Source organism: Paucihalobacter ruber, assembly GCF_006494535.1.
GTDB lineage: Bacteria > Bacteroidota > Bacteroidia > Flavobacteriales > Flavobacteriaceae > Paucihalobacter > Paucihalobacter ruber.
The window spans coordinates 461,374-519,044 of the sequence record NZ_VHIQ01000002.1 but is presented as its reverse complement, the minus strand read 5'-3'; the positions used below and the strand labels follow the sequence as shown (position 1 = coordinate 519,044).

54 protein-coding genes and 2 tRNA genes (2 of these 56 only partly in view) are annotated in these 57,671 nt (G+C 36.6%); 27 read left to right on the top strand and 29 right to left on the bottom strand.

Features of this window, described 5'->3' with window-relative positions; genetic code table 11:
* Together FJ651_RS05890 and FJ651_RS05885 are read right to left on the bottom strand one after the other, a co-directional pair.
* Window positions 1-570 carry the 5' portion of an AAA family ATPase gene (locus tag FJ651_RS05890; RefSeq protein ID WP_140989530.1) on the bottom strand. The gene continues 432 nt to the left of window position 1, outside the view, so 570 of the gene's 1,002 nt are visible here — the first part of the coding sequence; its start codon is at window positions 568-570; its stop codon lies off the left edge, out of view.
* A gap of 194 nt (window positions 571-764) precedes the next feature.
* Window positions 765-1,577, bottom strand: coding sequence for a DUF4382 domain-containing protein (locus tag FJ651_RS05885; protein WP_140989529.1), 813 nt, complete (start codon window positions 1,575-1,577; stop codon window positions 765-767).
* A 396-nt stretch (window positions 1,578-1,973) separates the two neighbouring features.
* Between FJ651_RS05885 and FJ651_RS05880 the strand changes: the two genes are divergently transcribed.
* The 3 genes from FJ651_RS05880 (at window position 1,974) to FJ651_RS05870 (ending at window position 4,854) form a co-directional block, all read left to right on the top strand.
* A complete protein-coding gene (locus FJ651_RS05880) occupies window positions 1,974-2,846 on the top strand; it encodes an aldo/keto reductase (RefSeq protein ID WP_140989528.1) in 873 nt (290 codons plus the stop codon).
* An 11-nt stretch (window positions 2,847-2,857) separates the two neighbouring features.
* Window positions 2,858-3,613: an SDR family NAD(P)-dependent oxidoreductase gene (locus tag FJ651_RS05875; RefSeq protein ID WP_140989527.1), complete on the top strand. Its 756-nt coding sequence runs from the start codon at window positions 2,858-2,860 to the stop codon at window positions 3,611-3,613.
* 107 nt (window positions 3,614-3,720) lie between these two features.
* Window positions 3,721-4,854 (top strand): ATP-binding protein, encoded by a 1,134-nt coding sequence (locus FJ651_RS05870; protein WP_140989526.1) that lies wholly within the window; start codon window positions 3,721-3,723, stop codon window positions 4,852-4,854.
* A 194-nt stretch (window positions 4,855-5,048) separates the two neighbouring features.
* Here the strand turns inward: FJ651_RS05870 and amaB are convergent, their stop codons facing one another.
* Window positions 5,049-6,602 (bottom strand): L-piperidine-6-carboxylate dehydrogenase, encoded by a 1,554-nt coding sequence (amaB, locus tag FJ651_RS05865; protein ID WP_140989525.1) that lies wholly within the window; start codon window positions 6,600-6,602, stop codon window positions 5,049-5,051.
* Window positions 6,603-6,714: 112 nt separating this feature from the next.
* On the opposite strand from amaB, the gene FJ651_RS05860 reads away from it, so the two are divergent.
* Window positions 6,715-7,791: an isoaspartyl peptidase/L-asparaginase family protein gene (locus FJ651_RS05860; protein WP_140989524.1), complete on the top strand. Its 1,077-nt coding sequence runs from the start codon at window positions 6,715-6,717 to the stop codon at window positions 7,789-7,791.
* Window positions 7,792-7,797: 6 nt separating this feature from the next.
* Here the strand turns inward: FJ651_RS05860 and FJ651_RS05855 are convergent, their stop codons facing one another.
* On the bottom strand, window positions 7,798-8,994 hold the full coding sequence (locus FJ651_RS05855; protein WP_140989523.1) for an MFS transporter: 1,197 nt from the start codon (window positions 8,992-8,994) through the stop codon (window positions 7,798-7,800).
* A 110-nt stretch (window positions 8,995-9,104) separates the two neighbouring features.
* The gene (locus FJ651_RS15725) at window positions 9,105-9,983 is read right to left on the bottom strand and encodes a T9SS type B sorting domain-containing protein (RefSeq protein ID WP_216746089.1); all 879 of its coding nucleotides are present in this window, start codon (window positions 9,981-9,983) and stop codon (window positions 9,105-9,107) included.
* On the opposite strand from FJ651_RS15725, the gene FJ651_RS15720 reads away from it, so the two are divergent.
* Together FJ651_RS15720 and FJ651_RS15715 are read left to right on the top strand one after the other, a co-directional pair.
* Entirely contained in the window at window positions 9,973-11,196 is a 1,224-nt protein-coding gene (locus tag FJ651_RS15720; protein WP_216746088.1) for a hypothetical protein, read from the top strand. The genes FJ651_RS15725 and FJ651_RS15720 overlap by 11 nt on opposite strands.
* 51 nt (window positions 11,197-11,247) lie before the next feature.
* A complete protein-coding gene (locus FJ651_RS15715; protein ID WP_216746087.1) occupies window positions 11,248-11,424 on the top strand; it encodes a hypothetical protein in 177 nt (58 codons plus the stop codon).
* A gap of 670 nt (window positions 11,425-12,094) precedes the next feature.
* Here FJ651_RS15715 and FJ651_RS05845 read toward each other — a convergent pair.
* The 5 genes from FJ651_RS05845 to FJ651_RS05825 all read right to left on the bottom strand — a co-directional run bounded on the left by FJ651_RS05845 (window position 12,095) and on the right by FJ651_RS05825 (window position 18,076).
* Entirely contained in the window at window positions 12,095-13,960 is a 1,866-nt protein-coding gene (locus tag FJ651_RS05845; RefSeq protein ID WP_140989521.1) for a T9SS type B sorting domain-containing protein, read from the bottom strand.
* Window positions 13,961-14,456: 496 nt separating this feature from the next.
* Window positions 14,457-14,531, bottom strand: a tRNA-Pro gene (locus FJ651_RS05840).
* A gap of 47 nt (window positions 14,532-14,578) precedes the next feature.
* Window positions 14,579-14,652, bottom strand: a tRNA-Asn gene (locus FJ651_RS05835).
* Window positions 14,653-14,723: 71 nt separating this feature from the next.
* Window positions 14,724-16,064, bottom strand: coding sequence for an RIP metalloprotease RseP (gene rseP, locus FJ651_RS05830; RefSeq protein WP_140989520.1), 1,341 nt, complete (start codon window positions 16,062-16,064; stop codon window positions 14,724-14,726).
* Between the two features lie 74 nt (window positions 16,065-16,138).
* Window positions 16,139-18,076 carry a M1 family aminopeptidase gene (locus FJ651_RS05825; protein ID WP_216746086.1) on the bottom strand — a complete coding sequence of 646 codons (1,938 nt, stop codon included), beginning with the start codon at window positions 18,074-18,076 and terminating at the stop codon, window positions 16,139-16,141.
* A 92-nt stretch (window positions 18,077-18,168) separates the two neighbouring features.
* On the opposite strand from FJ651_RS05825, the gene FJ651_RS05820 reads away from it, so the two are divergent.
* From FJ651_RS05820 to feoB, 3 genes are all read left to right on the top strand, one after another.
* Entirely contained in the window at window positions 18,169-18,843 is a 675-nt protein-coding gene (locus FJ651_RS05820; RefSeq protein WP_140989518.1) for an SCO family protein, read from the top strand.
* A gap of 87 nt (window positions 18,844-18,930) precedes the next feature.
* Window positions 18,931-19,164, top strand: a complete 234-nt coding sequence (locus tag FJ651_RS05815) for a FeoA family protein (RefSeq protein ID WP_140989517.1) — start codon at window positions 18,931-18,933, stop codon at window positions 19,162-19,164.
* Entirely contained in the window at window positions 19,157-21,253 is a 2,097-nt protein-coding gene (feoB, locus tag FJ651_RS05810) for a ferrous iron transport protein B (protein WP_140989516.1), read from the top strand. Before FJ651_RS05815 ends, feoB begins: the two co-directional genes overlap by 8 nt.
* A 150-nt stretch (window positions 21,254-21,403) precedes the next feature.
* On the opposite strand, the gene FJ651_RS05800 is transcribed toward feoB, so the two are convergent.
* Together FJ651_RS05800 and FJ651_RS05795 are read right to left on the bottom strand one after the other, a co-directional pair.
* A complete protein-coding gene (locus FJ651_RS05800; protein ID WP_140989515.1) occupies window positions 21,404-22,225 on the bottom strand; it encodes a ZIP family metal transporter in 822 nt (273 codons plus the stop codon).
* A gap of 3 nt (window positions 22,226-22,228) precedes the next feature.
* Entirely contained in the window at window positions 22,229-22,888 is a 660-nt protein-coding gene (locus FJ651_RS05795; protein WP_140989514.1) for a metal-dependent transcriptional regulator, read from the bottom strand.
* 152 nt (window positions 22,889-23,040) lie between these two features.
* Between FJ651_RS05795 and FJ651_RS05790 the strand changes: the two genes are divergently transcribed.
* Entirely contained in the window at window positions 23,041-25,257 is a 2,217-nt protein-coding gene (locus FJ651_RS05790; RefSeq protein WP_246085313.1) for a TonB-dependent receptor, read from the top strand.
* Here FJ651_RS05790 and FJ651_RS05785 read toward each other — a convergent pair.
* From FJ651_RS05785 to FJ651_RS05775, 3 genes are read right to left on the bottom strand one after another with little or no spacing between them, the layout of a single operon-like run.
* Complete coding sequence (locus FJ651_RS05785; RefSeq protein ID WP_140989512.1) at window positions 25,254-25,718, bottom strand: RES family NAD+ phosphorylase; 465 nt, start codon at window positions 25,716-25,718, stop codon at window positions 25,254-25,256. The two genes, FJ651_RS05790 and FJ651_RS05785, sit on opposite strands and share 4 nt — an antisense overlap.
* Window positions 25,718-26,206 (bottom strand): type II RES/Xre toxin-antitoxin system antitoxin, encoded by a 489-nt coding sequence (gene parS / locus FJ651_RS05780; protein ID WP_140989511.1) that lies wholly within the window; start codon window positions 26,204-26,206, stop codon window positions 25,718-25,720. Before parS ends, FJ651_RS05785 begins: the two co-directional genes overlap by 1 nt.
* Before the next feature lie 50 nt (window positions 26,207-26,256).
* A complete protein-coding gene (locus FJ651_RS05775; RefSeq protein WP_140989510.1) occupies window positions 26,257-26,979 on the bottom strand; it encodes a tellurite resistance TerB family protein in 723 nt (240 codons plus the stop codon).
* A 189-nt stretch (window positions 26,980-27,168) separates the two neighbouring features.
* On the opposite strand from FJ651_RS05775, the gene FJ651_RS05770 reads away from it, so the two are divergent.
* From FJ651_RS05770 to FJ651_RS05760, 3 genes are all read left to right on the top strand, one after another.
* Window positions 27,169-27,579, top strand: coding sequence for a BrxA/BrxB family bacilliredoxin (locus FJ651_RS05770; protein WP_140989509.1), 411 nt, complete (start codon window positions 27,169-27,171; stop codon window positions 27,577-27,579).
* A gap of 73 nt (window positions 27,580-27,652) precedes the next feature.
* Window positions 27,653-28,393, top strand: coding sequence for a lysophospholipid acyltransferase family protein (locus FJ651_RS05765; RefSeq protein ID WP_140989508.1), 741 nt, complete (start codon window positions 27,653-27,655; stop codon window positions 28,391-28,393).
* On the top strand, window positions 28,386-29,042 hold the full coding sequence (locus tag FJ651_RS05760; protein WP_140989507.1) for an HD domain-containing protein: 657 nt from the start codon (window positions 28,386-28,388) through the stop codon (window positions 29,040-29,042). The genes FJ651_RS05765 and FJ651_RS05760 overlap by 8 nt, the downstream gene beginning before the upstream one ends.
* A gap of 3 nt (window positions 29,043-29,045) precedes the next feature.
* On the opposite strand, the gene FJ651_RS05755 is transcribed toward FJ651_RS05760, so the two are convergent.
* A complete protein-coding gene (locus FJ651_RS05755) occupies window positions 29,046-29,228 on the bottom strand; it encodes a hypothetical protein (protein WP_140989506.1) in 183 nt (60 codons plus the stop codon).
* Window positions 29,229-29,240: 12 nt separating this feature from the next.
* On the bottom strand, window positions 29,241-30,113 hold the full coding sequence (locus FJ651_RS05750) for an AraC family transcriptional regulator (protein WP_140989505.1): 873 nt from the start codon (window positions 30,111-30,113) through the stop codon (window positions 29,241-29,243).
* Between the two features lie 194 nt (window positions 30,114-30,307).
* Here FJ651_RS05750 and FJ651_RS05745 point away from each other — a divergent pair, with 194 nt between their 5' ends.
* The gene (locus FJ651_RS05745) at window positions 30,308-30,865 is read left to right on the top strand and encodes a hypothetical protein (RefSeq protein ID WP_140989504.1); all 558 of its coding nucleotides are present in this window, start codon (window positions 30,308-30,310) and stop codon (window positions 30,863-30,865) included.
* Window positions 30,866-30,953: 88 nt separating this feature from the next.
* Here the strand turns inward: FJ651_RS05745 and FJ651_RS05740 are convergent, their stop codons facing one another.
* From FJ651_RS05740 to hemH, 6 genes are all read right to left on the bottom strand, one after another.
* A complete protein-coding gene (locus FJ651_RS05740; RefSeq protein WP_140989503.1) occupies window positions 30,954-31,736 on the bottom strand; it encodes an enoyl-CoA hydratase/isomerase family protein in 783 nt (260 codons plus the stop codon).
* A 7-nt stretch (window positions 31,737-31,743) separates the two neighbouring features.
* On the bottom strand, window positions 31,744-33,207 hold the full coding sequence (locus FJ651_RS05735) for a sensor histidine kinase (protein ID WP_246085312.1): 1,464 nt from the start codon (window positions 33,205-33,207) through the stop codon (window positions 31,744-31,746).
* Window positions 33,208-33,259: 52 nt separating this feature from the next.
* On the bottom strand, window positions 33,260-33,805 hold the full coding sequence (locus FJ651_RS05730) for a CopD family protein (protein ID WP_140989502.1): 546 nt from the start codon (window positions 33,803-33,805) through the stop codon (window positions 33,260-33,262).
* Window positions 33,806-33,809: 4 nt separating this feature from the next.
* Window positions 33,810-36,899: a VPS10 domain-containing protein gene (locus FJ651_RS05725; RefSeq protein ID WP_140989501.1), complete on the bottom strand. Its 3,090-nt coding sequence runs from the start codon at window positions 36,897-36,899 to the stop codon at window positions 33,810-33,812.
* A gap of 230 nt (window positions 36,900-37,129) precedes the next feature.
* The gene (locus FJ651_RS05720) at window positions 37,130-38,482 is read right to left on the bottom strand and encodes an MATE family efflux transporter (RefSeq protein WP_140989500.1); all 1,353 of its coding nucleotides are present in this window, start codon (window positions 38,480-38,482) and stop codon (window positions 37,130-37,132) included.
* Window positions 38,482-39,528 carry a ferrochelatase gene (hemH, locus tag FJ651_RS05715; protein ID WP_140989499.1) on the bottom strand — a complete coding sequence of 349 codons (1,047 nt, stop codon included), beginning with the start codon at window positions 39,526-39,528 and terminating at the stop codon, window positions 38,482-38,484. The genes FJ651_RS05720 and hemH overlap by 1 nt, the downstream gene beginning before the upstream one ends.
* A 645-nt stretch (window positions 39,529-40,173) precedes the next feature.
* Between hemH and FJ651_RS15840 the strand changes: the two genes are divergently transcribed.
* Both FJ651_RS15840 and FJ651_RS05705 read left to right on the top strand, forming a co-directional pair.
* On the top strand, window positions 40,174-40,737 hold the full coding sequence (locus tag FJ651_RS15840; protein WP_317130879.1) for a 2Fe-2S iron-sulfur cluster-binding protein: 564 nt from the start codon (window positions 40,174-40,176) through the stop codon (window positions 40,735-40,737).
* 26 nt (window positions 40,738-40,763) lie between these two features.
* Window positions 40,764-41,366 (top strand): hypothetical protein, encoded by a 603-nt coding sequence (locus FJ651_RS05705; protein ID WP_140989498.1) that lies wholly within the window; start codon window positions 40,764-40,766, stop codon window positions 41,364-41,366.
* Window positions 41,367-41,625: 259 nt separating this feature from the next.
* Here FJ651_RS05705 and FJ651_RS05700 read toward each other — a convergent pair whose 3' ends face one another.
* A complete protein-coding gene (locus FJ651_RS05700; protein ID WP_140989497.1) occupies window positions 41,626-42,219 on the bottom strand; it encodes a hypothetical protein in 594 nt (197 codons plus the stop codon).
* Window positions 42,220-42,228: 9 nt separating this feature from the next.
* Window positions 42,229-43,113, bottom strand: coding sequence for a helix-turn-helix transcriptional regulator (locus tag FJ651_RS05695; RefSeq protein WP_140989496.1), 885 nt, complete (start codon window positions 43,111-43,113; stop codon window positions 42,229-42,231).
* A gap of 213 nt (window positions 43,114-43,326) precedes the next feature.
* On the opposite strand from FJ651_RS05695, the gene hemA reads away from it, so the two are divergent.
* The 11 genes from hemA (at window position 43,327) to FJ651_RS05640 (ending at window position 55,064) form a co-directional block, all read left to right on the top strand.
* On the top strand, window positions 43,327-44,577 hold the full coding sequence (gene hemA, locus FJ651_RS05690) for a glutamyl-tRNA reductase (protein ID WP_140989495.1): 1,251 nt from the start codon (window positions 43,327-43,329) through the stop codon (window positions 44,575-44,577).
* Window positions 44,570-46,144: a hydroxymethylbilane synthase gene (gene hemC / locus FJ651_RS05685; RefSeq protein ID WP_140989494.1), complete on the top strand. Its 1,575-nt coding sequence runs from the start codon at window positions 44,570-44,572 to the stop codon at window positions 46,142-46,144. Before hemA ends, hemC begins: the two co-directional genes overlap by 8 nt.
* A 27-nt stretch (window positions 46,145-46,171) precedes the next feature.
* The gene (hemE, locus tag FJ651_RS05680) at window positions 46,172-47,200 is read left to right on the top strand and encodes a uroporphyrinogen decarboxylase (protein ID WP_140989603.1); all 1,029 of its coding nucleotides are present in this window, start codon (window positions 46,172-46,174) and stop codon (window positions 47,198-47,200) included.
* Window positions 47,172-47,699, top strand: a complete 528-nt coding sequence (locus FJ651_RS15860; protein ID WP_394348081.1) for a DUF6973 domain-containing protein — start codon at window positions 47,172-47,174, stop codon at window positions 47,697-47,699. The genes hemE and FJ651_RS15860 overlap by 29 nt, the downstream gene beginning before the upstream one ends.
* A 45-nt stretch (window positions 47,700-47,744) precedes the next feature.
* Window positions 47,745-48,653 (top strand): oxygen-dependent coproporphyrinogen oxidase, encoded by a 909-nt coding sequence (gene hemF / locus FJ651_RS05670; RefSeq protein WP_140989492.1) that lies wholly within the window; start codon window positions 47,745-47,747, stop codon window positions 48,651-48,653.
* An 83-nt stretch (window positions 48,654-48,736) separates the two neighbouring features.
* A complete protein-coding gene (gene hemB / locus FJ651_RS05665) occupies window positions 48,737-49,729 on the top strand; it encodes a porphobilinogen synthase (protein WP_140989491.1) in 993 nt (330 codons plus the stop codon).
* A 103-nt stretch (window positions 49,730-49,832) separates the two neighbouring features.
* Window positions 49,833-50,942, top strand: coding sequence for a CNNM domain-containing protein (locus tag FJ651_RS05660; protein ID WP_140989490.1), 1,110 nt, complete (start codon window positions 49,833-49,835; stop codon window positions 50,940-50,942).
* 5 nt (window positions 50,943-50,947) lie between these two features.
* The gene (locus tag FJ651_RS05655; RefSeq protein WP_140989489.1) at window positions 50,948-51,421 is read left to right on the top strand and encodes a methylated-DNA--[protein]-cysteine S-methyltransferase; all 474 of its coding nucleotides are present in this window, start codon (window positions 50,948-50,950) and stop codon (window positions 51,419-51,421) included.
* A 69-nt stretch (window positions 51,422-51,490) separates the two neighbouring features.
* Window positions 51,491-52,642 carry a serine hydrolase domain-containing protein gene (locus FJ651_RS05650; RefSeq protein ID WP_140989488.1) on the top strand — a complete coding sequence of 384 codons (1,152 nt, stop codon included), beginning with the start codon at window positions 51,491-51,493 and terminating at the stop codon, window positions 52,640-52,642.
* Window positions 52,639-53,349: a 3'-5' exonuclease gene (locus tag FJ651_RS05645; protein ID WP_140989487.1), complete on the top strand. Its 711-nt coding sequence runs from the start codon at window positions 52,639-52,641 to the stop codon at window positions 53,347-53,349. The genes FJ651_RS05650 and FJ651_RS05645 overlap by 4 nt, the downstream gene beginning before the upstream one ends.
* 11 nt (window positions 53,350-53,360) lie before the next feature.
* Window positions 53,361-55,064 (top strand): ABC transporter ATP-binding protein, encoded by a 1,704-nt coding sequence (locus tag FJ651_RS05640; protein WP_140989486.1) that lies wholly within the window; start codon window positions 53,361-53,363, stop codon window positions 55,062-55,064.
* Here the strand turns inward: FJ651_RS05640 and FJ651_RS15835 are convergent.
* The 4 genes from FJ651_RS15835 to FJ651_RS05625 all read right to left on the bottom strand — a co-directional run.
* Window positions 55,059-55,184: a hypothetical protein gene (locus FJ651_RS15835; protein WP_262710583.1), complete on the bottom strand. Its 126-nt coding sequence runs from the start codon at window positions 55,182-55,184 to the stop codon at window positions 55,059-55,061. The genes FJ651_RS05640 and FJ651_RS15835 overlap by 6 nt on opposite strands.
* Before the next feature lie 253 nt (window positions 55,185-55,437).
* Window positions 55,438-56,094: a 3-oxoacid CoA-transferase subunit B gene (locus tag FJ651_RS05635; RefSeq protein ID WP_140989485.1), complete on the bottom strand. Its 657-nt coding sequence runs from the start codon at window positions 56,092-56,094 to the stop codon at window positions 55,438-55,440.
* A gap of 198 nt (window positions 56,095-56,292) precedes the next feature.
* Complete coding sequence (locus tag FJ651_RS05630) at window positions 56,293-56,991, bottom strand: CoA transferase subunit A (protein ID WP_140989484.1); 699 nt, start codon at window positions 56,989-56,991, stop codon at window positions 56,293-56,295.
* Between the two features lie 67 nt (window positions 56,992-57,058).
* Window positions 57,059-57,671 carry the final stretch of a penicillin-binding protein 1A gene (locus tag FJ651_RS05625; protein WP_140989483.1) on the bottom strand. The gene runs 1,721 nt beyond the window's last position, so only the last 613 of its 2,334 coding nucleotides appear in the window; its start codon lies off the right edge, out of view — the gene reads right to left on this strand; its stop codon occupies window positions 57,059-57,061.

Here is a 57,671-nt window from a genome sequence, read left to right as displayed (position 1 = left end):
AGGATAATCTATAACTGTTTTCAGCATAAAACGGTCTACCTGAGCTTCGGGTAACGGGTACGTTCCTTCTTGTTCTACCGGGTTTTGTGTTGCCATTACCAGAAAAGGCTTGTCTAATTTAAAGGTTTCGTCGCCAATGGTAACCTGCTTTTCCTGCATGGCCTCCAGTAAAGCCGATTGTACCTTAGCAGGCGCCCGGTTAATCTCATCTGCCAGCACAAAATTTGCGAAAATGGGACCTTTTTTAATTGAAAAGTCGTTTTCTTTGATGTTATAAATTAGGGTTCCCACCACATCGGCCGGTAATAAATCTGGAGTGAACTGAATACGGCTAAAACTACCTTGAACGGCTTGAGCCAACGTATTAATTGCCAGTGTTTTTGCTAAACCGGGAACACCTTCTAATAAAATGTGACCTTGGCCTAATAAGCCAATTAGAAGTCTTTCAACCATGTGCCTTTGCCCCACGATTACTTTATTCATTTCGAATAAAAGTAAATCGATAAAAGCACTTTCTCTTTCAATTTTTTCGTTAATAGCTTTGATGTCTATTGTACTATTTTCTTCCATATATTATCATTTAAATTTAGATAAAGTGTTGACTTAAGTAACAACCGCAAATTGTTAAATTTATTCGTGTTGCGCTGTTAATAATAGGTTAAAAATGACAGCGTGGTATTTAATACAAGTAGGTAGGTTTATTAACTAAAAAAGCTGCCTCAGATTAGAGACAGCTTTTTGAAAATTTAATTTTTAAAATAAAGTTATTCCAGTTCAATTGTTCCTACATTGGATACTTCACCTGCGACGACAATAACATCGTTTAAGGTTTGCTCATTTAATAAAGAGGCTTCATCTGGAGTAAAGGTAAGATTATAGCTTCCCGCCGGTAATCCTGCAATCATAAAATTACCTTGGTCATCTGTAAAAGTTGAGGTTTCCATCATGCCATCGTTAGCTGTTACCAAAACTGCTACATCTGCCGGTAAAACCACCCCTGATATAGTTCCTGAAGAAACTTCTAAGCTGGCACGCATTACAGGTTTTAAAATGATATTACCAGAATTTCCTGCCATTACTATTGATTGATGGGCATCAAAATCTAAAATAAAAGTATAATTAAAATCAGACTCTAATTCCTGATTAATCTGAATTTTTAATCCTGATTGCTGAGCACTAGGTGTCATTAAAGGATAGGTTTGTCCGTCAATTACAATGGTATTGTTATCTCCTAGAACCAACCTAATTTGTTGAAGAGTTCCGGACGGAATATCAAAATTGTCAACCAATAAGAGTTCTACGCCCCCGGTTAATTCTAATAAATCATACACTCCTGAGTTGATTAACTCTAGCGATTGCCATCCCGACTCGTCATCTTGATTTTCATCAGAATTGTTCTGATATTTCACCATCACATCAACAACCTCAACAAAGACATTGTCAAAATCTCCCGGATTGTCCACCAATTTAACAGAAATCCCGGAAGTTCCGCTGGAATTATTACTATCGTTATTACAGCTAAACAAAAAAGCGGCAAAAATTAAAAGTAGAAAGTAGGCTTTTGAAAAATGTTTCATAATATATATGTTTTATTGGGTTTAGTATATATACGTTCAAGAATTTGCCTATGGATGTTTATGCCATCTCATCTAGGTATTATATCTTACTTTAACTTTTGGAATAAAGCCACAATTGCCTTAATGATAAATCTTTCTGTTAATAATTATTCATTTTATTGATTTAAAAAAAATTTAGGCTAAGACAATGTGCAAAATATGTCACTAAGCAAAAGTTCTATTATCAAATTTTATATCTATTCAAAAATTCAAATTGTAATTTATAAAAATTAGATGAAAAAAGAGATAATTTTTTCTTTTGTAAACATCCAAAAGATCTATAATTCTACAAACAATTATGAGTAATTGATTCTTTTTTAAATATTTTTACAAATGAATCACTTATTATACTAAAAAATGCCAAACCCAAGCTATTCAAGATTGATATCGGGAACTATGACCTGGGGTATTTGGGGTAAAAACTTCAATACTTCACAAATGATTAAGATAATTAAACACAGCATTAATCAAGGTATTACCACTTTTGATCACGCCGATATTTACGGTGATTACACCACCGAAGCTGATTTTGGAAAAGCATTCAAGGAAAGTGGGATAAAACGGGATGCAATTCAATTGATTTCTAAATGTGGGATTCAATTAATTGGCAACAGTCGCCCGAACAAAGTAAAGCATTACAATTACTCTAAAGACTATATTCTACAATCGGTTGAAGATAGTTTAAACAAGCTTCAAACCAACTATTTAGATGTTTTGTTGATTCATCGTCCGAGTCCGTTAATGTGCCCCAAAACCATTGCAGATGCAGTAAATCAACTAAAAAAAGAAGGTAAAATAAAGCAGTTTGGGGTGTCTAATTTTACCGTATCACAAATGACAATGCTTTCAAGCTATATCGAAATCAGTGCTAATCAAATTGAGTGTTCGTTGATGCATCCAGAGGCAATGTTCAACGGAGTTTTAGACTATGCTATTACCAACAAACAAATATCCATGGCTTGGTCGCCATTGGGTCACTTTTATAAAGAAAAGAGCGAACAAACAAAACTTATAACTCAATCACTACAGCAATTGAGCAAAAAATATGAGGCTACAACAGACCAGTTGTTATTAGCATGGTTATTAAAACACCCTGCAAAAATTCACCCGGTAATTGGCACAGGAAATTTTGAACGTATTTCGCAGAGTGCCAAAAGCGTTGAAATTGATTTAGAATTACAAGACTGGTTTATGCTGCTTGAAGCTTCGAAAGGACATGAAATCCCATAAATTGATTAATAATGAAAAATAAAACTGTATTAATAACCGGCGCCACCAGTGGAATTGGAAAAGCCACTGCTTATTTGCTAGCCCAATCAGGAATGCGCTTAATTCTATGCGGAAGAAGACAAAGTAGATTAGAAACTATAGAATCTGAACTTTCTAAATTCACAGATATTCACACCTTAACTTTTGATGTGAGAGATAAAGCCGCATGTTTTGAGGCAATTGAAAGTCTCCCTGACAATTTCAAAACAATTGATGTACTCATTAATAACGCCGGAAACGCCCATGGTTTAGACCCAATAGAAACAGGCAGTATTGAAGATTGGGATGCCATGATGGACATTAACGTAAAAGGACTGTTGTATGTAAGCAAGGCTGTAATTCCGGGAATGGTAAACAGACAAAGTGGGCATATCATTAACATTGGCTCTTCGGCTGGAAAAGAAGTGTATCCAAAAGGCAATGTGTATTGTGCCAGTAAACACGCTGTTTTAGCCATAACCGAAGGGATGCGTATTGATTTAAATGAATACGGAATAAAAGTGGCTGCAGTCAATCCCGGTTTAGTAGAAACCGAATTTTCGAAAGTGCGATTTAAAGGCGATGCCATAGCAGATAACGTTTATAAAGGTTACAAAGCATTGCAGGCCTCAGACATAGCCGAAATTATTGGGTTTATCATTAGCAGACCTGCACATGTTAATATTGCCGATTTGTTGGTGTTTCCAACAGCACAGGCTAATTCAATCACGATTAAGAAAACCTTGTAAAAAAAATAATAGTTTAATGCTTTTCTGCCTAGTTTAAATAAGGAATTTTTCATCGAATGGAGTTTTGAAATATGAACTAAAAGATTCCCGCTTTTGCGGGAAATATTATGATTAACAAACGCTTACTTATTAAAAATTTGTTGGCTCACAATGATGAGAACAGTTTTTATGACAAAAAGCGAAAAATTGATATTGGTTATAAGGAAGGTAAAGCCAAGTTCTTAAAGCATATTTGTGCGCTTTCTAACAGCAACCCAAAAAACAACTCATACATAGTTATAGGTGTACAAGACGAAGACAATAAAATTGTAGGCGTCGATTTCTTTGACGATAGTAAAATTCAAAACCTCATCAATGCCTATTTAACCAATCCGCCAATTGTACAATACGAAAATATTCCGTTTCCCCATCTGCCGGATGATAAAGTAATAGGTTTGGTTACCATCAGACCTATGGAAAAATTGACGGCACTGCGTAAAAACATCTGGAAATACTATGGTGGTTCGGTATTTTTTAGAGATGGTAGTATGAGTATGCCAAAAATCTTCGATATTACGGTTGAAGACCATAATTCGGCTATTGTTCAAGCCATAGAAAACCATGCACAAAACAATATTGAATACACCTTAAAAGGCGTGCTGTCTTTTATGAAAAAAAGATCCGACTTCAATCCACAATACAAGGTGTTTAAAGAATATTTCGTGCTGTGTTGGGCAGGTCAAAAAAAAGTGGTAAAAGACGAAGTTTTTTATTCCAGAGTAGATATCGAACTGGTTAATGAACAGGTGCGATTATTCTATTCTACTTTTGATGAAGTAGCTATAGGTTACGATGATGATTCCTTTAAAATTCTTGAATATGTGAATTTGGGATTGCACAATACCAACAAGTATTACCCATTAGAAGAGACTGTGATTAGCTTCCAGCCTAATGCCAACTACAATATTGAAAGTAAGTTAGTTTTTGAAGCGCCGCAGTTTGATAAAAAAGTGCTGCATCACATTTACAATGCTAATAATAAAATTTTAGAGAAGCTAAAGAAAGGGCTTCACCTTAATAAAAACGAAGATCACGATTTAAAAAACTTACCGGCAACCTACCTGATTTGTTATTTAAATTTGTTTCACGAAGCTGTTGATAAACTCAATGAAGCCAAACCACATTTAAAAAACTATAGCGAGGAGATTTATAATATCTATAAAGAAACTATCCGGATTTTAAGGAAGATCAAGTATAGCTAAGTTAAAAACTGTACCATTCATGTAAAAAATACTACTACTCATAAAAAAAGTAATTTTCAGGTGGTACTTTCATGTACCTTTGGAGCGCTATTAATCAATTACTATAAAATCTTGTTGTGCGCCGTCCTACCGGTTAGCTATAGCAAGATTTTTTTATCTCCAATATTAGCGAAAAATAATTATTCTCTTAAAGACTACAAATCAAACTTTATCCCTTGCGCTAAAGGTAACTCTGTGGTATAATTAATGGTATTGGTTTGTCTCCGCATATAAATTTTCCAGGCATCGCTGCCAGATTCTCTTCCGCCTCCGGTTTCTTTTTCCCCTCCAAAAGCGCCACCTATTTCGGCTCCTGAAGTGCCAATATTAACGTTGGCAATACCACAATCGCTTCCGGCATGCGATAGAAAACGTTCGGCTTCCCGTAAATTGTTCGTCATAATTGCCGATGACAAACCTTGTACAACGCCATTTTGTAAGGCAATGGCATTATCAACTTCACCCGAATATTTAATTACATACAAAATTGGTGCAAAGGTTTCGTGCTGTACAATTTTAAAATCGTTTTTGGCTTCGGCAATAGCCGGCTTTACATAACAACCGCTTTCAAAACCATCACCGTTAAGTACGCCACCTTCTACTAAAATATTTCCACCTTCAGTTTTTACCTGTTCAAGTGCGTCAAGATATAATTTAACGGCATCTGTATCGATTAATGGACCTACATGATTGTTTTGATCTAATGGGTTTCCAATGCGCAACTGTTTGTAAGCATCTACAATAGCATTAACCACTGTGTCGTAAATACTTTCGTGAATTATTAATCGGCGTGTTGATGTACAGCGTTGTCCACAAGTACCAACAGCACCAAAAACAGCACCAATAACAGTCATTTTAACATCGGCATCGGGCGTCACAATAATGGCATTGTTGCCGCCAAGTTCTAAAAGAGACTTACCCAATCTCCCTGCAACTTCTTTAGCCACAATTTTACCCATACGGATAGATCCTGTGGCTGATATCAAAGGAATGCGTACATCTTTAGTCATCATTTCACCAACGCGGTAGTCGCCGTTGATTAAGCAGGAAATTCCTTCGGGTAGATTGTTTTCTTTTAAAACGTCTGCAATTATTTTTTGGCAGGCCACACCACAAAGTGGCGTTTTTTCGCTGGGTTTCCAAACACATACATCACCACAAATCCATGCCAAGGCGGTATTCCAAGCCCATACCGCTACCGGGAAATTAAAAGCCGAAATAATACCTACCACCCCAAGCGGATGATACTGTTCGTACATTCTGTGTCCGGGACGTTCGCTGTGCATGGTAAATCCGTGCAATTGTCTGGATAGGCCAACAGCAAAATCGCATATGTCAATCATTTCCTGAACTTCCCCCAAGCCTTCCTGATAGCTTTTACCCATTTCATAAGACACTAATTTACCAAGTGGTTCTTTTAATTCTCGTAGTTTTTGCCCGAACTGCCTTACTATTTCACCACGTTGCGGTGCGGGTTTTAAGCGCCAGTCCAAAAACGCTGAAGTAGCCGCTTGCATCACTTTTTCATAATCTTCTTTAGAAGTGGTTTTTACTTTAGCAATTATAGCGCCATCAACCGGTGAGTTACTGGTAATTTCTTCTCCGTTTGAAAACCAATTGGACCCTGTTGAGGTACCATTGTTAACCGCTAAAATACCAAGTTTATTTAAAGTTTCCTGAATTTGAAAGTTTGAAGCAACTGCTTGCATAGGTAATCTGTTTTAAGTTAATGTTGTAGCCACAAAGGTACTAAATTCTAAACGGCTTAAATTGAAAATTCATAATAAAGTAGTAACTTTCACCTGCTAATTAAACCAGATTATGAGAACACCATTTACCTTATTATTCACGATTGTTTGCCTGTTAATTGTATCATGTAATGAGAATAAACAGAACATTAAAGAAACAAGTTCTGAAGTCGTTATTGAGAAGCCCGAATTTGCTATTGTTATTCATGGTGGCGCAGGTACTATTCTCAAAAAAAATATGACGCCAGAAAGAGAAGCCGAATACAAGGCCAAGTTGGAAGAAGCCATAATGGTTGGCTACAACATCTTAAAAAACGGCGGTACCAGTCTTGAAGCTGTGACCAAAACCATTAATATAATGGAAGATTCACCGCTTTTTAATGCCGGAAAAGGCGCTGTCTTCACCAATGCTGAAACCAATGAATTAGATGCCTCTATTATGGATGGAAAAACATTAAACGCAGGAGCTGTAGCTGGTGTTACCAACGTAAAAAACCCTATTGACTTGGCCTTGGCAGTTATGGATAAATCTGAACATGTAATGCTTGCCGGAAAAGGTGCCGAAAACTTTGCCGAGGAGCAAGGTGTTGAAATTGTTGATCCGAGTTATTTTTATACCGAAGGAAGATTCAATTCATTACAAAGAATTAAAGACCGCGAAAAAACCGAACTCGATCACGACGCCAAATCGGTTTATTTTGACCCTAATATCAAAGACTCCAAATTTGGAACCGTGGGCTGTGCTGCCTTAGACAAAGACGGCAATTTAGCCGCCGGTACGTCAACCGGAGGCATGACCAACAAACGCTGGGGACGCATAGGCGATGCACCAATTATTGGCGCCGGTACTTATGCTAATAATGAAACCTGCGCAGTATCAAGCACCGGCTGGGGCGAATATTTCATTAGAGCCATGGTAGCACACGATATTTCGGCCTTAATGGATTATAAAGGTTTGAGTCTTGAGGAAGCTTCGAGAATTGTAATACAAGAAAAAGTAGCCAATCTAGGTGGTGATGGCGGTATTGTAGCCGTTGATAAAGACGGTAACATTACCATGGAGTTTAATACGGCCGGTATGTATAGAGCTTCTATTAAATCGAATGAAGATTTGTATATTGGGATTTATAATGATGATGAAAACGACTAGTTGAATTTAATGTTTTGAAATCCGTTGCGCATTTATAAACACCAAAGCCAGCATGATATTTAGGATTGTAATAATCCATTTCAAATCTAACTTCATATCCATTAAAATTCCAACCATCAACGGCCCAAGTGCAGTGCTGATAACCATAATCATGGTGAACAAACTACGAATAGCTCCTAATTTTTCTGTGCCAAATAATTCTGCTAACAAGGCAGTTTTTACCGTTCCGGCTAAACCCATAGTGCAACCAGAAAGCACCAAAAACACTAAAGCACCATAAATATGGCTGACAAAAGCAAACGGAATTAAGCCAATAATAAGTGGTATCATATAAATTCTAAATAGCTTTTTAGCGGTATATTTATCTACCCAGATACCTCCAAATATTGAAAACAAAAATCTACTTACCGCATAGGCTGTAAAAAAACTGGCATATAACGCCACCGACCATCCTTTTTGCTCAACAAACACATATTGATAAAAAAATACCGCTGTAAACACAAATCCAAGCATGAAAGTTGCAGGTATTAAAATCCAGAAAAATTTATCTTTTAACAAAGTTGAATAATCTCCTATTAAAGCTTTTGCGGTTGGTTTATGGTTAAGGTTGCTTTGCTCATCCAATCTAGATAAATCCTGAAAATATAATCTTACTATATATAAGCCTAAAAACAAGGCACATACCCATGCGCTCACTTCGTAATTGTAAGTTACTATAATAATTGATAAAATTAAAGGTAACACAGCCTCACCAACTGAGTAACCTAGCATGGCAATACTTAAAGCTTTCCCCCTGTTAGAGTCGTATTGTCTGGACATCACCGTTAGGCTAATATGGCTCATTAATCCCTGACCTGTAAGTCGCAGCCCAATTAATGCCAATATTAAAATTATTAAACTGTAATGCGAAAATCCTAAAATGAGCGTAGAAACGGCCATTCCAATGGTGGTTACCATAGTTACCTGTTTTACAGGCTTATGATCTATATTATGACCAACGGTAAGCATTATAAATGAAGCAATAATGGTTGCAAACGCGTAAATTCCTCCAAAAACACCATTACTGATACTGAACACCTGCAAAATTTCAGGCACATATAGTGAAATGAGAAACGTTTGCCCAAAACTGGATAAGAAAGTTAAGGTGTAGCCAAACCCAACATTTTTGTATTCGGATTTAAAAAAAAGATAAAGCTCCTTCAAAAAGATAAATGATTAAAGATTTGCCAGCGCGAAATTAACTTTTTAAGATGATCTAATTATTCTATTGTTGACATTTGATGTTACATTTTCGATAAACAAAAATCAATCATCTAGCGCTTTAGTGTAAAATGACCCGTAAATTCTTCTCCGTCTATAATAATTTGGTACCAATAATCATTGGTAGGCAACAGATTTCCTAAATAAGTTCCATCCCAAACAACAGGTGAATTCCTGTAGCTTTTTAGAAGTTTCCCGAAGCGGTCAAAAATATTGACCTCTGAATTTCCAAATTCCTGAATACCTCTAATTTCAAAAAAGTCGTTAAATCCGTCGTTATTTGGTGTAAAAAATTTAGGAATTACAAAGTGAAGATGAGACAATACATCTTGACCACATCCAGAGTTATCCCTAACGGTAATACTATATCTCCCGCCACGAATACCATAAAATATATTGCCGTATTGAAAATTTCGCCCATCTATTGAATAACTAAAATCACCTGTTTCTGAAGTGATAATTTCTATGTCGAAGCCATTGGTTTTAACTTCTGAAATAACCGGTGCCGTATTAATATTTACAACAATTGTCATAGTTTGGGTACTTGCGCATTGTCCGGCATCCGGCGTAAAAGTGTATTCGGTGGTAGTTGAATTGTCTAAGGCAGGTGACCATGTTCCTGTAATTCCATTTTCAGAGGTGGTTGGTAATGGTGATACGGTTTCCCCTTCGCATATGGCCGGCACTTGTGTGAAGGTTGGCAGCGTATCGACTGGATTAACCGTTATAGTCATTGTTTGAATGGTGGCACATTGTCCGGCATCGGGAGTGAACGTGTATTCGGTGGTAGTTGAATTGTCCAATGCAGGTGACCATGTTCCTGTAATCCCGTTTTCAGAGGTGGTTGGTAAAACCGATATTGTTTCCCCTTGGCATATGGCCGGCACTTGAGTGAATGTTGGAGTCGTTGCCGGATTGACAGTGATTGTCATTGTTTGGTTGCTTGCGCATTGTCCGGCATCGGGAGTGAACGTGTATTCGGTGGTAGTTGAATTGTCCAATGCAGGTGACCATGTTCCTGTAATCCCGTTTTCAGAGGTGGTTGGTAAAACCGATATTGTTTCCCCTTGGCATATGGCCGGTCTCTGTGTGAAGGTTGGAGTCGTTGCCGGATTGACAGTGATTGTCATTGTTTGGGTGCGGGCGCACTGGCCGGTATCCGGCGTAAAAGTATATTCGGTGGTGGTTGAATTGTCCAATGCAGGTGACCATGTTCCTGTTATTCCATTCTCAGAGGTGGTTGGTAATGGTGATAAGGTTTCCCCTTCGCATATGGCCGATACTTGTGTGAAGGTTGGAGTTGTTGCCGGATTGACAGTGATTGTAATTGTTTGGATACTGGCGCACTGGCCGGTATCCGGTGTAAATGTGTATTCGGTGGTGGTTGTATCGTCTAAGGCAGGTGACCATGTTCCTGAAATCCCATTTTCAGAAGTGGTTGGCAATGGTGATAAGGTTTCCCCTTCGCATATGGCCGATACTTGTGTGAAGGTTGGAGTCGTTGCCGGATTGACAGTGATTGTAATTGTTTGGATACTGGCGCACTGGCCGGTATCCGGTGTGAATGTGTATTCGGTGGTGGTGGTATTGTCTAAGGCAGGTGACCATGTTCCTGTAATTCCATTTTCAGAAGTGGTTGGTAATGGTGATAAGGTTTCCCCTTGGCATATGGCCGGTATCTGTGTGAAGGTTGGAGTTGTTGCCGGATTGACAGTGATTGTCATTGTTTGGGTGCGGGCGCACTGGCCGGTATCCGGCGTAAAAGTATATTCGGTGGTGGTTGAATTGTCCAATGCAGGTGACCATGTTCCTGTTATTCCATTCTCAGAGGTGGTTGGTAATGGTGATAAGGTTTCCCCTTCGCATATGGCCGGTCTCTGTGTGAAGGTTGGAGTCGTTGCCGGATTGACAGTGATTGTCATTGTCTGGGTGCTTGCACATTGTCCGGCATCCGGTGTGAATGTGTATTCGGTGGTGGTGGTATTGTCTAAGGCAGGTGACCATGTTCCTGTAATTCCATTTTCAGAGGTGGTTGGTAGAGCGCTTAGTGCTTCACCCTCACATATGGCTGGTACTTGCGTGAAGGTTGGTGATACATCTGGTACCTCTTCAACTGAAACAGTAACCGTTATTGTATATTCATAGCTTATTCGACCATTACTAACCGAATTACAGCCGGGATTGGAAACAGGTATAATGTCTACACTTAAATTATCACCAAAATCCGGCTCAATATTGGCATTAAGAGGGCTACCTAAAGGATTTCCAAAATTAAATGTTGGCGGGCTTGTATTAGGAGCGAAATTAGGTTCTGCTATCAAATTAGTAGCTGGTAAACACGTAGCACCGCCGCTGTATGTACCACATCCATAAAATAGATTGTAATACAGTGTTATTGGCGGACAACCGGGCAAACTATTATTGGTATAACTTGTAAGATTGATAACAACACTAATAGCTGAAATCCTCTCACACGAACTGGTTCTTTCAGGCAATGTAAAATCATGGGCATATCCATCACTACTCTGCGAAGTATTTCCTAAACCAAGAAATGCCTTTCTATCAAGTCCTATGGTTGCATCACTATGGGTTTGGGTCAAAATAATCTGTCCAAACGTGCTACTATGAAGTAAAATGGTGCATACTAATACAAAAAAGAATTTCATCAATTCAAGATTTGATTTAAATAAATTTTTCTTTCACGCCTATCTTCAATCTATTGGCTATTTTATGAGTAACCAAGTAGGCATTTTCTTTAATTCTCTATGTTTGGTTTGTCAATTCCCAATACATCGAGCTTTATTCCGAAAATCGGTAAAAAATTGGATGGGCTACAGGTGGGCTACAAAATTCTATTTTGTGAAAAATAGAAGCCATTTTTATAAAAAATGAAAAAACGCTTACTAATCCGAGAGTACAATATATAAAATTATAACCGTAATTATACTAAAGACAGAATTTGTATAGTTTTTGTAGTGGAAAATACAGCAAAACACTGATTGTAAAATCTTGAATTTGCAACAAAAGTGTTAACATAACAATTTTAACGTTTAAGCGTAAAATGTCCGTTAAATTCTTCACCATCAATAATAATTTGATACCAGTAATCATTGGTAGGTAATGAACTTCCTAAATAGCTTCCGTCCCAAATAACAGGTGAGTTTTTATAGCTTTTTAATAGCTTCCCAAAGCGATCAAAAATATTTACTTCTGAATTGCCAAATTCCTGAATACCTCTTATTTCAAAGAAGTCGTTAAACCCGTCATTATTTGGCGTGAAAAATTTAGGAATAACAAAGTGAAGATGAGAAACTACGTCTTCGCCACATCCAAGATTTTCTCTTACTGTGATGGTGTATCTTCCGCCGGGAATTGCATAAAAAATGTTACCGTATTGAAAGTTTTGCCCGTCAATAGAATAACTAAAATCACCTGTTTCTGAAGTGATAATTTCTATGTCGAAACCATTGGTTATTACCTCTGAAATTACGGGGGTGTTTATCTGAAATAGTTCAAAATTTTTAGTGGCTTCGCAACCATTGGCATTTACAAAATCTACCGAGTAGGTGCCTTGGGCTGCAACTGTAATTTGTGGTAGAGTTTCTCCCGTGCTCCATATATAACTCACGTTGTTTTCAACTTCTACACCAAGTGTTACTTGCTCGCCTTCACAAAAATAGATTGTTTCATCGGTAAAGTTTAAAGGTTCTAGTCTGGTAAATTTTACAGCGGTTCTGGAAAGTGAGCTACATCCGGCTCTTTGAGTCACTGACTCTGAGTAATAGGTTCCCGGGACGTTAGTTATAAAGGCAGCCGTATTACTTGCTATTAAATTACCACCTGTTGGCGCATCAAACCAATTAACAAGTATGTTATTTGGCACATTCACAGTAAGTGAAACCTCATCAGTACCACAATCTGTTATATCGCCATTACTTATCGGTGCATCTGGTGGTGGTTCTATGGTAAACTCAAAAACATCTGATATCACATTGCACAACTCATTTTGTAAATTGGCTGCATCTTCAGCTACCGTTACTCTATAAAAAGTACTGCCTTCTGCAGGATTAGCTGTATATGACTGATTATTTTCTCCGGAAATATCGCTCCAGTTATTACCATCATTACTCATCTGCCATTGATATGCATGTGTTTGAAAAACAGCGAAATCCGGATTAGCTGTTAATTCCAAGTTAGTTGCAGTATTTGAGCACCCGAGAAAAACATCTGAGTTGTTATTATCGGTGATATCAATGGCATCTCCGCATGATTTAAAAACAATATCGTCAATAGCTAAATCGTTTCCGCATCCGCCTTGACCGTTGTTAATCATTTTTAAAATTACCTCTGTTTGACCTGGTTCGGTTTGAAATACTAAGGCATATTGATTCCAAACCGGAGAGACAGTACCACCAACAGGTCCTGTATTTCCTGAGGCTAATAAAACTGAGTCTGTACTATCCCATATTTGAAATCCAACATTTATTGGAATGCCATTACCTCCACATCCACTTATAGGAAGTAAATTTAGGACCCACGACGAAAATTCGTAAGAAGTTCCTTGGCACAAACCAGAAACGGTAATTCTAAAAAACTCACCGGCTGTAAAGTCGGCATTAACAATTAACATCTTTCCGTTAGTATCACCAGGTGTTCTGTCGCCCGTGTTGTGCCAATCAAAAAAACCACTGTTGCTGGCTATGGTATACTGTCCGTCTTGCGGTGCTTCTGACACAAACTGATAGGTGGTAGTTCCGGCGGGCAATGGTGGACCAAAATTACTTCCGGCACCAAAGGTTTCTGTAAAAATAGGAGCGCCGGAATTACCACTGCAAAAACCAAGCTGAGCATTACAGTAGTTACTGTATCCTAAAATAAAAAATAAAGAAAATGTAAGAAATAACTTCACGCTTTAAATATAGGCAAAAGCTAAAAATAATTGAAACCTTCTAAAAAACTTAACATGTTTATAACAGAGTTAACTTGTGCTTCATTTTCAGGTTTTTAGTCTTGTATTTCTTGATTTATCTAGAATATTAGGATTTATAGAATTCTTTTACATCAAACGCTGGAAATACAAAAGTAAAGGCTATCTCCTTTATACTTTTTTTATGCCCTTTCGCACTTCAATAATGCCAGACAAGGATTTATAGAATCCTATTACAGCCTACGCTGGAAATACAAAAGTAAAGGCTATCGCCTTTATACTTTTTTTATGCCCTTTCGCACTTCAATAATGCCAGACAAGGATTTATAGAATCCTATTACAGCCTACGCTGGAAATACAAAAGTAAAGGCCATCGCCTTTATACTTTTTTTATGCCCTTTCGCACTTCAAAACTTCGTTTTGATTGCTTCAGGGCATAAAAAAAGTAATTTGCTCCCGCAAATTACTTTTGTGCTTGTCGGGATGACAGGATTTGAACCTGCGACCACACGGCCCCCAGCCGTGTACGCTAACCGGACTGCGCCACATCCCGAGTAAAATTGAACAAAAAAGTCTATCAAAAAATGATAGACTTTCAAGCTCCCCCTCTTGGGCTCGAACCAAGGACCCTCTGATTAACAGTCAGATGCTCTAACCAACTGAGCTAAGGAGGAATTTCTTTTCGCTTTAGCGAGCGCAAATATATATCATTTTTTTATTGACAACAAAAAATAAAGATAAAAAACTATTTAAATATTGCCTTAAATATATCATTCCCGTTGGCAAATACCACCAAGGTTATTAAAATAAAAAACCCAACAACCTGTGCGCGTTCTAAAAACTTTTCGCTTGGTTTTTTGCCTGAAATTATTTCAAACATTAAAAACATGACGTGTCCGCCATCTAAAGCCGGAATGGGCAATAAATTTAAAACGCCCAACATAATTGAAAGAAAAGCCGTAATACCCCAAAAGAACTCCCAACTCCAACTATCAGGAAAAATATCGTAAATAGCTTTAAATCCACCTACACCTTTATAGGCGCCGGTACTTGGATTAAATATTTTCTTTAATTGAACGCCATAACCAGAAATTTGATCTATAAATTTGTTAAATCCAACACCAAAGCTTTCGAAAAAGCCGTATTCCTTTCTAATAATATTATAATAATCTAAACGCTCTAAATCTGATAAATTTCCACCCGGAACAATCCCTAGTTTCCCGTCATTGTTAACCTGTAATTGTCTTCTTATCGTCTGATTATCTCTTAAAATATCAACTTCAATAGTTTGATTGGCCAAGGGCTTTAGCCTATTTTCAACTTCATCAAAATACTTTAATGGCTGGCCGTTGACAGCAGTTATAACGTCTTTATTTTTTAAATCAACCAATTTATTTAATGAAGAATCCACCACTTGATCTACCACAAAAGGAAAGCGCAACTCGAAAAAAGAACGGTCGTCGCTATCGCTTAATTTGCCCAAAAAATCTTCAGGAAGCACAATCTCTTTAATTCCATTTTCGTTCTCAATGGTAATGCTTTCGGCTGCAATAATTTGCTTACGAATATCATAGTAAGTTTCTACAGATTGACCATTAATAGCCAAAACTTTATCACCTGTTGAAACACCTAAATCGGTTAGAATTTCATTTCTTACAAAAAACCCGTCTTTAATACTATCTACTTTAATATCAATATCGCCATAAGCGAAAGAAACCATGGCATAAATAAAGTAAGCAAGAATAAAATTAACTGTAACGCCACCAAGCATAATAATGAGTCGCTGCCATGCCGGTTTTGACCTAAACTCCCATGGCTGCGGTGGTTGTGCCATTTGCTCCTTGTCCATGCTTTCGTCTATCATTCCGGCTATTTTTACGTAACCACCAAGAGGTAACCAACCAATTCCATAGACCGTTTCGCCAATTTTCTTTTTAAACAACGAATATTTAATATCGAAAAACAGGTAAAACTTTTCAACCTTAGTTTTAAATAATTTGGCAGGAATAAAATGCCCTAATTCATGAAGGACAATTAAAAGCGATAGGCTCAATAAAAATTGCGATATCTTAATTACAAATTCCATTTGTGGTTTTTAACGAAATTAATTTGCAAAAGTAACCTTTTAGAACCATTTTAAAAACCTAAGATTTTTTTAAGCTAGTTTTTTAACAAGGTTTTATTAACGACTTGATTAAACAATTGAAATTGTAGTACATAAAACCCTGTAGTAAGATTTTTTAAGTTGATTGTATTATCAAAATTTTCTGATTCTATTACTTTCTGACCAACACTGTTATAAACAATGTAGCCGGTTATTTCTAGAAAATCAGGTTTTGTAATCGTTAAGGTTTCTTTTACAGGGTTGGGAAAAAGCCGAATACTCTCCGCCACATTAAACCCATCAACTCCTAAGGTAACCGAGTTATTCCTCGAAATAATATCGACGCTGGGATCGAATATAACATTCGCAACATTAAAACTAATATTCTCTATAAATTCCTGATTTTGCTCTGTGTGACTTAAGGTAATATCTTGTTGTTCACCTTGAAAACCCAACAAACGCAAAGTGACATCGGTTTCAAAAAAATCTACAGACGAATGGCTGGTTGATTGGGATAAATTAATTTGTATTTGATTAGCCTCCGGCTGATTCCATAAAACAGTGAAACTTGGGTGCCCTTGGTTGTATAACCAATCGTTAAAAAACTCGGTGAGATCTAATCCTGAAGCTGACTCCATGATTGGAACAAAATCGGATGTTTTAGCATAATTAAATGCCAAATCGGGATGTGCCAGAAAATTTCTTAGGCCCTGGTAAAAGTTATCATCGCCCATTTTCTTTCGCAACATGTGCAACACCATCGCGCCTTTATTATAACTTAATCTACTATTAAAAATTCGCGCTACATTAACCGTGTCTTGCGGCTGAATATAAACAGAGCCATCGGGCTGAGAGGTAATAAAATTGTTGCGTTGTTGTTTCCAATTGTTAAAAGCCGAACTGCCGTCAAACTCTTCAATTACCAAACCATATAAGTAGGTAGCAAATCCTTCGTTGAGCCAAATATCTTGCCAACTTCCGCAGGTAACCTTATTGCCAAACCATTGATGGGCCAGTTCATGGGTAATCAGTTCTCTTGAAAAATTGCCCATAAACGAAATGGTGGTATGTTCCATACCGCCGCTAAAACCAAACTGTGCATGACCATATTTTTCATCTGCATAAGGATAGGGCTCAAACTTGTCGATGAAAAAATTCATAATATCAAGTGTTACCGGCGTGCCAGCCTGAGCTGCGGCAAGACTTTCAGGATAAACATAGTTTATAATATCGAACGGGTTGCCATTATTTGGAACCTCTTCTGTATAAACCGAATAATTGGTGATTGCAATGGCAATTAAATAAGCGGGGATTGGATAACGGTGTTTAAATCTTGTTGTTTTATTGGCCCCATTAACAACCTGACTCAATTCCACACCATTTGAAACTGCCACATAATCCTCGTTTTGCGGTGTGAATCTTGGTGTGTTTAAATACACGTCAATTGAATCTATTTTATCATTTAAATCTTGTTTGCAAGGCCACCAAGCTTTCGCGCCATATGGTTGAGACAGTGTCCAAACAATAGGAACGCCGTTGTGCGTGGTTTGAGAATAAGATTCAAATCCCGTGCTTATTGGTGTACCCAAATAGGTTACAGTGAGCGAATCTAAAACACCTTCGTTTAAGGCTTCAGGTAAAGTAATAATTAATTCATCGTCGGTGCTTTGAGTAAAGGTTAAATTACTTCCGCGCTGGACGACTTCTTGCACGGTCATATTACTGGCCAGGTCAAATACAATTTTAGAGGTATTAGACTTAGCTTCGAAGTAAGTGGTAACATCACCTGAAAGTCCTAGTTCTGAAGGATCTATGCTCAATTCAATTCTATGGTATTTAATGTCGTAATTGCCGGTGTTTTGATTGGTTCGTTGGTATATGAGTTGAGAAGCCGATTTAGCTTCGGCTTCTACTATATCATTCAAAATATCCCGTTGCTGCGCATGTAGCAGCACTGAGAAAAGCATTAAAACAATGCTTATGATCATTTTCATAGACTGCAGTTTTAGCCTAAATTTAAATATTTTATAAGACTTGAGTTGTATTTTTGTGTAAATTTTAGATTCATAGCTCAAATTGTCTCCGCATGCTAGCATTTTTTAAAGCCTACAGATATTTTGCCATTGTGTTATTAATTGTATCTGCAATTATCATCAGTATCTTTTACAACATTCTAAAACCGCAACGCGTTTTACCTATTTATCAACCATCTATGGTAACTTCAGAATTGGTAGACAGTACCATTCAGTTTAAACGAAAATATCACAGTATTGCCGATTTCAGATTAACCAACCAAAATGGCGAAACGATAACACAAGACGCTTATAAAGATAAAATTTATGTAGCCGATTTCTTTTTTACCACTTGCCCTACCATTTGCATTGCTATGACAGACCACATGCTGCAAATTCAAAACGAAATTATCAATGATGAAGAAGTGATGTTATTGTCTCATTCTGTTACTCCAGAAATTGACAGCGTAGCACAGCTTAAAAAATATGCGCTTGAAAAAGGTGTAATAGATCGCAAATGGAATTTAGTTACCGGTGATAAAAAAGATATTTATGAGCTTGCACGTAAAAGTTATCTCGCTGTACTGGACGATGGTGACGGCGGTAAGTTTGATATGATTCACACCGAAAACTTTATGCTCATTGATAAAAAACGTCAAATTCGAGGATTTTATGATGGCACCAATCCCGAAGACATCAAGTTGCTTCTTGAAGATATTAAAACCCTAAAAGCCGAATACAAAAAGTAATTTTTAAATAGGTTTAACACTGCATTTCTTTTTAGGTATCATTAATTTGATTTATTTTTGCTTTTTTAAAATCAATCTAAATAAGAATTGAAAGTCACTCTGGCAGAACTTAAACGCGGTCAACGAGGCATCATCATAGATGTGTCGTCTGATTTTATTCCATTAAAACTGATTGAAATGGGTTGTTTGCCGGGAAACACCGTAGAATTACTACAAGTGGCGCCGTTTTCAGATCCTATGTATATCAACATCAACGACTCTCACGTAGCCATTAGAAAAGAAACGGCACAACACGTCATCATAAAAATCACCAATGGCTAAACAAATTAATGTAGCGCTTATTGGTAACCCCAATACCGGCAAAACTTCGGTATTCAATTCTTTAACCGGACTTAACCAAAAAGTTGGTAATTATCCCGGTATTACGGTTGAAAAAAAAGAAGGCATTTGTAAACTTCCTCGCGGTGTTAAAGCACACATTCTAGACTTGCCAGGAACTTACAGTTTAAATGCGTCATCGTTTGATGAAAATGTGGTAATTGAGCTTCTGCTCAATAAAAACGACAAAGATTTTCCCGATGTTGCCGTTGTAGTTACCGATGTTGAAAACCTAAAACGAAACCTTCTTTTATTTACTCAGATAAAAGACCTTAATATCCCAACTATTTTGGTAATCAATATGAGTGATAGAATGAAACGCCGTGGTATTTCGCTCGATATTGAAACTTTGGAACAAGAGCTTAAAACTAAAATTGCACTTATTTCAACCCGAAAAAACATTGGAATTGACAAGCTTAAAGAACTTATCAACGACTACAAATCTCTATCCACCGAAGGCTGCTTAGATATTAGCACCATAGATATCAATTACTTTGAAAATTTAGCTAAAGTTTTTCCAAATCAAAACCTATACAAACTTTGGGTGGTAATTTCGCAAGACGCAAGTTTTGGAAAGGTAAGCCGAAATCAATTCGACATTTCAGATTTTGAGGTGAAGTCAAAAATTGAAATTAAAGCACTTCAGCAAAAAGAAACCATTAAGCGTTACCAATTTATTAATAACGTACTTAAAAAAGGCTTAACCGTTGACACTTCTAAAGCAACCAGTTTAAGATATAAAGCCGACCGAATTCTTACCCATAAAGTATTTGGTTACCTTATATTTTTCGCAATTTTACTCGCTATTTTTCAGGCTATTTACGATTGGGCCACAGTGCCAATGGACTTTATAGACGAAAGTTTTGCGTCATTATCTGAATGGGTTCAAAACACATTGCCATCAGGAGTTTTTACAGATTTGTTAGCCGAAGGAATCATTGCAGGTATTGGTGGAATTGTTATTTTCATTCCGCAGATTGCATTTTTATTTTTATTTATTGCCATTCTGGAAGAAACTGGCTATATGAGTCGCGTGGTATTCTTGATGGATAGAATTATGCGAAGATTTGGCTTGAGTGGGAAAAGCATTGTACCATTAATTTCGGGTACTGCCTGTGCCATTCCGGCCATTATGGCCACCAGAAATATTGAAAGTTGGAAAGAACGGCTCATCACCATTTTGGTAACGCCATTCATGACTTGCTCTGCGCGATTACCCGTTTACTTGATTATCATTGCCTTGGTAATTCCTGAAGGCAGATTTTTAGGGTTAAACTATCAGGCCTTGACCTTAATGTTGCTGTACTTAATCGGATTTTTAATGGCAATCATGTCGGCTTGGGCATTGAATAAAATTTTAAAAATTAAAACCAAGTCCTTCTTTGTTGTTGAAATGCCCAACTACAAAATGCCGTTGCCAAAAAATGTAGCGCTTACAGTAGTTGAAAAAACTAAAGCATTTGTCTTTGAAGCCGGTAAAATTATTTTAGCCATATCAATTATACTGTGGGTATTGGCCTCGTTTGGTCCGGGAGAACAGTTTAACAATGCAGAAGAAATTATTGCCCAAGAGTATGTAGGCGAAAGCGAAGACGTCATAGAACAAAAACTGGCAGCCCATAAGTTAGAATATTCTTATATTGGTGTTATTGGAAAAGGAATTGAACCCGTTATTAGACCATTAGGATACGACTGGAAAATTGGCATTGGTTTGATAACTTCATTTGCTGCCAGAGAAGTGTTTATTGGCACATTAGCAACTATTTACAGTGTTGGAAGCGCCGACGCTGATGCCGAAACCACCATCAAAAAACGCATGAGTGCCGAAGTGAGAAGCGACGGTACTAAAGTGTTTAACTTTGCCACAGGTATTTCGTTATTACTCTTTTATGCCTTTGCCATGCAATGTATGAGTACCCTAGCCATTGTTAAACGTGAAACCAATGGCTGGAAATGGCCTGTGATTCAATTTGCAGGAATGACTGTAATTGCTTATCTTTTCTCATTAATTGCTTATCAATTTTTAAAATAAATTTTGGAATTCAACAGCACCATACAGATCATTTTAGTTGTTACCGCGGTAGCAATAGCAGTTTATTTTCTGCTGAAAAAATTTGTGTTGCCTTCTAAAAATAAATCCTCTAAATCTTGTGGTGATGATGGTTGTGGGTGTTCTTAATTACTACCCTAAGGCCACATCCAAGGTCATCATTACAATAAAACCGCCAATAAAACCAAGTGTAGCGATATCTGTGTATTTATCTCTTTGGGTTTCGGGAATCACTTCTTCAACCACTACAAAAATCATAGCACCGGCAGCAAATGCCAAGGCATAAGGTAATAATGGCGTGAAAAAAGTTACCGCAAGTGCACCAACCACGGCTGCTATTGGCTCTACAATGGCTGAAAGCTGGCCGTACCAAAAACTCTTAAAACGGCTAACCCCATGTCGTCTTAATGGCATGGCTACTGCAATCCCTTCAGGAAAATTTTGTATACCAATCCCGATTGCCAAAGCCACAGCCCCACCAATGGTTGCTTCTGGCATTCCCATGGCAACACCACCAAATAAAACACCTACAGCCAAACCTTCTGGAATATTATGAAGTGTAATAGCCAATACCAATAATGTTGTTCGGCGCCAAGGTGTTTTAACACCTTCTTTTTCGGTTTCTTTAAAGTTAATATGTAAATGTGGTAAAATCTTGTCCAAACCAAATATAAATAAGGCTCCCAAAGCAAAGCCGACAGCTGCCGGAATAACCTTCACAAACCCTTCGCCCGGACTCATTTCAATGCCCGGTGCCAAAAGGCTCCAGAAACTCGCAGCCACCATCACGCCTCCCGTAAAACCTAACATACCGTCAAGCAAGGCCCGATTCATCCCTTTAAATAAAAAAACTGAAGACGCACCAAAAGCGGTTAAAATCCAAGTAAATAACCCGGCCAATAATGCCCCATAAACCGGATTAATACTTTCAAAATAAGTTAAAATTTGGTCCATAAATTAATGCTTGGTTTTAAGAAAAAGATTAGATGCTATTTGTTGAGACACATGTAAAATTTGGTTGTCAATCTTAATTTTTTGAGATTTGTCAAACTCTTCTTTCTCTAAAATTTCAATCTGTTTACCTAAAGCTATGCCATGCTTATCGAGATATTTTAAAAAGTCTGAAGATGTATCTTTAACGCCAACACAAACCCCAATATCGCCAACTTTTAAATTACTAAGCAACTGTTTATCCCTAAGAGGAAAGTTGCCATCTTTATTAGGAATTGGGTCTCCATGCGGATCAAATTTGGGATAATTAAGCAATTTGTCTAGTTGGTCTATTAATTTTTCTGAATCAATATGTTCAAGCTGCTCGGCAACATCATGAACTTCATCCCAGTTAAAATCCAACTTTTCTACTAAAAATACTTCCCAAATACGGTGCTTTCTTATGATGGCCGCTGCTGTTTTTTTACCTTTTTCGGTTAGGGTTACACCTTGGTATTTAATGTAATTAACTAATTGTTTTTCAGAGAGTTTTTTAAGCATGTCGGTAACTGAAGACGCTTTGGTTTGCATTTGATCTGCAATGGCATTGGTAGAAACACCATCTTTTAAGCTACGCTCTAAATGAAAAATGGTTTTTAAATAATTTTCCTCGGAATCGCTAAACATTGTCTGAAACTTTTCAAACACAAAAATAGAATTTTTATTAAAACAAAATCTTATTTTTAGACTTATCTAAATTTATTTTATATTTGTACGAAAAATAGAATATGAAATCTGTTATTTACTTTTCTTTATTACTGTTTGTAATTACAAGCTCAATGAAAGCTCAATTTACGGTTGAAGGAAAACTCACCACAAAAAATGGAGCCATTGTAGCTGCTTCGGTTTATGTTGAAAATTCAAATAATGGCGTAGTAACTAATGAACAAGGGTTTTACAAAATAACCAGTAATGAGGCCAAGTTCATTTTAGTTGCCTCGGCTATAGGTTATCAATCAAAAAAAATCAGTGTCAATTTTAACGAGGGCGATACTAACAGTAAAATTCTGGATCTATATTTAGAAGAACTTATTGAATCACTTAACGAAATTATCATCATAGATCAGCAAAGTGGTTTAACCAGACAAACACCCTACGCCGTTACTGCCATCGATATGACGACCTTACAGAGTCAGTTCAACCCAGGTGGTTTGGCCGCATCTATTACCGATCTTCCCGGAGTTAGTGGTGCCACCTTAGGTACAGGAATTGTAAAACCATTTATTAGAGGTTTGGGTTTTTCGCGCGTAGTAACCATTTTTCAGAACAACAAACTAGAAAATCACCAATGGGGACAAGATCACGGTTTGGGATTAAATAACTTAGGAGTAAAAAGAGTTGATGTTGTAAAAGGTCCGGCTTCTATTCTTTACGGCTCAGGGGCTATTGGTGGCGTACTTTTGGTTAAAGACAATGACTTTTACCTAAACAGCAAAAATCTTTCGGGAAATTTTGGTGCCTCTTTCAACAGCAATTCTTTGGGTTATAGAAATTTTTTAAGCTTGGGGCAATCTTTCAATAACAACATGTTTTTAGCCATTGATGCTGCTATCGAAAATCACGCCGATTATAAAGACGGCAACAATAGAATTATTGGAAACAGTAGATTTAACAATCAAAATGTTAGAATACATACCGGCATAGAAGGAGATAAATTCAAAAACAAACTATCCTTTACCTATCTCAACCAAAATCTGGGAATTATTGAAGATGGTGAACTCGATAAAACACTGGCCACAACTCGAAACGACCGCAAAATGCAATTGCCCTACCAAAAGGTAACCGATTATTTAGTGTCGTATTCCCAAGAAACTTTTCACGATACATTTCAAACCTTTTTACATGCCTCATACCATTATAACGACCGCAGTGAAATTGAGGAAGATTTTGACGAAGTAGATTTAGGCATCAATCAACATCACACTTTTATATCAGGTAGAATCTCATTAACACCAACAAATAATTATAAACACAGTTTTGGATTTCAAGGTGGATTTATCAAAACACTTAATAAAACCGAAGCTCAGGAAATACTCATTCCTGATGCTAATACTTTTGATATAGGTGCTTATTACTTAGGAAGTAAAAAATTAGATAAAGTGTTTTTACAGGCCGGTTTGCGTTTTGATTACAGAAAAACCACGGCCTTCGCCGATAGAGATTTATTGATAGATTATGGTTTTATTCTCCCGGGAAATCCGTCAAACAGACAACTGAGTACAGACTTTAACGGATTTACAGGATCATTAGGTGCTACATTTACCTTGAACAAGGTTTCAAACCTAAAAGTTAATCTCTCTTCTGGGTTTAGAGCTCCCGATTTAGCCGAACTATTCTCAAATGGACCACATCCGGGAACCAATCGTTTTGAGGTTGGAAATGTCAATTTTGAAAGAGAACAAAGTCTTCAAACCGATGTAAGCTACGCTTTGAAATTAGAAAAATTTGAACTGGGTGCTTCTGTATATTTTAACAGTATTTCTAACTATATTTTCTTTACCAATACAGGAAGTGTGCGCCCTGAAGACGGACTTCAAATTTGGGAATTTCAACAACAAAACGCTAACCTTTACGGTACAGAATGGCAAGTAAAATATACATTTAGTGAGCAACTTAATGCAAATGCCACCGCAGCACTGGTGCGCGGTACTACTAATAATTTTAAAGACAATCTCACCTTTATTCCGGCAGATAATTACAGTTTAAGTTTAAACTATTTACCAAATTTTATAAAAGATTTACAATTAGAAACCAATATAGCGCATTTCTCAAATCAAAACAGGCCGGGATTTAACGAAATAGCAACACCGGCTTATACCTTATTGAATTTAGGTATTACGAAAAACTTTGAATTTGGAAATAACAAACTTACGGCCAGTGTACGTGCCAACAACTTACTAAATGAAACCTATGTTGATCATTTATCAATTTTGAGAGCCTTTAACATTCCAAATCCCGGACGCACCTTTTTACTGATGTTAACCTATAACTTTTAAGTTGATTGAAATAGTCTCTGGTCAAATAAAAAGGGGAATTCAGCTAAAATTTTGACAGCACTAAATTTGGGATGATGTGGGTTTATTAAAAAATTAAAGTGTCCTTGAACCACTGCTGAAGGTACTCTCATTACTGCATATTTTTGTTCTCTAATGTAGTTGTCCCCTAAAATTTGTGTTTCATGGTAATGTGGAAAACTGTTCCATTGTTTTGGTAATTGCTTATTTTCTAATTCTAAAATTTCAATAACATCTGGGATTAAAATTTCTAATAACACAAAATCTTTCGGAATGGTTGCGAGTGTTAAATGAACCGCGACCTCAGCCATAGCCAGTGCTCTGCTATCTGAAGTATAAATAATTTCAACGCCCTTGCTATTCCAACGATTGCCGCTGAGTGCTGCACCTTTCCCCGTTAGCTCCTTGGCGTATTTCTTTCGTGATAATCTGTAAACAATCATTACGCAAAAATGCCGTGATCTATTCTATGCAACTCTGCCATAACCATCTCCTTACCATAAGAATCTTTAAGCAACTCTAAAGGTTGCATATTGCCCAAAGCATAATTAGGTGTTTGCAACCAAAGTTTAAATTGAGCGGTATCTTCAAAAACTTCATTACCAAGTAATGATACTTCTGTAATTTCAATAATTTTTTCTGAATGAATTGGCTTAAATAAAAAGTTAGCCTCTTGTTTATAGCGCTGTAGTGATTTTGTTGAAATATTTAAGATATCTGCCCAATCTTCATCTGAAAAAGGGGTAATGTTTTTTATTTCGTTAAAAAAAGCATACGAAAGACCTGTTCTAATAGATTTTATAAGCAGTAATTTGTTGTTTATAAATTCTTTAATACTAAAGTCATTACCAACAGCATAACTTGAGTAACCCTTTAAATAAACTGCTGCAGCCTCATTTACAGCAATAATATGATCATTGGAATAATTCATAAACAAAACAATTGTCTTCAAATTTAAGACAATTGTCCATAAAAAGCAAATTATTTAAAGTTTAATTCTTTCTGTAACTGCTCGTAAGCTTCTTTTACTTTCCTAAATTTCTCTTCGGCACCCTTACGATACAAATCATCCATGTGTTGTAATTTATCGGGGTGATATTTTTTGGCCATCGTTCTATATGCAGATTTTATTTCGGCCACGGTAGCAGTTTTTTCTATTTCCAGGATTTTGTAAGCACTATCAGGATTGGTAAAAAACATGGCTTTAATGCTTTCGAAGTCTTTAAAACCAATGTGCAAATAGCCGGCAATTTCATTGATTTTTGTAGCTTCTAACTCACTAACCAAACCATCGGCTTTGGCAATACTGAATAAAAAATGAATGATTTGCAATCTCGATTCGTAGCGGGTTCGCAACCTTAAATATTCGCATATTCTCGACGCCGAAACCTCACGTGTTTTTATCACCTCGTTAAAAGTTCTAAAAGTTGCGTTGGCACGTTCTTTACCATAAGCCTGTACAAAATAATTTTGAACAAATTGCATTTCTTGTTCACTAATAGACCCGTCGGCTTTAATAACTATTGAAGCCAACGACAATAAATTAACCTCAAAATCGGCCGGCGTTACACGTGAAGTTCTATTGAGTGGATTTGTACCCGAACGATTGGAGCTGTCTAAATAGCTTCCTATTAAAAAACCAATAATCGCACCAGGAATTCTAAAAAATATATACCCTAAAATTGCAGCAATCCAACGAATCAAAATTTCAAATTTAAAATAAAGAACTGCAAAGATAACAACTCAAAAGTTAACTAACACAATTTTAAAGTCTTCAAAAGCAGCTTAAAATATTAATTGCACAATAGTTAAACTCTATGTAAACTTATCTTATTCTATGTTGAATTTTGTACTTTTGTTGTTTAGAATCATTTTTAATAAAAACCTAAATATATGTATCCACCAGAATTAGTAAAACCAATGCGTGAAGATTTAACTGCCGTTGGATTTGAAGAATTACATACCGTCGAAGCCGTTGAACAAGCATTAGCAAAAAACGGTACTACTTTAGTAGTGGTAAATTCAGTATGCGGTTGTGCTGCAGCCAACGCCAGACCTGGCGCCAGAATGAGTTTACAAAACGCTAAAACCCCAGATCATCTAGTAACTGTTTTTGCAGGTGTAGATCGTGAAGCTACCGATAAAGCCAGAGCACATATGGTACCTTTTCCGCCGAGTTCACCAAGTATGGCCTTGTTTAAAGATGGAGAATTGGTGCACATGTTAGAGCGTCATCACATTGAAGGCAGACCGGCCGAGGTAATTGCCGATAACCTAAGAGATGCTTATAACAGCTTCTGCTAAGATTTAAAAATTAAATATTAAAGCCATCCTTGAATACATTGTATTTGGGGATGGCTTTTTTTACTTTTATACCATGCAAAAAATTCTGTCGCACATACTAACCCCTGTTTACTTTTTGTGCTTTGGTTTGGCTTTGGTGTTTTTTCATCCCATTCAGTGGTTTTGTTTGAAAGTTTTTGGTTATCAAGCGCATAAAGTAAGTGTGATTTGGCTTCAGTTTTTTTTAATGCGTTGCCTCAACCTATTAGGAACCCGTTTTTCTTTTAAAAACCGGTTTGAGATTCCAATAAATCGACCCTTGATTATTGTGGCGAATCACCAGAGTATGTATGATATTCCGCCCATTATTTGGTACATGCGCAAACACCATCCCAAATTTATCAGCAAAAAAGAGTTAGGAAAAGGCATCCCAAGTGTGTCCTTTAATTTGCGTCACGGTGGCTCGGTATTAATAGACCGGAAGAATCCGCAACAAGCGATTAAAGCCATTAAAAACTTTTCGGCCTATATCAAAAATACCAATCGTGCAGCCGTTATTTTTCCTGAAGGTACTAGAAGCAGAAACGGAACTCCAAAACCTTTTCAAAGAAAAGGACTTATTACACTTTTTAAAGAAATACCCAATGCGGTGGTAGTGCCAATAACCATAAACAATTCCTGGAAAACCTTGCGTTTTGGCGAATATCCTATGGGTTTAGGCGCACATATTAAGTTTGAAGTACATCAACCCAAAAATCTGGATGGTATCACTAATTTTGAATCATTTATCGATACCATAGAGACTGAAATTACATCTGCTATTAAAAATGACTAACCAAGATTTAATTGAAAAAACTAAAGACTATGTAAAATTAGTTTTAAAAAATGCCGAAGGTGGCCACGATTGGTTTCACACCCTAAGGGTGTTTAATAATTCAATACTCATAGCAAAAAGTGAAAACGCAAACATGCCGGTAGTAAAACTAGCCGCTTTATTACACGATATTGCCGATAGTAAATTTCATAATGGCAATGAATTCCTTGGTCCCGAAATGGCTGCAACTTTTTTAATTAAGAACAATGCAGACAGCACTGTGGTAACACATGTGCTGAATATTATTAAACACATGTCTTTTAAAAATAGTTTAGAGAATGGTCAAACTTTTAATTCTTTAGAAATGCAAATAGTACAAGATGCTGATAGACTCGATGCTATTGGCGCCATAGGTATTGCACGTGCATTTAATTACGGTGGTTTTAAAAACAGAGCCATGTTTGACCCGGCCATAAAACCTAATTTAAACATGACCAAGGCTGAGTATAAAAATTCTACCGCGCCAACTATTAATCATTTTTATGAAAAACTACTCTTATTAAAAGACCAAATGAATACCAAAACGGGCATAGCTTTAGCCAAAGAAAGACACCGTTTTATGGAGCAATTTTTAGAACAATTTTACGCTGAGTGGGATGGCGAGCGATAATTGTTAGCTCACCTTTGCCACTTCTAAAGCCGTCATTTTATATTCCAAAATTGCCATCTCCTCACCGTAATGAATAATCTCATCGGCAGTTAAGTCACTTCTGGAATTTACAATGTTTAAAATATCTTCACCTTTTTTACTGTAGTACTCTAAGGCTGTTTCTATTTTGCTGTTTCTTTTTGCCATTACATTCTTTCTTTATTGAACAATTTTTTTTAACTCACTTCTATATTTTGAGGCACTTTTACCCGTAATCTCTTTAAACAGTTTATTAAAATGCGAAAAGTTGTTAAACCCACATTCAAAACAAATATCGGTTATGCTCATATTACTTTCTAAAAGTAATTTGGTTGCATGAACAACTCTGTATTCATTAACCAACTTGGTAAAGGTTTTTCCTGTAACTTTTTTAAAATACCTGCAAAACGCAGGTACCGTCATGCTTACCTTATCCGCAATCTCGTCTAGACTTATATGTGTCCTAAAATGTTCGTTTACATGCTTAAAAATGATGTCAATTTTGGCACTGTCTTGCGGCGCGGCTTCAAAAGCAAATCCATCGGCATTTAAAACAGTATAATCTAGAGATTTGGTTAATCCGTGTAATATTTCCAACAAGAGTAATATCTTTTTAAATCCGTCTTTTTCTGCTAACTTTTCTATTTTAACACCAAGCTTTTGTTTGGTTTTTACCCCAAAAACCAATCCTTTTTTAGACCGTTCAAATAATTTTTGAATGGCTTCCATTTCGGGGATATCAAAAAAATGTTCCCCCAAAAACTCAGGTTTAAATTGTACTAAAGTTTCAGACCCATTAATAGTTAAACGATCGGTAAAGCCATTATGGGGCAAATTTGAGCCTATGAGGAGCAACTGACTGTTGTTAAAATAAGACAAGTGATTTCCTATATGCCGCTTGCCCTGACCTTTGTTAACGTAAACCAACTCTATCTCCGGATGAAAATGCCAAAACGGCTTATTTTCACCTATATATGCATCGTGTTTTTTAACTCTGATAGAGCTTCCAAACTCCGGACTTATTTTTTCTAATGTAGGTTTTCTTGCTTTCATAACTGATACAAAGTTATGGGTTATTAAAAAGAAAAACTATGTAGATTTATCATTGTTGTATGCTATTTTAACCAAATCATAATTTTATACAAGTATTGCGGTTAATTTTGAACACATACTTGCCAAAATCCTTGTTTTATAAGGCCATTGTCTAACGTAAGTTTGTATCAAATTAATTTCAAAATATTTGAATTATGAAAACAGTAAAAAAATTATTAGTGATGGCCATGTTGGCAAGTACTTTTTTAGGATATGCCAATGATAATGCCTCAAACTCCGAAAACACAAACTACGACAACCCAAAAGTTTTGGTTTCGGTAAAGGATGACTCAGGCAACATTGTCTATCTGAGCCCAGTTAAACAAAAGGGCGATATAAAAACTTTGTTTGACTATTCTCTTCTGGAAAACGGTTTGTATACGCTGGAAGTTGAAAATGACTATCTGGTAGAAATGCAATCTTTTAAGGTGTTTGAAAACACAGTTGAATTTGTAGAAAACTCAAAACAAACCATTTATAAGCCCGTTTTTAAAAAGGAGGATGCCAAAATCTTAATTTCAAAAGTAGGTTTAGACTCTAAAAAAATGAAAGTTGAAATTTACTACGAAAACGAATTAATTCATTCTGAAACCGTTTCCTCAGAAAACCCAATTTTAAAACGTGTTTACCAGTTAGACATCAGGGAAAAAGGAAATTATTACGCGGTTATGACATCTAACGGTAGGGTTTACAAAGAGAAATTTAAACTTTAGTTTAAGCTTATATTAGTTATTATGAAATGAAAAAGTGGGCATAAAAACCCACTTTTTTTAATTATTATAAAACATCTCAAAAGTATAATTAAGCTCCAGGAAACTCGGCCTTTCTTTTTTGGAGAAATGCAGTGGTGCCTTCTTTAAAATCGGCGGTACCAAAACAATTGCCAAAACTTTCAATTTCTGCCGCGTAACCGTCAACACCATCTTTATATCCAGCGTTTACCGCATTAATGGCAGCGGCTATGGCTACCGATGAATTTCGCATAATTCTATTAGCTAATCCTTGAGTAAATTCGAGTAATTCTTCCTGTGAAGTCACGTGATTGGCCAAGCCATAACTCAATGCTTGTTGAGCATCGACCATTCCTGCTGTCATGATCATTTCCATAGCTCGACCTTTGCCTACCAATTGCGGTAATCTTTGCGTGCCACCATAGCCCGGAATAACCCCTAACGACACTTCGGGTAAACCCATTTTAGCATTGCTTGAAGCCACTCTAAAATGACAAGCCATTGCTAATTCTAATCCGCCACCAAGAGCAAATCCGTTAACAGCGGCAATTACAGGTGTTGGTAGATTTTCAACCAAGTCAAATAGCAGTTCCTGACCTTTTTGCGCCAGTTTTGCGCCGTTTTCAACATCAAAATGCGCAAATTCACTAATGTCTGCACCCGCTACAAATGCCTTTTCACCGCTACCTGTTAAAATAATAACCTTTACGTCTTTATTCAAATTAGCATCTTGAATGGCTTCGTGTAACTCTTGAATGGTTTCTTTATTTAATGCATTTAACTTATTGGGGCGATTGATGGTAATTATACAAATACCATTGTTTTGATTGATTAATAAATTATTATAACTCATATGATTCTTATTTTTCTCTTGGTATTTTAACTTTAAAATGAGTGCCACTTCCAGGAACTGATGTAAATGAAATACTACCTTTATAATTTTCGATAATACTTTTTACCATGGCCAAACCTAAGCCCATTCCACTGGTTTTGGTGGTAAATTTAGGTTCGAAAATCTTTTCTCTATTGTCTTCAGAAATTCCTATTCCATTATCTGAAACCGAAATAATAGCGTAATTTTCATCTTTCGAAACATCTACAACAATACGTTTTTGTTCTTGTTTTTCAGGAATTGCCTGAATACTGTTTTTAACCAAATTGGTAACTACCCTAATAAGTTGGGTTCGATCGAATTTGGCTACAATTTTTTCTTCGTGACTAATAAATGTAATATAATCTTCGTTAAAAATGTCTAATGCCAATTTTGTAATGGCAACAACATTTAATGTTTCATTTTGCTGCGCCGGCATCTTTGCAAAAGTAGAGAATGCCGAGGCAATAGAGCTCATGGTATCGATTTGCTGAATGAGTGTATTTGAAAATTCGTTCACCTTTTTATCAATTTCAGGATCGTTAGGATTGAATTTTTGTTGAAAACTCTGGATGCTTAAACGCATGGGCGTTAAAGGATTTTTAATTTCGTGAGCTACCTGTTTTGCCATTTCTCTCCAGGCTTGTTCACGCTCACTGGTAGCCAATTTTACTGCACTTTCTTCTAACTCATCAATCATGCTATTATAAGAATTAATGAGCAATTCTATTTCTTTACTGGTATGTTTTACTTCAATCTTTTCATTGCGATGTTCTAAACGAGTTTTAGCGATTTTTTCACTAACAGTTTTTAAAGATTGCGTGATGTACCGCGAAATTAAGAACGCTATAAATACAGCTCCAAAAATCATAAAAGTGTAGGCATAGCCCAATCTCAACAAAAACTCATTGAGTTCTCGTTTTAAAAAATCGTCATTCTCTAAATATGGTAAATTTAAAATAGCAATGGGCTTAAACCTATTATCGGTGATATAACTGTGCGAAGATTGATAGGCAACTCTATTGGCAACATTTTTATTAACATAGCGGTGATTTGGTGAATTGGTTAGTAAATTTAAAACTTCGGCGTCTAAACACCTAACAATCGAATCCATGGCAAAAGCACCACGAGAACTAATGAGCAAATCGCCTTCCATGTCGTACAGATTAATTTGCATCCCATGGATCTCGGCTATTTCAAAGATTTTTTCTTTAAAGATTCTGGGGATGTTTTCGGTTGTGATTTCGTAGGTGGTTTGGCGATCTCGCAACACAAAATCAATGTGTTCTTTTATAGCTTGTTCTTTTCTCTCCAATCGCTCTCTGTGGTAGTCTTGCGCTTCTTCGTTGTATTGATAAATGGTTACCAATGCAATCAACACCGAAGCCAATAAAACCAAGGTAACCATTCCAATAAAAATCCTGACTCTAAGTGATATGTTTTTAAAATTCATTTTTAGAATTTAAACTCTGTTTTTGGCATTTTGCACCAAGTTTTATGCCAGTTTAAGCCTCAGGATTCTTTAATCTTATGTTTTTGTAAACTTTATATCCTAACATAATAAGTATTGCTAAAACTATTAGACCAAAGACACCAAAAACCCAATTGAGGGCATTTTTTAAAATTGCCAGAAAAATAACTGCAAACAAAATAAATGTGGCGCCTTCGTTCCACAACCTCATAAAAGACGATGTCTTTTTAAAAATGCCGTTTTGCAGCTGTTTAAAATATATATGAGTTTGGTAATGATACACAAACAGTAATAACACAAATAAGAGTTTTACATGCATCCATCCTTGTTGGAATAAATCTGGCCTTAGCACCAATAACCATACAGCAAAAATTGTTGCTAATACACCCGACGGCCAGGTAATAATATACCACAAGCGTTTGGCCATTAGTTTTAATTGTTCTCCTAATATTTCCTTTTCGGGCGAAGATTTGTGAAATGCTTCTATTTGATACACAAACAATCTGGGTATGTAAAATAAGCCCGCAAACCAGGTTATCACAAAAATGAGATGCAGTGCCTTTATGTAATTATAATACATTATGTTAATCTATAAATAAATAGTTTAGATTCTTATTATTAAATGCCTCATTAAATGCTTTAATCTCTTCCAACAGCAGTTGATTAAACTTATTCAGTTCTACATTAATCTTAGAGCTCAACTCATTTTTTACCACAATATCCTGATTGGTTGGGGCAAAATCGCCCATAGTTACCAATGCATTTAAATGCCCCAATTTGTTGGTTAGCCTAATAGGAAAGTTAAGCGGGTCTTGGTTACTCCTGTTTTTAGTTTGATATAACGCTTCTTCAATTTCGGTGAATTGTTTTTGTAATTCTTTAGCTTTCTCGACCAAATCTTTCACTGCTTCATCATCCTTGTATTGCTTTTGAAAGGCTGTTAATTGTGTATTAATATTTCTAATTTTCTTAATCGATTGATGGGCATTATCCATGGTTTTATTAACATCTTCGATAAAAGTAAACTGCGCTTTCATATCCTCCAGCGTACTTTCTGCTCTGGGATCGGCAAGAATAGTGAAAGGTTGTTCGATGGTTTTGTCATTCACTTTTAATTCTACTTTATAATCTCCTGGAATGGCTTTTGGTCCGTTTAAACTTGCCCACCATAAAATCATACCGGGTAAACGCTCGGCGCCGTCGTATTGCATGTCCCATACAAATAAATTTGAACCGCTTTTTATCTCCAATTTTTCGTTGTCTTTTCCTTTGGTGCTATAAGATTTAATAACTTTCCCATTAGCTTCTTTATAGGTTAAAACAACTTCATCTTTATCGTTTAAATCTTTTAAATAAAAATAGGTCATTACACCGGTTGGATGATTGGTGCCTTGAGTTAAACTACCTGATCTGCTGCCACCGCGCATTCTGTAGGTATCTTTTGGTTTTAGCAATAAATTTTCTGTTGATTTACTCTCCATTAATTGCTGTATCACCGATAAATCATCAATAATATGAAGGCCACGACCTTGTGTGGCAACAATTAAATTGTTGTCTTTTATGGTTAAATCTGTTATGGGAACTATGGGTAAATTAAGTTGAAATGATTTCCAGTTCTTTCCATCATCTAACGAAATATACATTCCGGTTTCGGTACCGGCATAAAGCAAACCCCGTTGGTTTTGATCTTCGCGCATCACTCTTGTGAAATGGTCGGCGTTGATTCCATTCGTAATTTTAGTCCAGGTTTTTCCGTAGTTACTGGTTTTGTAGATATATGGCGAAAAGTCGCCTAATTTATAGCGTGTGCCTACTACATAGCAAGTGCCTTCATCGTATTTGCTGGGTTCTATACTGTTAAACATCATCCATTGTGGCATTCCTTTAGGCGTGACGTTTTCCCAATTTTTACCGCCATCTTTGGTAATGTGCAACAAACCATCGTCGCTGCCAACCCAAAGAAGACCTTCTTTAAGCGGTGATTCTTCAGCTGCAAAAATGGTACAATAATATTCTACCGATGTGTTGTCTTTTGTAATGGGTCCGCCCGAAGATTTCATCTTTTCAGGATCGTTGGTGGTTAAATCGGGACTGATAATTTCCCACGATTGACCTTCGTTTTCACTTACGTGCACATGTTGCGAAAAGGTATATAACTTGTTAGGGCTATGTCTTGAAAATCTGATTGGAAAATTCCACTGAAATCTGTATTTCATGCCTTCGGCGCCATGACCCATTGGGTTATCTGGCCAAACATTCACAGCTCTAACGGTTCCAGTTTTGTGGTTCACTCTGGTTAGAAAACCGCCATAACTGCCGCCAAAAACCACATCGTTATCCAGCGGACTTACAGCAATGTGAGCCGATTCGCCGCCGGCAGTTTCTTCCCAATCGTCTTCACCAATACCATAACCATCAGTTCTATGAGGAATTCTCAAAGTAGAATTATCTTGTTGTGCTACATAAATTCTGTAAGGAAAATGATTATCGGTAGTAACGCGGTAAAACTGCGCTGTTGGCTGGTTGTAATACGTACTCCAGGTTTCACCACCATCATAAGTAACTTGGGCGCCACCATCATCGGCAATAATCATTCTGTTTGGGTCTTCGGGTGCAATCCATAAATCGTGGTGATCGCCATGTGGCGCATTATAACTATCGAAAGATTTGCCACCATCAGTACTCTTGTGATACGACACATTCAACACATAAACCACATCCACATCTTTAGTATCGGCATAAACTCTGGTGTAATACCAGGCGCGCTGACGCAAACTGCGGTCGCTGTTAACTAAGGTCCAGCTTTCACCACCGTCGTTACTGCGATATAAACCGCCTTTTTCTTTGTTCTCAACCATGGCATATAAACGCTGGTTGTTTACAGGAGAAACCGTAATGCCAATAATACCTAAAGTATCCGTTGGAAAACCTTTGTTTTTTGAAATTTCTTTCCAGGTTTCACCGCTGTCGGTACTTTTCCAAAGTGCTGAACCATCACCTCCAGAAATTAAACTGTATGGGGTACGTTGTACGTGCCAGGTTGAGGCGTAGATAATTCGCGGATTTGTTGGGTCTAAAATTAAATCGACCACACCGGCTTGTGGATGAGCAAACAATATCCTTTTCCAAGATTTTCCGCCATCGATACTCTTGTAAAGACCGCGATCTTCTGTGGGTTTATAGATATCTCCCATTACACCTGCATACACCATATCTGGGTTTTGCGGATGAATAGCAATACGTGGTATATGTCTTGATTTTTCAAGTCCGGACGGTTGCCAGGTTTTTCCGGCATCTACACTTTTCCACATGCCGTAACCGGAAGACACATTACCACGAACGGTTTTCTCACCACCGCCAACATAAATTACGTTGGGGTCGCTTTTAGCCACAGAAACCGCACCAATGCTGCCTCCAAAATAACCATCGGAAATACTTTCCCAGGTGCGACCGCCATTGGTGGTTTTAAAGACCCCACCACCGGTAGCGCCAAAATAAAACAAATTTGGCTGATTTGGAACACCGGTTACTGCGGCACTTCTACCGCCGCGGTGCGGACCAATAAAACGGTATTCTAAGGCGCCGTAAAGTTCGGGGTTAAGGTCTTGTGCAGATAAAGTTGGGGAAACAAAACAGCAAAGCAAAAATGCTAAAGAAAGCTTGAAAAATCTCATTATTCTAAATTTTAGTTAGTCGAGCTATAAAGTTAATGATTTCTAGTATTCTTGATTGATAATAATGCCACGAATGCACGAATTTTTATAGGTGGATTTTTGCGCTAAAACTAAACCATTATAATACAGGTTATTATATAAAGAAGCCTTCTGTTTGGTCATTAACAGGTATGAAACTAGTTAACTTCTAATTATCAGAAAGAAGTTATTAGCTACTTTGTAAATAATATTTAGTCAGAAGTAGTATTGAGTTTAAGCCTTACTTCTCTATTAATAAAATAAGCTGTAAGAATTGTGGATAGAAAATCGGCCAAGGCAAAAGAGATCCACACACCAAATTCACCGTAAAAATAGGGTAAGATCAGAACCAATGGTAAAAAGAAAAATCCTTGTCTGGATAAGGTAAGTAACAACGCGGGAATGGCCTTTCCAATAGCCTGAAAATAAGCAGAACCAATCAACTGTACAGATACAATAGGCACCGCTAAAAAGACCCATTTCATAGCATAAACCGTTTGGTCAATTACAGTGGCATCTTTGGTAAATACCGATACAATTTGCTCTGTAAAAACCATTAGAAATACAAAAATAACAATAGCCAATCCAGACGCATACAGAACCGATGTGTTGATGGTTTCTTTAACTCTAGAGTAACTTCTGGCGCCATAGTTAAAACCTGCAATGGGTAAAAATCCTTGGGTGATACCTAACACAGGAAAGAGTGCAAACATCATCACCCGCGAAATAATGCCAAAAACAGCCACACTGGATTCGCCACCAATGTCGAATAAAATGTTATTCATAAACAAATAAATAATACTCACCACCGCTTGTCTTGCCAGTGTTACACTACCAAGAGAAGCAATTTCTGAAGTGATTTTTTTACTGAGATTAAAATGACTTAGATTGATTTTAAGTTCGGAATTTTCAGACATAAAAAACCATAAAATATACCCAAAACACAACAGGTAAGATAAGGTGGTTGCCCAAGCGGCTCCTGCCATTCCGAAATCAAAAACGTAGATTAAAATATAATCCAGGATTAAGTTTCCAACCGAAGGAATAATCATAGCAATCATGGCGAATTTTGGTTTTCCTTCGGCTCTAATCACGTTGTTACCCATCATGCAAAGTGCCAAAAACGGTACGCCATAAAGTACAATGGTGTAATAAATTTTTGCCGGTTCGTAAATGGCGCCTTTGCCTCCAAATTTGGGTATAATGTCTTCAACAAACAACAATCCAAAAAAGACCAGAACAATGGTGAGCAGTAAAGTCAAACTTAGCTGATTGCCAAAAGACTTTAATGCTTTTTCTTTATCATTAGCACCAAGTGCCCGGGAAATAATAGAAGAACCACCAATACCAATAGCCATACCTAAAGCCGCAATAAAAAACGATACCGGCAATACTACGTTGATAGCCGCAATGGCAATAGAACCAATCCAGTTACCCACAAAAATGGTATCGACAATGATATTCAGCGACATTACCAAAATACCAATAGATGCCGGTACTGCTTGTTTGATCAGTAATTTACCTATTGGCTGGGTCCCTAAATCTTCGGCCGATACGCGCGCCATTAAGCAGTTACTAAATTGGCTTCAACCCAACTGTTAATCCATTTTGAAAGTAAATCTACCCAAGCCTGATCATCGTTTAAACAGGCAATGGTGGTGAAATTTTTACCGCCGACTTCATGAAAGATTTCTTCGCCTTCCATGGCAATTTCTTCAAGGGTTTCTAAACAATCGCTTACAAAAGCAGGCGTTACAATTGCCATATTTTGAATGCCACTTTTCCCTAACCTTTCAATAGTTCTGTCGGTATAAGGTTGTAACCATGGGTCGAATCCAAGTCTGGATTGAAAGGAAGTTGAATAGGTGCCTTCTTCTAATTTAAGATATTCACCTACCAATCTGGTGACTTCAAGACATTGATGTTTGTAGCAAAATTCATGTGCTTTCGACGGTGTTTTACAACAAACACCACCACCGGACAAGCTCGGATTACAGTGCGATTTAGTTATGTCGCTTTTTCGAATATGTCGCTCGGGCACACCGTGATAAGAGAATAATAAATGCTCATATTCTTTGCCTTCCAACTGCTTTTTAATCGACTCTGAAAGCACTTTTATATAATCGGGATTATTGTAAAATGGTTTTAAATCGGTGATTTTTAAATTGGGGAAATGTTCTTTCCTGATATCTTCAGCCAACACCAAAATGGTTTCGGTAGTTGCCATGGCGTATTGCGGGTATAAAGGAATAAGAAAAACTTCTTCAACACCTTTATCCACCAATTCCTGAAGACCTAACTTAATAGTCATACTACCATAACGCATGGCCAAAGCAACCGGCGCCTCAACTTGTTCTTGTATTTTATGCTGAAGTCTTTCAGACAATACAATAAGCGGTGAACCTTCTTCCCACCAAATTTTGCTATAAGCTTTAGCCGATGCTTTAGGTCTGGTATTTAAAACAATGCCTTTCACCAACAAAGTTCTGGCCCAAAGTGGTACGTCTATCACACGTTCGTCCATTAAAAATTCGCCCAAATATTTCTTAACGTCTTTGGGATTTGGGCTATCGGGTGAGCCCAGATTTACTAATAAAATTCCTTTTTTCATAATGTGCATGCGATCCCGATAGCTATCGGGAGGGATCTTTTAATTTAATTACGATTGTGATATTACAATTGTAATAAAATATGATTCATAATAATTTTTGATAACAAAGATACAATAGCCCAGTTGTTTTTACTTGTTAACATTGATAGTTTTTAACTATTTAAATATTGAGGTTGCTTAAACTTCAACCCATAATTAAGTACGCAAAAACCACTGTTTTTTTTTATCAATTTGAAAAATGTACTAGTAAAGTTCTTTTTTTAGTAATCGATAGTAAAAAATTTTGACAATATGTGTTAATGCATATGTTAAACTCCAACCTATTTTTTGTTTGGTGTTACGGTTTTTCCGCACTTAACTTTTCTTTAACAATTTTAACAGTTTAAAATTGGATTTTTCGTTTTTTTTTTTTTCTAATTTGGCAACAATCAAAGGGTTATAACCATTTAAAATAGATGTTGTGGTTTAACATTTTTGAGTAGTTGGCAACTGTGTTAACACTATCAGAGTGCAATTTTAAGACCATCCGACTTACGGAATTAAAGAAAATACGTAAATTGACTCATTACAGGTAAAGCATGAAAGCCAACAACGGTCGAAAACTAACCGCCCAAGACCCTAAAGGGCAGCAAATATTTTTAAGTAATGAGAAGTTTAAAATTAATTTTAATGGGGTGTTGTTTTCTTATTGTTCTATCATGTGATAACGAAGATTTAGTTGAAAACCAAGACTTGTCATTTGACGAAGTTGAGGTGTTGTTTAATATGAAACAACCGTTTTCAGAAAAATCAAAAACTTTGATACTTAACCACTATGGTTCTGTAAAAAATTATTATGAATTTGCATCGGATAGAATTACAATGCTAACGACAAATAAAGTAGACCATTTAAATTTTTCCAGAGTACCGAGTTATCAATTATCTATCTGGAATAGAGACCAGCAAGAGTGGTCTAGCCCTATGCAAAGATGTCCTTCTAACGTTTATATTTTAGACCATCTAGAGGATCAAGGTTATGATTTTCCTTATTCATGCAGATGTGGAGCTGATTCGACTGATGCAATGAAACTAAGAGGCGGAAGAGTAGATCAAAGCGATCAAACATTTCTAAATGACACTCAATTGGCAATGGGTTTCTTTTTGCCTAGTGTCTCTTATCCACTAGAAGATATTGTTGCTGACAGTCATATGGAAGAATTTCTGTATTAATTATGAAAAGGATTAAATTAATTACATTGACATCACTACTTTTGGTAGTGATGTCTTGCATTAGTCAAGAAAAAAAAAGGAAAAATGATGCATATAAAATTGAAAACCTGGATAAAAAACTTGACAGTTTAAATAATCTAGATTTATTCGAGAGGCATTATGACTTTTTGGATAAAAATTTCAAGATTGACATCGATAGCATAACATTCTCAATTATTAATACCAAAAGAATTAAAGCTGAATCCTATAAGGACTCATTGTACGTTATTCTAGATTCTCAAATAATAGATGATCATGCATTTAATTTGGTCTTTAACAGAGTACTTTTTAAATGGCGAAATTTGGGCTTCTATATATGGCAGAACGCTGAACAAGCAGAAGTCACAGGAAATAACTTTGGATTTAAACACCCATATAGATTTTATAAATTTCTAAAAAATGATAGTATTGTAACAAAAGAGAAACTTATTCTATTAATGAATTTAAAAGCTAAAGTAGAGGAGCATTCAAAACAAAAATTAGAGATAATTGACAATTTATCTCTTTTAGAATTTGCTTTTAAAATTAATCCGGATCGATTAAAGTTTAATAAGGAGTATTTGGAAAAACGTAGTGCTCAAAAGCAGTAAAAATCAATTATTTTTATGACCTTTAATAATTCCTTTATATGTGTTTACAAGTGATTTTAAAATTTTTGACATATAAATACGAATACTGATTAGTCAAGCTCTTTACAATAACTTATATCAATGTGTATTTTATAATCTTTTCTCAATTTTCTTTAAGGCCAAGACAGTTTACCATGGGTATAACCTACTCTCTTTTAACCAACACGAAAAATTCGCCCAGATTTACTAATAAAATTCCTTTTTTCATTTTATGCAATTCTTATTTTTTTAAAACTGAAATAACCTCTGCAGGAATGATGTTTTTTGCTAATTGACCCATAGCGTTATCATCGTTTATAAATTTCCAACCATCAAATTTTGGAGAACTAACCGCATACATATAGCTGTTTGAATTTACGGTAACCGAAGACTCATCGTAATTTAAAACAATACTATCTTTTCCAAACTGAGATTCAAGAACAGACTTCATTGAATTCAGCATCGACTTATTTTCTTCAGCTGAAATGCCATCGTCCGAAGGAAATAACATCTTAAAACTACTGTCGTAATTAATTCGTGCGTATTTGTTGTCTTTATGTCTAACCGTTTCAGATATATCAAAAATTTTAGCCGATAAATATTCAATAATCATGTTTGGATTATTGAACATTTGTTCCATACTCATCTTTAACTGATTTCGGTTGACCATTTCAAAAACGTCGGGTAACATGGCGTCTAACATTTTGTCAATGTCTTTGTTTTTAACCGCGTTCATATAGGTTTGAGCAGTTGCTTGAATAACCTGCTGATCTGTTTGAGCAAATATAGCTGCTGATAAGAACGCTGTAACAAGCAGTAATTTTAACTTTTTCATTTAATAGCATTAAGAGGATTGAATATATTTTTTGGGTGTTACACCATATTTCTTTTTAAAGGCCGAAATAAAATGACTGGCTGTACTATAACCAACTTTTAAGCCCACTTCGTTCACGTTGTAAGTTCCTGATTCAAGAAATTTTCTGGCTTCTTCCAATTTGTAATCTAATAAAAAACTAAAAACCGAATCTCCGTAGATTTGTTTAAATCCTTCCTTTAATTTTTTTAGACTTAGGCCAACCTCATCGGCGATTTCCTGAAGTGTTGGCGGCTCTGCCATTCGGGCAATCACAATTTCTTTAGCTTGTTTAATTTTGCTAACATTGGCTTCATCAACCAAAAATGGGCATTGCTCTACGTTGGCATCTTCACTTCTGTTAAAGTATAAACTCAACAACTCAAAGGTCTTTCCTTTAAAATACAAGTCGCGTACAGAAGTATTTAAATTGTAATTTAAAATTTGGTTAAGCACAATAAACATCGAAGGTGTAATGATGCGGTCTTTGTAATATTTTTTGTGAATGTTCTCTTCGCTTAAAAAGCTTATCGATTCAGCTTCATTAGAAAATAATGTATGTAGTTTTTTGATGCTGATTAAAATAGAAACGACCGCACTGTTGGCACTTGTTTGAAGGTGAATTGGTAAATCGCGCTCCGGATTATAAAGCAACAACGCATTTTCTTCTTTTAAACCAAAGGTATAATTGCCTTCGTTAAAGAGAAACGCACAATCTCCTTTTACCGCAAAGTGAAATTGTATGAAATTTCTATTGGTAATATGTTTAATTTCTGCGGGTTGACCCAAACTTTCTTTAAAGCTGTAAAGCCATATACCTTCATCTATCTTCACCTCTAAAAAAGAACCTTTAGCGATATTTTTTGTAGTTATCAAATTTATAAATTTATTAGTTTTATTTAGAATCAATCTAAACAGATTGACTTGAAAGTATCAATTTCACTGCAAAAGTATGATATTTATCAGTTTTAAATGTGAATTTTAAGCAAAAAACCTCGAGCGTTACAAAAAGTTCTTTGAGCGTTATTTTTAAAAATACTTCACCCGTAATTTTGGCCCGTTACTTTCAATAGTCAGGTAAACGAGCGAATGCAACAACATAAGAACACACATTTTTATGCTTTAGGACTAAGTTATCGTAAAGCAGATGCCGAAATACGCGGCATGTTTAGCCTATGCGAATCGTCTAAGAAGCAACTTTTAAAAGACGCTATTGCTTCAGGCGTTGAGAGTTTGGTGGTGGTTTCTACCTGTAACCGTACCGAATTATACGGTTTTGCCGAGCATCCTTATCAGCTTATCAAGTTGTTGTGCGCCAATTCAAAAGGCGATGTTGAAACCTTCGAAAAGTTCGCATACATATACAAAGAAAGAGAAGCCATTGCTCATATGTTTAAAGTTGGCTCGGGTCTCGACAGTCAGATTTTAGGCGATTTTGAAATTATCAGTCAGTTAAAATCAGGCGCAAGATTATCAAAATCGGCCGGGCTATTAAACGCCTTCACTGAAAGATTGGTGAACAGTGTGATTCAAGCCAGTAAGCGTATTAAAACCGAAACTGAGTTATCTTCAGGCGCTACTTCGGTTTCTTTTGCATCGGTTCAATTCATTATTAACAACGTCAATAATATTTCCGAAAAGAATATTTTATTATTTGGCACCGGAAAAATTGGTCGAAATACTTGCGAAAATTTAGTGAAACATACCAAAAATTCGCACATCACCATCATTAATCGAACTAAAAGAAAAGCCGAAGAAATTGCTGGTAAATTTAATGTGGTTGTTAAAGACTATTCGCAGTTAACCCACGAAGTTAGTCAGGCTGATATTTTAATTGTTGCAACAGGCGCTCAAAGGCCAACCATTGACAAGTCTTTACTAACACCACACAAGCCGTTGCTTATTTTAGATCTATCTATCCCAAAAAATGTGCATCAAAATGTGGCCGACTTGAAACACATTCAGTTGATACATTTAGACGACTTAGCAAAAATTACTGATGAAACTCTGGAAAGACGTAAAGCCTTTATCCCAATAGCTCAAGGTATTATTGAAGAAATACAGTCGGAGTTTTTATCTTGGTTAGAGGCCCGAAAATTAGCCCCAACACTTCAGGCTATTAAACACAAATTACTCGATTTAAAAAATACTGAGTTAGACAATCAGCGTAAAAAATTTACCGATTTTAACGAAGCGCAAGCCGAATTGATCAGCAACAACCTCATCCAAAAAATTACCAATCACTTTGCGCATCACTTAAAAGCAGATTTAGATGCTTCAGATGAAAGTATTGAGCTAATCAAAAAAATCTTTCAGATAGAAAATACCCAAAATGCCTAAAATTATCAGAATTGGCACCCGCGACAGCCAATTGGCGATGTGGCAAGCCAAAACCGTTCAACAACAGTTAGAGCACCTTGGCTACGAAACGGTTATTTTACCCGTAAAATCTACCGGCGATTTGGTACTTAACAAGCCGCTTTACGAAATGGGTATTACCGGTATTTTTACAAAAACCTTAGACGTGGCTATGCTTAACGGCGATATTGATATAGCCGTTCATTCTTTAAAAGACGTACCAACCACCTTGCCAAAAGGCATTGTTCAAGGGGCAGTTTTAAAGCGTGGCAATACCAGAGACATGCTGGTTTTTAAAAACAATGAAGAATTTCTATCGGAAAAAGAAGCCATTATTGCAACAGGAAGTTTGCGCCGTCGTGCGCAATGGCTTAACCGTTATCCTACTCATAAAGTAGTTGATTTAAGAGGAAACGTTAACTTAAGACTTCAAAAACTAGACGATAACCAAGATTGGAATGCTGCTGTTTTTGCCGCAGCAGGTTTGGGTAGATTGGGAATTAAACCCGAAAATTCCTTCAATCTGGACTGGATGATTCCTGCGCCGGCGCAAGGTGCTGTAATGGTAGCAGCCCTAGAGGCCGACGAGACAACCAAAGCCATTTTAGCTGAAATAAACGACGAACATACCCAAATCTGCACCAAAATAGAACGCGACTTTTTGCGCATACTTGAAGGCGGTTGTTCGGCCCCAATTGGAGCTATTGCCTTTGTAAAAGACGACGAAATTCTATTTAAAGGCGTGTTATTGAGTCTTGACGGTTCCAAGCGTATAGACGTAACCCGCACCGAAAAAATTGGCAGTCATTACAACATGGCTGAATTTTGTGCCAATTATATTATAGAGCGCGGTGGCAAACGTTTAATGGACGAAATTAAAAAACACGATAAGGACATTGATGTATACGCCACCAAATCTTTATCTGAATTACAGTTGCAACAATTTAGCAACCACTTAAAGATAAAATGCGACGACGCTATTAAAATAAGTTTTAACCGTTTGTCCCCTTTAGTATTAAAATCTACATTGAAAAATGTGGTGATTACAAGTCAAAATGCCGTTGAATCCATTTTAAACAGCGTTCCTGCCCAAGAGCTCAACTTTAAAAATATTTATTGCGTAGGCAGAAGAACCAAAAAACTAATCGAACAAAAAATTGGCCCGGTTAAATACTCAGCCAATAACGCAAAAGCCCTGGCCGATTATATGGTTGAATATTTGGAGGGCACCGAAGTCACCTATTTTTGCAGTAACATTAGATTAGATGAATTACCACAAATTTTAACCGAAAATAACATTAAGGTTAATGAAATAGAAGCTTACCAGACCAAACTAGATGCTGCCAAAATACCTAATGCTGTTAAAGGCATCATGTTTTTTAGCCCTTCTACGGTTGAAAGTTTTATTAAGCAAAATAAACCTGCCGGCACGGCCTTTTGTATAGGTGAAACCACAGCAAAAGAAGCTAAAAAATACTTTACGGAAGTGAAAATTGCCAAAATACCAAGTGTTGAAAGCGTTATTGAATTGGTCAATCAACATCTTTAATTTTAATCCGTCTTTTACTAAATGAACATGATTAAAAACGATTTATTTTTAAGAGCATTAAAAGGTGAAACTGTAGATCGCCCGCCTGTTTGGATGATGCGTCAGGCCGGGAGATATCTACCCGAATTTCAAGAAATAAAAGCCAAATACGATTTTTTCACCCGCTGCCAAACCCCTGAGTTGGCCAGCGAAATTACAGTGCAACCAATAAGAAGATACGGTATGGATGCTGCCATTTTATTCAGCGATATTTTGGTTGTGCCACAAGCTATGAATATTGAAGTTGAGATGAAACCCGGCATAGGACCTTGGCTACCCAATCCTATTCGCTCTCAAAAAGATTTAGACCGCGTTATCATTCCAGATATTAATGAATCGTTGGGTTACGTTATGGAAGCCATCAAAATAACAAAGGAAAAACTTAACAACGAGATTCCATTGATTGGTTTTGCCGGTTCGCCATGGACCATTTTATGTTATTGTGTTCAAGGTCAGGGTTCAAAAAACTTCGACATAGCTAAGGAACTGTGTTTTACCCAACCAGAGGTTGCACATAGCTTACTTCAGAAAATTACCGATACTACCATTGCTTATTTAAAGGAAAAAGTAAAAGCCGGTGTTAACGCCGTTCAGGTATTTGACAGTTGGGGCGGGATGCTATCACCAATCGATTACCAGGAGTTTTCATGGCCATACATTCAGCAAATTATCGATGCTTTAAAAGCAGAAATACCCGTCATTGCCTTCGGAAAAGGATGTTGGTTTGCTTTAGACGTTATGGCCAAATCGGGTGCTTCGGCTTTAGGAATAGACTGGACTTGCTCTCCAAGAAATGCCCGTTATTTAACCGGTGGTAACATCACACTTCAGGGTAATTTTGATCCGGCACGATTATTTTCACCGCCTGCCGACATCAAAAAAATGGTTAACCAAATGATAAACGAGTTTGGAAAAGACCGGTATATTGTAAATTTGGGCCACGGCATTTTACCAAACATTCCTTTAGAGAATGCCAAGGCCTTTGTAGATGCTGTTAAAGAATACAAATTGTCTTAAAGTGGCCATTTTAAACCGCATAAAAAGTCTTAGTGTTAAACAACTTTTTTTACTGGTCAAAACCTTTTTTTTTAAACCACTCTATTTTTTTCCAACGCATCGAGCCACATTACAAACAGTTCAGATTTGTTATCGACTCTTTAAAAAACAACATCACAAAAACAATGTCACAAACGCATTTAGACATGCTCTGTGGAATGTGTTAGTTGCCAAACGATGCTATAACATGAACCAATCTGTAGAAAAATCGGTTTTATGGGCTAAAAAAATAACCGATTTACACGAACAACTAGCGCCTAACAGCTGCCTTGAAATGCAGATGGATTTACACAACAATAAAATTGGAAGAGTTATTTTTGTTGAACATAAACTGTATCAAGAAAATCAGGAAATTATTATTTCTGTTTTAAAGGAAAAAATTAAAACTGCAGGTTTAATATCAAAACCTTCTGAAATAGAAAATTTCAACAACGAATTTGTGTATCTTGAAGAACTTTAATAGTCATCAAAAAACATTTCTTGCTGTTTGAACACATATTAAAATATGAAAGAGCAATTTTACCGATATATACAAAATTTACAAGACCAAATTTGTGCAGCGCTTGAAAAATGCGATGGGTCGGCAAAATTTAGAGAAGACCTTTGGGAGCGCTCCGAAGGCGGAGGCGGCCGTACCAGAATTATTGAAAACGGTGCTGTGTTTGAAAAAGGTGGTGTTAATATCTCAGCTGTTCACGGCGAATTACCGGAAACGATGCAGGCTTATTTTGGTGTTAAAAATGCCAATTTTTACGCATGCGGACTCAGTTTGGTAATACATCCTAAAAACCCAATGGTGCCAACCGTTCATGCCAATTGGCGCTATTTTGAAATGTACAACCAGCAAAACCAGATAGTAGATCAATGGTTTGGCGGCGGTCAAGATTTAACACCTTATTACCTCTTTGAAGAAGATGCCATACATTTTCATCAAATATGCAAAACTGCCTGCGATAAGCACAAAACAGAGTTTTATTCAGAATTTAAACAAAAATGCGATAGTTATTTCTGGAATTCACATCGAAATGAAGCTCGTGGCGTTGGTGGTTTATTTTTTGACTACTGCAAAGCCACCGAAAATTTCTCAATGCAAGATTGGTATAATTTTGTAACCGAAGTTGGCAATAGTTTTTTGGAAGCTTACCTTCCTATAGTGGAAAAACGAAAGGAGCTTTCATACACTCAATCACAAAGAAATTGGCAGGAAATTAGACGAGGGCGTTACGTAGAATTTAATTTGGTTCATGATAAAGGCACCTTATTCGGATTAAAAACAAACGGCCGAATTGAAAGTATTTTAATGAGTTTGCCACCGCATGTGCAGTGGGTTTACAATCACCATCCAGAACCGGGAAGTGAAGAAGAGAAATTAATGAAGGTTTTAAAAAATCCCATAAATTGGGTTAAGCTATAACATCGATTTACACAAAGAATTAAAAAGTTACACAGAGGTTTTTATTAAAACATGCCAATTAATAACTTTACAAAAATTGAATTATGTATCCTTTAAGAAGAAACAGAAGATTGCGCACCAACGAAAGTATTAGAAGCCTGGTACGTGAAACGATTATAAGCCCTAAAGATTTTTTAGTACCGCTATTTGTGGTAGAAGGAAAAGGCCTGAAAGAAGAAATTGCCTCCATGCCCAACTATTATCGATTAAGTTTGGACAATCTAACCAAAGAAGTCAAAGAACTTTGGAGCTTGGGCTTAAAATCGGTTTTGCTGTTTGTTAAAGTTGACGACAAACTAAAAGACAACAGTGGTACAGAAGCCTTAAACCCCAACGGATTAATGCAACGCGCCATTAAAACCGTAAAAGATGCTTGTCCGGATATGATAGTCATGACCGATGTAGCGCTCGATCCCTTTTCAATTTACGGACACGATGGGATTATTCATAACGGACAAATTTTGAACGACGAGACCACTTCGGTATTAGCCGAAATGTCTTTGTCTCACGCCAAAGCTGGCGCCGATTTTGTAGCACCAAGCGATATGATGGATGGCAGAATTTTTGAAATTAGAACGCTGTTAGAAGACGAGGGTTTTCACAATACCGGCATTATGAGTTATAGTGCCAAGTACGCTTCGGCGTTTTATGGGCCGTTTCGCGATGCTTTAAACTCAGCTCCTGTGGATGCTCAAAATATTCCCAAAGACAAAAAAACCTACCAAATGGATTTCGCCAACCGCAATGAAGCTATTCGCGAAACTTTAATGGATATAGACGAAGGCGCCGATATTGTTATGGTAAAACCTGGCTTGTGTTACTTAGATATTGTGCGAGATATCGTTAACGCAGTAGATGTTCCTGTGGCTGTATATCAGGTTTCAGGTGAATATGCCATGCTCAAGGCCGCTGCCGAAAAAGGATGGTTAGACCATGATGCCGTAATGATAGAACAAGTAACTGCAATAAAACGTGCAGGCGCAAGTATTATTGCCAGCTATTTTGCTAAGGATATCGTAAAAATTATAAATACTTAAAACTATTCCTGTCACCCTGAGCGAAGTCGAAGGGTTGCGAAGGATATCAGTAAACTTTTGAACCGCTAAATGTTATACCTTTACAGTCAAATCTAAATATTAAATGGGACTCTTATTCTTATATGCCTTTTTTGCCATATTTTTTTCTTTTATATGTAGTATTTTAGAAGCAGTACTACTTAGTTTAACACCTACTTTTTTAAAAATTAAAAAACAGGAAGGTAAAGCCTATGCCGTAGTACTTGAGGATTTTAAAAAAGATGTAGATCAGCCGCTCATTGCTATTTTAACTTTAAATACAATCGCTCATACGGTTGGTGCAATTTTGGTCGGTGTGCAGGCAAAGGTGGCTTATGCCGAAATTTATGGTACCACATCTCGCACCTTTTTTGGTATAGCTTTTACCGAAGATTTAATGGTTGGCGTTGTTTCGACTATTATGACCATTTTAATTCTGGTTGCTTCAGAAATTATCCCAAAAACCATTGGTGCCACCTATTGGAAAAGTCTCGGAAACTTCACTGCCATAAGTCTAAAGATCCTCATTTTCCCTATGAAATACACAGGATTGTTGTGGTTATTAAGACTTACCACCAGACTCATAGGAGGCAAAGGTCATAACAGCATTTTAAGTAGGGATGGCTTTGTGGCAATGACCGAAATTGCGCAACAAGAAGGCGTGTTCGAAGAAAACGAAAGCAAGGTGATAAAAAACTTGCTAAACTTTAAAAAAGTGCGCGCCAAAGATGTTATGACACCGCGAACCGTCATGAAAATTGTCAACGAAACCATGACCGTTTCAGATTTTTTTGAGGCTAACTCCAATATTAGATTTTCCAGAATTCCGGTATATTCTCAAGAACAAGACAATATCGTTGGTTTGGTACTTAAAGACGACGTTTTTAAAGAAATGGCTTTAGACAACGATCAAAAACCACTTTCAGAATTAAAACGAGAAATTATTGTAGTCAACAGAAGTTTGCCAATTCCTGAATTGTTTGAAAAACTCATATCAAGTAAAAATCACATGGCCTTGGTGGTTGACGAATATGGCTCCATAAATGGCATTGTTACCATGGAAGACGTTATTGAAACTCTGTTAGGATTAGAAATTATGGATGAAAGTGATAATATTTCCGATTTGCAAAGCCTGGCTCGAAAAAATTGGGAAGACCGCGCCAAACGCTTGGGCATTATTGACGAAAACAACTAACATTTGTGGAAGAATGCATCATCTATACACCTTTAGGTTTCGCTAAAATTACTGGTAATAATGATGGCATTACGAGCATTTCAATTTTAAATTCTGAAGAAAACATTACCGACATTATTCCTGAAGTATTAGAAGATTGTGTTTACCAACTTCAGGATTATTTTAATGGTAAACGCCAACAATTTCAGCTTAAACTTAATCCAAAAGGCACCGAATTCCAGAAAAGTGTTTGGATCACTCTACAAAAAATTCCGTTTGGCAGAACAGTTTCTTATTCGGAACTTTCAAAACAATTAAACAATATAAAAGCTATCAGAGCTATTGCTGCGGCCAATGGTAAAAACCCAATTTTGATTGTGATACCATGCCACAGAGTTATTGGTAGCGATGGCAGTCTTACCGGTTACGCAGGTGGATTGGCAAGAAAGCAATGGTTACTTAAACATGAAAATCCTTGTAAGCAACAATCACTATTTTAATCTATTCATCTCAAATTTAATATCTGTTGAATAAATTTTTTTATATATTTAAATGATTAAAAACAACCTATGAAATTTCTAAAAAAACTCTTACTGGCAATTCTTTCAATATTTGTTATTTTAATTGCCGTGCTTTACATTACCGATACAGATTACCTCATCAAAGCAGTTAGAACCATTTATTTAAAAGGCCACACAACCGCTTATCTTGAAGATTATAAACATTTTGATAATGCCATTGTAGAAAACGGAACGCCCCAACCCTGGCTAAACCATAAAAACTACAACAGCGTTAGCGAAACTGAACGATTAAAAGAAATAAACAAATCAAATGGTACTGTAGCCTACGTTATTATTAAAAACGACAGTATTTGGTTTGAAAACTACTACGATGGTTTTAACGAAAACTCGCAAACCAATTCTTTCTCTATAGCTAAAAGTTATGTGTCTGCCCTTTTAGGTAAAGCCATTATGGATGGTTATATTAAAAATTTAGACCAGCCTGTATGCGACTTTATTCCTGAATATTGTGAAGGAAAAGCAGCAACCATGACGGTTGGAGATTTATCTTCGATGGCTTCAGGAACCAATTGGGACGAGCGCTACTACTCTCCTCTATCAATTACAACAAGAGCTTATTTTGATGACGATTTAACTAAGGTAGTTACCGGATTAAAAGTGGTAAGAGAGCCCGGAACTTCTTATAAATACGCCAGTGGTGACACCCAAATGCTGGCCATTGTTTTAGAACGTGCCACCGGTAAAAAACTGTATAATTACCTTGAGGAAAGCTTCTGGAAGCCACTGGGTTCAGAAAACCCAACGCTTTGGCAAGTTGATAGTGAAGATCACGATTTGGTAAAAGCCTATTGTTGTATTGCCAGTAATGCCAAAGATTTTGCACGAATGGGGAAATTGTATAAAGACTATGGAAAATGGAATGGCAAACAACTATTAGACTCTGCTTTTATAGCAAAATCTATTAAACCACGTTTTGCTGAAAGCCCTGAATACGGTTATGGCTGGTGGTTGAAAGATCATGGCAATAAAAGCTTTTTTATGATGCGTGGTCATTTAGGACAATATGTTATTGTTGAACCCAATGACAACATTATTATTGTAAGATTAGGTCACTCTAAAGGCGAAGGCGATGCCATAGCAACCTTTACTAGTGATATTACTACCTATATAGAAGAAGCCTACCAAATGCTTAAACAATGATTAAAAAGTTAACACTTGAAAATATTTTGTTTCTGGATATCGAAACGGTCCCGGAGCAACCTATATTTTCGGGATTAAGCGAAACGAAACAACATTTGTGGGAACAAAAATCGCAATATCAAAGAGGCGAAATTTCGGCTGAAGAGTTCTATGAACGGGCAGGAATCTGGGCCGAATTTGGAAAAATTATTTGTATTTCGGTTGGGTATTTTACTTTTCACGGTAATGTTCGACAATTTAGAGTTACCTCATTTTTTGGAGATGAGGTAAAGATTTTGAAAGACTTCAAGAATCTTTTAACCTCACACTTTAATCAGATCAAACATTTACTTTGTGCGCATAACGGTAAGGAATTCGACTTCCCATATATAGCAAGACGCATGATCATTAATAATATAGAATTACCCGAAAAGTTGAATTTATTTGGAAAAAAACCTTGGGAAGTACCACATTTAGACACCTTAGAATTATGGAAATTTGGTGATTATAAAAATTATACATCCTTAAAATTACTTACCAATGTGCTTGGCATTCCATCTCCTAAAGATGATATTGATGGTAGCCAAGTTTACAAAGTTTATTACCAAGAAAACGGTCTTGAAAGAATTATTACCTACTGCGAAAAAGATACCATTGCGGTTGCTCAGGTGTTTCTAAGACTAAGAGGTGAGTCTATCCTTGATGAGACCGAGATTATTCATGCATAAAACCCTAACTATTGGACCTAAGTTCAACCAATAAAACCGTCCTTGAGATAACAAATATATCTGTATCATTTTACAATGATACAATTGAAAGTAGCATTCTAAAAGACATTTCATTTCAGCTAAACGAAAACGAAATTTTAGGTGTAGTTGGAGAATCTGGTTCAGGTAAATCTGTTACAGCACTGGCCATTTTGGGATTATTGCCAAAAAATATTTCTGAAATTACCAATGGTAACATCCTTTATAATAATAGGGATTTAATTGAATTGACCGAAGATGAATTACAAGCAATAAGAGGAAAAGAAATTTCAATGATTTTTCAAGAACCTATGAGTTCTTTAAATCCGTCTATGACTTGCGGTAAGCAAGTGGCTGAGGTATTAAGTCAACACACCAAGCTTTCCGTAGCCGAAATCAAGGAAGAAGTGATGTCTTTATTCAATAAAGTGAAACTTCCAAATCCAGAACGTATTTACAAGGCTTATCCCCATGAAATTTCAGGCGGACAAAAGCAACGTGTGATGATAGCTATGGCCATTGCCTGCAAACCCAAAATATTAATTGCCGATGAGCCTACCACTGCTCTCGATGTCACCGTTCAGGCAGACATTATTAAACTATTAAAATCGCTGCAAGCCGAATATAAAATGAGCATTTTGTTTATTTCACACGATCTTTCGCTGGTCTCTGAAATAGCGAATAAAGTAATGGTGATGTACAAAGGTGAAATAGTTGAACAAGGCGAGGTTAATTCAATTTTTAATAATCCACAACACAATTATACCAAAGCGCTTATTGCTTCAAGGCCGTCAACTAAAACCAGATTAAAAGTTTTACCAACAATTTCTGACATTCTAAGAAACAGTGTAAATCGTGAAGTTGTTTCTCAAGAAGAACGCAAAAACACGCATCAAGATATATACAGTAAACCACCAATTCTTGAGGTTATTAATGTTAGTAAAGTGTTTTGGAATAGAACGGGTGTCTTTAAAAAGTCAACAGCATTTAAAGCCGTGGACCAAGTGAGTTTTAAGGTTTATGAAGGAGAAACCTTGGGCTTGGTTGGAGAATCGGGATGTGGAAAATCTACCCTGAGCAACCTAATTTTACAATTAGACACTGCAACCGAAGGTACCATTTTCTATAAAGGCACCGATATTACAAAATTGTCTAAAACACACCTACGGAAATTAAGAAAAGACATTCAAATCATCTTTCAAGATCCTTTTGCATCTCTCAATCCAAGATTAAGCATTGGTGAAGCCATTATTGAACCTATGATGGTACACAAAATTGGTAACAATTATAAAGAACGAAGGGAAAGGGTTTTACAGCTTTTAAAAAGGGTTGGTCTGGATGAAACAGCCTTTAATAAATATCCACATCAATTTTCGGGCGGACAACGACAAAGAATAGGTATTGCAAGGGCCATTGCGCTGGAGCCTAAATTAATTATTTGCGATGAATCGGTATCGGCGTTGGATATTTCGGTTCAAGCCCAAGTGCTGAATTTATTGAATGAACTGAAAGAAAATTTCAATTTTACCTACATTTTTATTTCACACGATTTGGCCGTTGTAAAATATATGTCAGATCAGTTAATCGTAATGAAAAGCGGACAAATTGAAGAAACCGGCGAAGCAGATGCTATTTACAATGATCCTGTTTCAAACTATACCAAAAAATTAATTCATGCCATTCCAAAAGGATTATAGCATGAATAATTTTTTAGTTAGTTGAGCAATTTGCTTCATTAATCTAACGCTGTTTTGAAGGCCATTGATAATGGCAACGTCAGATGAGTAGGTTTTTGGTAGATTTGAGGTTTTGTTCATAAGTAATAAAATTTATGATAGATTTGGGGCAAAATCATAAATTAAGTTCATGATAGATTTGGTTTTCAATACTGTGATTTGGGATTGCTAAGATGAATCAAATTTTTTAAATAATCAGTTAAAGTACATTATTAATCGATAAAATACTTAATATTTTAACATTTACGCCATAAATTGAAGTGTATTCTTACATTTATAACTGAAAAAATCGCTGCGTGAGCGATTTTAAACTTAAAAGAATTTATCATACAAGCTACAAAATCATCTCAGGAATATCTCCTTCAATAATTAAATGGCCTTCGGTTGCATTTTTTATGGTGTCTACTGAAACACCGGGCGCGCGCTCTAACAATTTAAAACCTTCATTTGTGACTTCAATAACAGCCAAGTCGGTTACAATCTTCTTGACGCAAGCAACACCTGTTAGCGGCAAAGAACATCTTTTTAATAATTTTGATTCCCCTTTTTTATTGGTATGCGTCATAGCCACAATAATGTTTTCGGCACTGGCTACCAAATCCATGGCGCCACCCATTCCTTTTACCATGTATCCTGGGATTTTCCAATTGGCGATGTCGCCGTTTTCAGCAACTTCCATTGCTCCTAAAATAGTGAGATGCACATGCTGACCTCTTATCATGGAAAAACTCATAGCCGAATCGAAAAATGACGCACCCGGTAACGTTGTAATGGTTTGCTTGCCTGCGTTTATTAAATCAGGATCTTCTTCGCCTTCAAAAGGAAACGGACCCATTCCCAACACACCGTTTTCACTTTGAAATTCTACTTCTATATCATCCCGAACAAAGTTGGCCACCAAAGTAGGAATGCCAATACCCAAGTTGACGTAATAGCCATTTTTTACTTCTTTTGCGATGCGTTTTGCGATGCCGTTTTTATCGAGTGCCATGATTTAGTTTTTGAGTTGATGAGTTATTGAGTTATTAGGTTGATATTATTTTAATTAACATCCTTTATTTAGCTGTTACACAGAGTTTCACGAAGAAGCTCGGAGCTACACAGAGCTGATTCTCATTTTAATGTTTCACTAATTCTTAATTATTTTCAATTTAAATAGCTATATCAATGGAATTTGGAATTTGTGATTTTATCTTTTCCTAATCGTTCGTTGTTCAATTCTCTTCTCATAGTTAACACCTTGAAAAATTCTTTGAATAAAGATGCCAGGAATATGGATTTGATTGGGGTCTAAACTTCCAACCGGCAGCAATTCTTCGACCTCAGCTATTGTAATTTTTGCAGCACCGCACATATTTGGGTTAAAATTTCTGGCAGTTCCTTTAAAAATTAAATTGCCGGCTTCATCGCCCTTCCATGCCTTTACAACAGCAAAGTCTGCTTTAAAAGCGTGTTCCAGGACATACATTTTTTTGTTAAACTCTCTGGTTTCTTTACCTATGGCTACTTCGGTGCCATAACCGGCAGGTGTGTAAAATGCAGGAATACCGGATTGGGCGGCTCTACATCGTTCGGCAAGTGTTCCTTGCGGAATTAATTCAACTTCTAATTCGCCACTGAGCATCTGTCTTTCAAACTCTGCATTTTCGCCTACGTAGGAAGATATCATTTTCTTTATTTGCTTCTTCTGAAGTAGTAATCCTAATCCAAAATCGTCAACTCCGGCATTATTTGAAATACAGGTTAGTTCTTTTACGTTTAGTTTTACGAGTTCTGCAATGCTGTTTTCGGGTATGCCGGACAGACCAAAACCGCCAACCATAAGGGTCATTTTATCTTTTACTCCTGTGAGTGCTTCTGCGGCATTGGTAACTTTTTTGTTAATCATACATCCATTTTTTCTATGTGTGAAAATACAAAATATGCCCCTAAAATCATAGTAAGAATGTCAAATACTAAAAGTCGATGATGTCATTAAGATCATCTTCATCATCGGTGAAAGTAGTTGGACTTGGTACTTCGTTGCAATTAACACGTATGGAAAGTTCTGAAGGCTTTTCAAACTCGTCTTTTGAAACCTCCAAATTCTCGTCGGCGTAGCATTTTTTCATAAACAAGCCCCAAATTGGCAATGCCATAGAGGCGCCTTGACCATAGGCAATGCCTTTAAAGTGAACAGATCTGTCTTCGGCACCAACCCAAACTCCGGTCACTAAATTAGGTACCATGCCCATAAACCAGCCGTCGCTTTGGTTTTGCGTAGTCCCGGTTTTTCCGGCAATGGGATTTTCAAATGCATAGGGATAACCTGTAATTACTTCTTTGTAAAGTGGTGTATTTACAGCCCATGTGCTTCTTAATCTTTGTCCACTACCAAATTGTGTAACGCCTTCCAACAAATTCACGGTTACATAAGCCACTTCTTCACTTAAAACATCCTTAGTTTCAGGGGTTACCTGATACAGTACGGTTCCGTTTTTATCTTCGATTCTGGTAACCATCACGGGTTTGTTATAGATGCCTTTGTTGGCAAAAGTAGCATAGGCAGCCACCATTTCGTAAACACTT

Bases quoted from the DNA above. Each gene is read 5' to 3' on its own strand.
- FJ651_RS05885 (WP_140989529.1), bottom strand. From the start codon at position 1,577: ATGAAACATTTTTCAAAAGCCTACTTTCTACTTTTAATTTTTGCCGCT.
- FJ651_RS05880 (WP_140989528.1), top strand. From the start codon at position 1,974: ATGCCAAACCCAAGCTATTCAAGATTGATATCGGGAACTATGACCTGG.
- FJ651_RS05875 (WP_140989527.1), top strand. From the start codon at position 2,858: ATGAAAAATAAAACTGTATTAATAACCGGCGCCACCAGTGGAATTGGA.
- FJ651_RS05870 (WP_140989526.1), top strand. From the start codon at position 3,721: ATGATTAACAAACGCTTACTTATTAAAAATTTGTTGGCTCACAATGAT.
- amaB (WP_140989525.1), bottom strand. From the start codon at position 6,602: ATGCAAGCAGTTGCTTCAAACTTTCAAATTCAGGAAACTTTAAATAAA.
- FJ651_RS05860 (WP_140989524.1), top strand. From the start codon at position 6,715: ATGAGAACACCATTTACCTTATTATTCACGATTGTTTGCCTGTTAATT.
- FJ651_RS15725 (WP_216746089.1), bottom strand. From the start codon at position 9,983: ATGACAATCACTGTCAATCCGGCAACGACTCCAACATTCACTCAAGTG.
- FJ651_RS15715 (WP_216746087.1), top strand. From the start codon at position 11,248: ATGTCTACACTTAAATTATCACCAAAATCCGGCTCAATATTGGCATTA.
- rseP (WP_140989520.1), bottom strand. From the start codon at position 16,064: ATGGAATTTGTAATTAAGATATCGCAATTTTTATTGAGCCTATCGCTT.
- FJ651_RS05825 (WP_216746086.1), bottom strand. From the start codon at position 18,076: ATGAAAATGATCATAAGCATTGTTTTAATGCTTTTCTCAGTGCTGCTA.
- FJ651_RS05820 (WP_140989518.1), top strand. From the start codon at position 18,169: ATGCTAGCATTTTTTAAAGCCTACAGATATTTTGCCATTGTGTTATTA.
- feoB (WP_140989516.1), top strand. From the start codon at position 19,157: ATGGCTAAACAAATTAATGTAGCGCTTATTGGTAACCCCAATACCGGC.
- FJ651_RS05800 (WP_140989515.1), bottom strand. From the start codon at position 22,225: ATGGACCAAATTTTAACTTATTTTGAAAGTATTAATCCGGTTTATGGG.
- FJ651_RS05795 (WP_140989514.1), bottom strand. From the start codon at position 22,888: ATGTTTAGCGATTCCGAGGAAAATTATTTAAAAACCATTTTTCATTTA.
- FJ651_RS05790 (WP_246085313.1), top strand. From the start codon at position 23,041: ATGAAAGCTCAATTTACGGTTGAAGGAAAACTCACCACAAAAAATGGA.
- FJ651_RS05785 (WP_140989512.1), bottom strand. From the start codon at position 25,718: ATGATTGTTTACAGATTATCACGAAAGAAATACGCCAAGGAGCTAACG.
- parS (WP_140989511.1), bottom strand. From the start codon at position 26,206: ATGAATTATTCCAATGATCATATTATTGCTGTAAATGAGGCTGCAGCA.
- FJ651_RS05770 (WP_140989509.1), top strand. From the start codon at position 27,169: ATGTATCCACCAGAATTAGTAAAACCAATGCGTGAAGATTTAACTGCC.
- FJ651_RS05765 (WP_140989508.1), top strand. From the start codon at position 27,653: ATGCAAAAAATTCTGTCGCACATACTAACCCCTGTTTACTTTTTGTGC.
- FJ651_RS05760 (WP_140989507.1), top strand. From the start codon at position 28,386: ATGACTAACCAAGATTTAATTGAAAAAACTAAAGACTATGTAAAATTA.
- FJ651_RS05755 (WP_140989506.1), bottom strand. From the start codon at position 29,228: ATGGCAAAAAGAAACAGCAAAATAGAAACAGCCTTAGAGTACTACAGT.
- FJ651_RS05750 (WP_140989505.1), bottom strand. From the start codon at position 30,113: ATGAAAGCAAGAAAACCTACATTAGAAAAAATAAGTCCGGAGTTTGGA.
- FJ651_RS05745 (WP_140989504.1), top strand. From the start codon at position 30,308: ATGAAAACAGTAAAAAAATTATTAGTGATGGCCATGTTGGCAAGTACT.
- FJ651_RS05740 (WP_140989503.1), bottom strand. From the start codon at position 31,736: ATGAGTTATAATAATTTATTAATCAATCAAAACAATGGTATTTGTATA.
- FJ651_RS05735 (WP_246085312.1), bottom strand. From the start codon at position 33,207: ATGAATTTTAAAAACATATCACTTAGAGTCAGGATTTTTATTGGAATG.
- FJ651_RS05730 (WP_140989502.1), bottom strand. From the start codon at position 33,805: ATGTATTATAATTACATAAAGGCACTGCATCTCATTTTTGTGATAACC.
- FJ651_RS05725 (WP_140989501.1), bottom strand. From the start codon at position 36,899: ATGAGATTTTTCAAGCTTTCTTTAGCATTTTTGCTTTGCTGTTTTGTT.
- FJ651_RS05720 (WP_140989500.1), bottom strand. From the start codon at position 38,482: ATGGCGCGCGTATCGGCCGAAGATTTAGGGACCCAGCCAATAGGTAAA.
- hemH (WP_140989499.1), bottom strand. From the start codon at position 39,528: ATGAAAAAAGGAATTTTATTAGTAAATCTGGGCTCACCCGATAGCCCA.
- FJ651_RS15840 (WP_317130879.1), top strand. From the start codon at position 40,174: ATGAGAAGTTTAAAATTAATTTTAATGGGGTGTTGTTTTCTTATTGTT.
- FJ651_RS05700 (WP_140989497.1), bottom strand. From the start codon at position 42,219: ATGAAAAAGTTAAAATTACTGCTTGTTACAGCGTTCTTATCAGCAGCT.
- hemA (WP_140989495.1), top strand. From the start codon at position 43,327: ATGCAACAACATAAGAACACACATTTTTATGCTTTAGGACTAAGTTAT.
- hemC (WP_140989494.1), top strand. From the start codon at position 44,570: ATGCCTAAAATTATCAGAATTGGCACCCGCGACAGCCAATTGGCGATG.
- hemE (WP_140989603.1), top strand. From the start codon at position 46,172: ATGATTAAAAACGATTTATTTTTAAGAGCATTAAAAGGTGAAACTGTA.
- FJ651_RS15860 (WP_394348081.1), top strand. From the start codon at position 47,172: ATGCTGTTAAAGAATACAAATTGTCTTAAAGTGGCCATTTTAAACCGC.
- hemF (WP_140989492.1), top strand. From the start codon at position 47,745: ATGAAAGAGCAATTTTACCGATATATACAAAATTTACAAGACCAAATT.
- hemB (WP_140989491.1), top strand. From the start codon at position 48,737: ATGTATCCTTTAAGAAGAAACAGAAGATTGCGCACCAACGAAAGTATT.
- FJ651_RS05660 (WP_140989490.1), top strand. From the start codon at position 49,833: ATGGGACTCTTATTCTTATATGCCTTTTTTGCCATATTTTTTTCTTTT.
- FJ651_RS05650 (WP_140989488.1), top strand. From the start codon at position 51,491: ATGAAATTTCTAAAAAAACTCTTACTGGCAATTCTTTCAATATTTGTT.
- FJ651_RS05645 (WP_140989487.1), top strand. From the start codon at position 52,639: ATGATTAAAAAGTTAACACTTGAAAATATTTTGTTTCTGGATATCGAA.
- FJ651_RS15835 (WP_262710583.1), bottom strand. From the start codon at position 55,184: ATGAACAAAACCTCAAATCTACCAAAAACCTACTCATCTGACGTTGCC.
- FJ651_RS05635 (WP_140989485.1), bottom strand. From the start codon at position 56,094: ATGGCACTCGATAAAAACGGCATCGCAAAACGCATCGCAAAAGAAGTA.
- FJ651_RS05630 (WP_140989484.1), bottom strand. From the start codon at position 56,991: ATGATTAACAAAAAAGTTACCAATGCCGCAGAAGCACTCACAGGAGTA.